General features: G+C 49.3%; 59 protein-coding genes and 2 tRNA genes. 20 read left to right on the forward strand and 41 right to left on the reverse strand.

Annotated features, from left to right (window positions below):
• The coding region (locus H8730_RS02860; RefSeq protein WP_249289356.1) for a hypothetical protein at positions 1-181 on the forward strand (181 nt) is incomplete at its 5' end.
• 90 nt (positions 182-271) lie between these two features.
• Here the strand turns inward: H8730_RS02860 and H8730_RS02865 are convergent.
• Entirely contained in the window at positions 272-736 is a 465-nt protein-coding gene (locus tag H8730_RS02865; protein ID WP_249289358.1) for an ABC transporter transmembrane domain-containing protein, read from the reverse strand.
• Positions 737-1,080: 344 nt separating this feature from the next.
• Here H8730_RS02865 and H8730_RS02870 point away from each other — a divergent pair, with 344 nt between their 5' ends.
• The 7 genes from H8730_RS02870 (at position 1,081) to H8730_RS02900 (ending at position 7,633) form a co-directional block, all read left to right on the forward strand.
• On the forward strand, positions 1,081-1,887 hold the full coding sequence (locus tag H8730_RS02870; RefSeq protein WP_177714384.1) for an SGNH/GDSL hydrolase family protein: 807 nt from the start codon (positions 1,081-1,083) through the stop codon (positions 1,885-1,887).
• Positions 1,884-2,333 carry a DUF4358 domain-containing protein gene (locus H8730_RS02875; RefSeq protein WP_177714383.1) on the forward strand — a complete coding sequence of 150 codons (450 nt, stop codon included), beginning with the start codon at positions 1,884-1,886 and terminating at the stop codon, positions 2,331-2,333. The genes H8730_RS02870 and H8730_RS02875 overlap by 4 nt, the downstream gene beginning before the upstream one ends.
• Before the next feature lie 43 nt (positions 2,334-2,376).
• Positions 2,377-3,771 (forward strand): MBOAT family protein, encoded by a 1,395-nt coding sequence (locus H8730_RS02880; protein WP_177714382.1) that lies wholly within the window; start codon positions 2,377-2,379, stop codon positions 3,769-3,771.
• 49 nt (positions 3,772-3,820) lie between these two features.
• Positions 3,821-4,960: a DHHW family protein gene (locus H8730_RS02885; RefSeq protein WP_177714381.1), complete on the forward strand. Its 1,140-nt coding sequence runs from the start codon at positions 3,821-3,823 to the stop codon at positions 4,958-4,960.
• A 93-nt stretch (positions 4,961-5,053) separates the two neighbouring features.
• Complete coding sequence (locus H8730_RS02890; RefSeq protein WP_177714380.1) at positions 5,054-6,355, forward strand: endo-1,4-beta-xylanase; 1,302 nt, start codon at positions 5,054-5,056, stop codon at positions 6,353-6,355.
• A gap of 134 nt (positions 6,356-6,489) precedes the next feature.
• A tRNA-Gly gene (locus H8730_RS02895) sits at positions 6,490-6,562 on the forward strand.
• Positions 6,563-6,676: 114 nt separating this feature from the next.
• Complete coding sequence (locus H8730_RS02900; RefSeq protein WP_177714379.1) at positions 6,677-7,633, forward strand: 2-hydroxyacid dehydrogenase; 957 nt, start codon at positions 6,677-6,679, stop codon at positions 7,631-7,633.
• Positions 7,634-7,752: 119 nt separating this feature from the next.
• Here the strand turns inward: H8730_RS02900 and H8730_RS02905 are convergent, their stop codons facing one another.
• Positions 7,753-8,472, reverse strand: coding sequence for an HAD-IIB family hydrolase (locus H8730_RS02905; protein ID WP_177714378.1), 720 nt, complete (start codon positions 8,470-8,472; stop codon positions 7,753-7,755).
• Positions 8,465-9,238, reverse strand: coding sequence for a glycerophosphodiester phosphodiesterase (locus H8730_RS02910; protein WP_177714377.1), 774 nt, complete (start codon positions 9,236-9,238; stop codon positions 8,465-8,467). Before H8730_RS02910 ends, H8730_RS02905 begins: the two co-directional genes overlap by 8 nt.
• Positions 9,239-9,359: 121 nt before the next feature.
• Here H8730_RS02910 and H8730_RS02915 point away from each other — a divergent pair, with 121 nt between their 5' ends.
• Together H8730_RS02915 and H8730_RS02920 are read left to right on the forward strand one after the other, a co-directional pair.
• On the forward strand, positions 9,360-10,130 hold the full coding sequence (locus H8730_RS02915; RefSeq protein ID WP_177714376.1) for a DeoR/GlpR family DNA-binding transcription regulator: 771 nt from the start codon (positions 9,360-9,362) through the stop codon (positions 10,128-10,130).
• Between the two features lie 168 nt (positions 10,131-10,298).
• Entirely contained in the window at positions 10,299-11,366 is a 1,068-nt protein-coding gene (locus tag H8730_RS02920; RefSeq protein ID WP_177714375.1) for an ArsR/SmtB family transcription factor, read from the forward strand.
• Positions 11,367-11,574: 208 nt separating this feature from the next.
• Here H8730_RS02920 and H8730_RS02925 read toward each other — a convergent pair whose 3' ends face one another.
• From H8730_RS02925 to H8730_RS02960, 8 genes are read right to left on the reverse strand one after another with little or no spacing between them, the layout of a single operon-like run.
• The gene (locus H8730_RS02925) at positions 11,575-12,489 is read right to left on the reverse strand and encodes an N-acetylmuramoyl-L-alanine amidase (protein WP_177714374.1); all 915 of its coding nucleotides are present in this window, start codon (positions 12,487-12,489) and stop codon (positions 11,575-11,577) included.
• A gap of 2 nt (positions 12,490-12,491) precedes the next feature.
• Positions 12,492-12,755 (reverse strand): phage holin family protein, encoded by a 264-nt coding sequence (locus H8730_RS02930; protein ID WP_177714373.1) that lies wholly within the window; start codon positions 12,753-12,755, stop codon positions 12,492-12,494.
• 13 nt (positions 12,756-12,768) lie between these two features.
• Positions 12,769-13,104 carry a hypothetical protein gene (locus H8730_RS02935; protein WP_177714372.1) on the reverse strand — a complete coding sequence of 112 codons (336 nt, stop codon included), beginning with the start codon at positions 13,102-13,104 and terminating at the stop codon, positions 12,769-12,771.
• Positions 13,104-13,244, reverse strand: a complete 141-nt coding sequence (locus H8730_RS02940) for a hypothetical protein (protein ID WP_177714371.1) — start codon at positions 13,242-13,244, stop codon at positions 13,104-13,106. The genes H8730_RS02935 and H8730_RS02940 overlap by 1 nt, the downstream gene beginning before the upstream one ends.
• Before the next feature lie 14 nt (positions 13,245-13,258).
• Positions 13,259-15,106: a DUF859 family phage minor structural protein gene (locus H8730_RS02945; RefSeq protein WP_177714370.1), complete on the reverse strand. Its 1,848-nt coding sequence runs from the start codon at positions 15,104-15,106 to the stop codon at positions 13,259-13,261.
• A gap of 1 nt (position 15,107) precedes the next feature.
• Complete coding sequence (locus tag H8730_RS02950; protein ID WP_177714369.1) at positions 15,108-17,288, reverse strand: phage tail protein; 2,181 nt, start codon at positions 17,286-17,288, stop codon at positions 15,108-15,110.
• Between the two features lie 11 nt (positions 17,289-17,299).
• Positions 17,300-17,974 (reverse strand): hypothetical protein, encoded by a 675-nt coding sequence (locus tag H8730_RS02955; RefSeq protein WP_177714368.1) that lies wholly within the window; start codon positions 17,972-17,974, stop codon positions 17,300-17,302.
• Between the two features lie 2 nt (positions 17,975-17,976).
• Positions 17,977-21,735, reverse strand: a complete 3,759-nt coding sequence (locus tag H8730_RS02960) for a phage tail tape measure protein (RefSeq protein WP_177714367.1) — start codon at positions 21,733-21,735, stop codon at positions 17,977-17,979.
• Positions 21,736-21,812: 77 nt separating this feature from the next.
• Between H8730_RS02960 and bamE the strand changes: the two genes are divergently transcribed.
• Positions 21,813-22,079 carry an outer membrane protein assembly factor BamE domain-containing protein gene (bamE, locus tag H8730_RS02965; protein WP_283243843.1) on the forward strand — a complete coding sequence of 89 codons (267 nt, stop codon included), beginning with the start codon at positions 21,813-21,815 and terminating at the stop codon, positions 22,077-22,079.
• A gap of 3 nt (positions 22,080-22,082) precedes the next feature.
• Here bamE and H8730_RS02970 read toward each other — a convergent pair whose 3' ends face one another.
• The 10 genes from H8730_RS02970 to H8730_RS03015 all read right to left on the reverse strand — a co-directional run bounded on the left by H8730_RS02970 (position 22,083) and on the right by H8730_RS03015 (position 29,537).
• The gene (locus tag H8730_RS02970; RefSeq protein WP_177714365.1) at positions 22,083-22,673 is read right to left on the reverse strand and encodes a bacteriophage Gp15 family protein; all 591 of its coding nucleotides are present in this window, start codon (positions 22,671-22,673) and stop codon (positions 22,083-22,085) included.
• Positions 22,670-23,014 (reverse strand): DUF6673 family protein, encoded by a 345-nt coding sequence (locus tag H8730_RS02975; RefSeq protein WP_177714364.1) that lies wholly within the window; start codon positions 23,012-23,014, stop codon positions 22,670-22,672. Before H8730_RS02975 ends, H8730_RS02970 begins: the two co-directional genes overlap by 4 nt.
• Positions 23,015-23,028: 14 nt before the next feature.
• Positions 23,029-23,541 carry a hypothetical protein gene (locus H8730_RS02980; protein ID WP_177714363.1) on the reverse strand — a complete coding sequence of 171 codons (513 nt, stop codon included), beginning with the start codon at positions 23,539-23,541 and terminating at the stop codon, positions 23,029-23,031.
• A gap of 4 nt (positions 23,542-23,545) precedes the next feature.
• Positions 23,546-23,965 carry a hypothetical protein gene (locus H8730_RS02985; protein WP_177714362.1) on the reverse strand — a complete coding sequence of 140 codons (420 nt, stop codon included), beginning with the start codon at positions 23,963-23,965 and terminating at the stop codon, positions 23,546-23,548.
• 16 nt (positions 23,966-23,981) lie between these two features.
• On the reverse strand, positions 23,982-24,545 hold the full coding sequence (locus tag H8730_RS02990) for a hypothetical protein (protein WP_177714361.1): 564 nt from the start codon (positions 24,543-24,545) through the stop codon (positions 23,982-23,984).
• 132 nt (positions 24,546-24,677) lie between these two features.
• On the reverse strand, positions 24,678-25,844 hold the full coding sequence (locus tag H8730_RS02995) for a phage portal protein (RefSeq protein WP_177714360.1): 1,167 nt from the start codon (positions 25,842-25,844) through the stop codon (positions 24,678-24,680).
• Between the two features lie 125 nt (positions 25,845-25,969).
• Entirely contained in the window at positions 25,970-26,368 is a 399-nt protein-coding gene (locus tag H8730_RS03000) for a hypothetical protein (protein ID WP_177714359.1), read from the reverse strand.
• Positions 26,369-26,653: 285 nt separating this feature from the next.
• Positions 26,654-28,720 (reverse strand): VapE domain-containing protein, encoded by a 2,067-nt coding sequence (locus H8730_RS03005; RefSeq protein ID WP_177714358.1) that lies wholly within the window; start codon positions 28,718-28,720, stop codon positions 26,654-26,656.
• A complete protein-coding gene (locus H8730_RS03010; RefSeq protein WP_177714357.1) occupies positions 28,714-29,238 on the reverse strand; it encodes a hypothetical protein in 525 nt (174 codons plus the stop codon). Before H8730_RS03010 ends, H8730_RS03005 begins: the two co-directional genes overlap by 7 nt.
• A 47-nt stretch (positions 29,239-29,285) precedes the next feature.
• A complete protein-coding gene (locus H8730_RS03015; RefSeq protein WP_177714356.1) occupies positions 29,286-29,537 on the reverse strand; it encodes a helix-turn-helix domain-containing protein in 252 nt (83 codons plus the stop codon).
• A 198-nt stretch (positions 29,538-29,735) separates the two neighbouring features.
• On the opposite strand from H8730_RS03015, the gene H8730_RS03020 reads away from it, so the two are divergent.
• On the forward strand, positions 29,736-30,251 hold the full coding sequence (locus H8730_RS03020) for a helix-turn-helix domain-containing protein (RefSeq protein WP_177714355.1): 516 nt from the start codon (positions 29,736-29,738) through the stop codon (positions 30,249-30,251).
• A 17-nt stretch (positions 30,252-30,268) separates the two neighbouring features.
• The gene (locus H8730_RS03025; RefSeq protein ID WP_177714354.1) at positions 30,269-30,751 is read left to right on the forward strand and encodes an ImmA/IrrE family metallo-endopeptidase; all 483 of its coding nucleotides are present in this window, start codon (positions 30,269-30,271) and stop codon (positions 30,749-30,751) included.
• A gap of 354 nt (positions 30,752-31,105) precedes the next feature.
• Here the strand turns inward: H8730_RS03025 and H8730_RS03030 are convergent, their stop codons facing one another.
• From H8730_RS03030 to H8730_RS03045, 4 genes are all read right to left on the reverse strand, one after another.
• Entirely contained in the window at positions 31,106-31,639 is a 534-nt protein-coding gene (locus H8730_RS03030; protein ID WP_177714353.1) for a winged helix-turn-helix domain-containing protein, read from the reverse strand.
• A gap of 1,035 nt (positions 31,640-32,674) precedes the next feature.
• The gene (locus tag H8730_RS03035; RefSeq protein ID WP_249289360.1) at positions 32,675-33,226 is read right to left on the reverse strand and encodes a Uma2 family endonuclease; all 552 of its coding nucleotides are present in this window, start codon (positions 33,224-33,226) and stop codon (positions 32,675-32,677) included.
• Between the two features lie 13 nt (positions 33,227-33,239).
• Positions 33,240-33,437: a RepB family protein gene (locus tag H8730_RS03040; protein WP_177716215.1), complete on the reverse strand. Its 198-nt coding sequence runs from the start codon at positions 33,435-33,437 to the stop codon at positions 33,240-33,242.
• Between the two features lie 480 nt (positions 33,438-33,917).
• Positions 33,918-33,989, reverse strand: a tRNA-Gly gene (locus H8730_RS03045).
• A 193-nt stretch (positions 33,990-34,182) separates the two neighbouring features.
• Here H8730_RS03045 and H8730_RS03050 point away from each other — a divergent pair.
• Both H8730_RS03050 and H8730_RS03055 read left to right on the forward strand, forming a co-directional pair.
• Complete coding sequence (locus H8730_RS03050; RefSeq protein WP_177716217.1) at positions 34,183-34,515, forward strand: phasin family protein; 333 nt, start codon at positions 34,183-34,185, stop codon at positions 34,513-34,515.
• Positions 34,496-36,094, forward strand: a complete 1,599-nt coding sequence (locus tag H8730_RS03055) for an ABC1 kinase family protein (RefSeq protein ID WP_177716219.1) — start codon at positions 34,496-34,498, stop codon at positions 36,092-36,094. Before H8730_RS03050 ends, H8730_RS03055 begins: the two co-directional genes overlap by 20 nt.
• A gap of 27 nt (positions 36,095-36,121) precedes the next feature.
• Here H8730_RS03055 and H8730_RS03060 read toward each other — a convergent pair whose 3' ends face one another.
• From H8730_RS03060 to H8730_RS03080, 5 genes are all read right to left on the reverse strand, one after another.
• Complete coding sequence (locus H8730_RS03060) at positions 36,122-36,655, reverse strand: DUF3783 domain-containing protein (RefSeq protein WP_177716221.1); 534 nt, start codon at positions 36,653-36,655, stop codon at positions 36,122-36,124.
• A 190-nt stretch (positions 36,656-36,845) separates the two neighbouring features.
• Positions 36,846-37,085 (reverse strand): hypothetical protein, encoded by a 240-nt coding sequence (locus tag H8730_RS03065; protein ID WP_177719073.1) that lies wholly within the window; start codon positions 37,083-37,085, stop codon positions 36,846-36,848.
• 67 nt (positions 37,086-37,152) lie between these two features.
• Complete coding sequence (locus H8730_RS03070; protein WP_177719074.1) at positions 37,153-37,683, reverse strand: CarD family transcriptional regulator; 531 nt, start codon at positions 37,681-37,683, stop codon at positions 37,153-37,155.
• A complete protein-coding gene (locus H8730_RS03075) occupies positions 37,671-37,976 on the reverse strand; it encodes a hypothetical protein (RefSeq protein WP_177719075.1) in 306 nt (101 codons plus the stop codon). Before H8730_RS03075 ends, H8730_RS03070 begins: the two co-directional genes overlap by 13 nt.
• Before the next feature lie 186 nt (positions 37,977-38,162).
• Complete coding sequence (locus H8730_RS03080; RefSeq protein ID WP_177719076.1) at positions 38,163-39,032, reverse strand: methionyl aminopeptidase; 870 nt, start codon at positions 39,030-39,032, stop codon at positions 38,163-38,165.
• Between the two features lie 179 nt (positions 39,033-39,211).
• Between H8730_RS03080 and H8730_RS03085 the strand changes: the two genes are divergently transcribed.
• From H8730_RS03085 to H8730_RS03100, 4 genes are all read left to right on the forward strand, one after another.
• Positions 39,212-40,105, forward strand: coding sequence for a DUF2935 domain-containing protein (locus H8730_RS03085; protein ID WP_177719077.1), 894 nt, complete (start codon positions 39,212-39,214; stop codon positions 40,103-40,105).
• A 253-nt stretch (positions 40,106-40,358) separates the two neighbouring features.
• Complete coding sequence (gene iorA / locus H8730_RS03090) at positions 40,359-42,149, forward strand: indolepyruvate ferredoxin oxidoreductase subunit alpha (RefSeq protein WP_249289362.1); 1,791 nt, start codon at positions 40,359-40,361, stop codon at positions 42,147-42,149.
• A complete protein-coding gene (locus H8730_RS03095; RefSeq protein WP_177719346.1) occupies positions 42,146-42,736 on the forward strand; it encodes an indolepyruvate oxidoreductase subunit beta in 591 nt (196 codons plus the stop codon). Before iorA ends, H8730_RS03095 begins: the two co-directional genes overlap by 4 nt.
• A gap of 6 nt (positions 42,737-42,742) precedes the next feature.
• Complete coding sequence (locus tag H8730_RS03100) at positions 42,743-43,984, forward strand: phenylacetate--CoA ligase family protein (protein WP_488153846.1); 1,242 nt, start codon at positions 42,743-42,745, stop codon at positions 43,982-43,984.
• A 62-nt stretch (positions 43,985-44,046) separates the two neighbouring features.
• On the opposite strand, the gene H8730_RS03105 is transcribed toward H8730_RS03100, so the two are convergent.
• The 7 genes from H8730_RS03105 to cls all read right to left on the reverse strand — a co-directional run bounded on the left by H8730_RS03105 (position 44,047) and on the right by cls (position 52,396).
• Positions 44,047-46,581, reverse strand: coding sequence for an ABC transporter permease (locus H8730_RS03105; RefSeq protein ID WP_177719348.1), 2,535 nt, complete (start codon positions 46,579-46,581; stop codon positions 44,047-44,049).
• Entirely contained in the window at positions 46,578-47,255 is a 678-nt protein-coding gene (locus H8730_RS03110) for an ATP-binding cassette domain-containing protein (protein ID WP_177719349.1), read from the reverse strand. Before H8730_RS03110 ends, H8730_RS03105 begins: the two co-directional genes overlap by 4 nt.
• A gap of 465 nt (positions 47,256-47,720) precedes the next feature.
• On the reverse strand, positions 47,721-48,317 hold the full coding sequence (locus tag H8730_RS03115) for a histidine phosphatase family protein (protein WP_177719350.1): 597 nt from the start codon (positions 48,315-48,317) through the stop codon (positions 47,721-47,723).
• On the reverse strand, positions 48,314-49,102 hold the full coding sequence (gene cobS, locus H8730_RS03120; RefSeq protein WP_177719351.1) for an adenosylcobinamide-GDP ribazoletransferase: 789 nt from the start codon (positions 49,100-49,102) through the stop codon (positions 48,314-48,316). The genes H8730_RS03115 and cobS overlap by 4 nt, the downstream gene beginning before the upstream one ends.
• Positions 49,099-49,689: a bifunctional adenosylcobinamide kinase/adenosylcobinamide-phosphate guanylyltransferase gene (gene cobU, locus H8730_RS03125; protein ID WP_177719352.1), complete on the reverse strand. Its 591-nt coding sequence runs from the start codon at positions 49,687-49,689 to the stop codon at positions 49,099-49,101. The genes cobS and cobU overlap by 4 nt, the downstream gene beginning before the upstream one ends.
• 5 nt (positions 49,690-49,694) lie before the next feature.
• Positions 49,695-50,768 carry a nicotinate-nucleotide--dimethylbenzimidazole phosphoribosyltransferase gene (cobT, locus tag H8730_RS03130; protein ID WP_177719353.1) on the reverse strand — a complete coding sequence of 358 codons (1,074 nt, stop codon included), beginning with the start codon at positions 50,766-50,768 and terminating at the stop codon, positions 49,695-49,697.
• Positions 50,769-50,911: 143 nt separating this feature from the next.
• Positions 50,912-52,396 carry a cardiolipin synthase gene (gene cls / locus H8730_RS03135; protein ID WP_177719354.1) on the reverse strand — a complete coding sequence of 495 codons (1,485 nt, stop codon included), beginning with the start codon at positions 52,394-52,396 and terminating at the stop codon, positions 50,912-50,914.
• A gap of 207 nt (positions 52,397-52,603) precedes the next feature.
• Between cls and H8730_RS03140 the strand changes: the two genes are divergently transcribed.
• Positions 52,604-53,104 carry a hypothetical protein gene (locus tag H8730_RS03140; protein ID WP_177719355.1) on the forward strand — a complete coding sequence of 167 codons (501 nt, stop codon included), beginning with the start codon at positions 52,604-52,606 and terminating at the stop codon, positions 53,102-53,104.
• Positions 53,105-53,226: 122 nt separating this feature from the next.
• Here H8730_RS03140 and H8730_RS03145 read toward each other — a convergent pair whose 3' ends face one another.
• From H8730_RS03145 to H8730_RS03160, 4 genes are all read right to left on the reverse strand, one after another.
• Positions 53,227-53,853, reverse strand: coding sequence for an ABC transporter ATP-binding protein (locus H8730_RS03145; RefSeq protein WP_177719356.1), 627 nt, complete (start codon positions 53,851-53,853; stop codon positions 53,227-53,229).
• Positions 53,854-53,871: 18 nt separating this feature from the next.
• Positions 53,872-54,582, reverse strand: a complete 711-nt coding sequence (locus tag H8730_RS03150; protein ID WP_177719357.1) for a DUF2705 family protein — start codon at positions 54,580-54,582, stop codon at positions 53,872-53,874.
• Positions 54,583-55,288: 706 nt separating this feature from the next.
• Positions 55,289-56,059, reverse strand: a complete 771-nt coding sequence (locus H8730_RS03155; protein WP_177719358.1) for a hypothetical protein — start codon at positions 56,057-56,059, stop codon at positions 55,289-55,291.
• 118 nt (positions 56,060-56,177) lie between these two features.
• Entirely contained in the window at positions 56,178-56,615 is a 438-nt protein-coding gene (locus tag H8730_RS03160) for a DUF2712 domain-containing protein (protein ID WP_177719359.1), read from the reverse strand.
• Positions 56,616-57,671: the final 1,056 nt, after the last annotated feature.

The raw sequence follows: 57,671 nt of genomic DNA on the forward strand, positions 1-57,671 counted from the left end.
TCTGCGTTCAGCCATTGATGGATATATGAAATTTTATGCGGAAGAAAGACCACAGGCCAGATTTCATTGTAAAACACCATCTGAGGTAAGGCGAGAGGCACTGGGTTCTGAAACAGCAATCCAGTATCCGATTGCCGAAAACAAGCGGATAGAAGCCTATAAGGCCAAATGGTGTGTATAACATAAATATCCGCCATATCTGAACACAGATATGGCGGATGCCTATAATCTTATTTTAGATATTTCGCTTGTCTACTTGACATGGGGCTGATCACATCACAATGGATAAAAACAAATCCTCCGGCCCATGGTGGGCCAGCTCTGTGATCTCAAAAAGATCGTTTGTCACTCTGGACATCAGCTGACCTGTATGGTTTTTATCGTAAAAGGTAAGGGACATTTTTTGTAGATGAGAGAATAAATCATTCCGCATATCGTATTCCATGCGGACCCCCAACAAGTGCCCCCAATAATTGATAAAATATTCCGCCGCAGCCCGAAGCGCGTACAGAACCGCCATGACAGTCACGATGAGAAAAAAGGTATGGTACTGCTTGTTTGGCAAGACATCTGACAGAACTGTTCGTGTCGCACTTGGAAATACCAGATCCACAAGGGCCACAAAGGTCGCGCAGATCATATCTGTGATGAACAATGCTTTGTGCGGCTTGTAATATTGAATAAATCGCTGCAAAAGGCCTTTCTTTAATCTCTTGGGCTTCTCATGATAGGACATTGGGTTTCATCCTTTCTCTTTCATTCTCTCCACCGAATTTATTATATACCGGCGATCCCTTTTTTTTCAAGAGCTTTTGCCCGTTATTCAGGATTGTACAGGTTTTGTGTTTATTTTTGCAAGTATTACAAACTGATTACAATCCTTGAAGCAACCATTAAACATTGTTAAACTCCTGGACAGCCATTGACTTTTAAAATCCGCAGGAGTAGTATTAAAGCTATGGTGAAGGCGAACCGCAAGCCTTCCCTTTATTCGTGCCAAAATTCGAAGTTAAGCGTAGCGCGAAATCCATATTTCGGGCATATGCCCTGCGATCCGTCGCTCCGGCATGGAGGATTCCCATGAAACTACATAAACTTTCCTATACTCTTCTCGCTCTTGTCAGCGCATTCGCCCTCTGTCTCCTCCTGATCACAATCTCGGTGGTTCGGCAGCGTCAAACGTTGGCTTCCTCGCAGTCGGAGACGTCCTACCCGAAAGCAAACTCTTCTGCCCCAGACTCTGAGGAAGAATCTGCTCTCGTATCCGCGCCTCCCCCGCCGGTGGAATCTTCCACTGCGGACCTTGAGGATCTCGCTGACCCCTTTCTGGACACGGCCTTTGTTGGCAATTCTTTCGTCTTTGACCTAAAGAATTATGGCCTGATTCCATCGGCGGATTTCTACGGCCGAGTGGGCCTAACTGTCCGGACTGTTTTCACAGAATCCGTCGTTGGGAGCACAATCCCTGTCATCGATGAATTGAATGCCAAACAGTACAAAACTGTCATTCTCGTGTTCGGAGAAAATGAACTTGGATGGGTCTATCCTGAGATCTTTAAAGAAGAGTACGCTAAGGTCATCGGTGCTGTCCGAGAGCGCCAGCCGGGCGCGGACATCTATGTGCAGTCTCTATTTCCTGTGTCGGCGGCCGCATCAGCAAAAAATGAATACAATACCAACAACACTCGCATCCAGGAATACAATCATCTGTTGGAAGCCCTGGCCGCCGAGACAGGCGCAGGGTATCTAGATCCTGGATCCGAAATGCGGGACCGTGACGGCTGCCTGCCGGACGAGGCGGCAGCCGACGGCATCCACCCTAACATACAATATTGCCAAATCTGGGTGGATTATCTGCGAACCCACCTGAAAGGAGACCCCTCATGAAAAAAGTTTGCATCCTGATCATGCTCCTGGCGTGCCTGGCCGGTTGCTCTCAAAAAGCGGTAGACCTGGACCCTCAGACGGCGGCCAAGACATTGTCCGACTCCTCCACCGGTGATTCTCCACTGTCCAAGCTCGACCTTGACGCCGCCCTGTCTCTGTATGGCCTGACATCGGAGGAGGTTGCGGACGCCAGCCTCTATATTGGAAATAGTGGCACAGTGGACGAAGTTTCCGTCTGGAAAGCGGTCAGCGATTCCGCCGCCAATACCATCGAGGATCGAATCCGTGACCGAATCGCAACACAGAAGGACGTATATGCGGATTACCGCCCCGATGAGATTCCGAAGCTGAACAATGCTGTGGTGGCACGGCGCGGACAATTTGTCATCCTTTTCATTGACGGCGACTGGAAAGCAGCGCAGAAGGCCGTCGACAGCCTTTTCTAATTCTCCCCGCATAATGGAACCGCATCGATGAAAGGATGATCTTGTGGTTTTTTCCAGCCTTGTCTTTCTCTTTTTATTTCTTCCCCTTGTCCTTCTCCTATACTACTGTTCTCCGAGACGGCTCCGCAATACTCTCATATTGCTTGCAAACCTACTTTTTTATGGCTGGGGGGAGCCGGTTTTTCTGAGTATCATGCTGTTCTCCATCCTGTCCAGCTACGGCTTTGGACTGCTAATCCAGCGATACCGCCAGCATGGACGGTTGGCAAAGGCCTTCGTCATTCTCTCCATCGCTACCAGCCTCGCACTCCTTGGATTTTTTAAGTACTCTGCCTTTCTGGCGGACATTATGAGGGCGATCCCTCTCTTTTCAAACTTACCGGCGCCTGTGGTCCCGCTGCCCATCGGTATTTCCTTTTACATTTTTCAGACGATGTCCTATACCATCGACGTCTACCGGGGCGATACGGACGCGCAGCGCAACGTGGTGGCGTACGGGGCCTATGTCTCTCTGTTTCCGCAGCTGATCGCCGGCCCCATCGTCCGGTACAAGGATGTGGCCGCTCAGCTGATAGAACGCCACGAAAACGCGGTTCAGTTCACGGAAGGAATCCGCCTTTTTGTGGTTGGGCTTGCAAAAAAAGTCTTGCTGGCCAATCCCATGGGGCTTCTGTGGGACGGCCTCCGGGCAAGCCCTCAACCTGGACTGGCCGGCGCCTGGCTGGGCGCTGCTGCCTTTACTCTACAGATCTATTTCGATTTCAGCGGATATTCCCATATGGCAAGAGGCCTCGGAAAATTTTTTGGCTTTGAGTTTATGGAAAATTTTAACTATCCATACATCTCCAGAAGCATTTCCGAGTTCTGGCGCCGCTGGCACATCTCTCTGAGCACATGGTTTCGCGATTACGTCTATATTCCATTGGGCGGCAATCGCCGCGGATTAGGCCGGACCATCCTCAACCTTTTGATCGTCTGGTTTCTGACAGGACTCTGGCACGGAGCCAATTATAACTATATTCTGTGGGGGCTCTATTATTTCGCACTGTTAGCTCTTGAAAAATTATTTCTCAAAAAATGGCTGGACCGCGCCCCCGCCGGCATCGCCCATGGGTACAGCCTCCTGTGCATCCTCTTGGGATGGATGCTGTTCTACTTCGAGGATCTGGGACAGCTGAGACTCTATCTAACCTCCATGTTTACCTATCAGGGATCTCTTCTCTCGCCCCATGCGGGATACCTGGCTCTGTCCTACCTCCCTTTACTGCTGGCGGGAATCGTCGCTTCGACGCCTTTAGGCAGGACACTGTATGCCAAGATTCCCACAGGCCGCTGTGCCGCCGCCGCAGAATTCACCCTTTGCAGTCTCACCCTGCTTCTCTGTGTCGCGGCGCTTGTGAGCCAGAGCTATAACCCATTTCTATATTTTCGATTTTAATTGCGCAGCGATTTGGTTAAGAGCAAGTAGCAAAAACGAGGTGTCAGCCGTGGATACATCCCAGAAAAATTGGCCATTGATCGCTTTCTTTTGCGGTTTTCTCGCCATCATCTTGATTCTCTTTCTATGTCTCCCCCCAAAATCCGTTTCCTCAGTGGAAAAGAGGACACTGGAGCCGTTTCCCCCTGTCTCCCTCTCTGCCATAGCCAATGGCAACTTCGAAGCGGGGATGGATCGATATCTGTCCGACCATATCCCGGGCCGCACCTGGTGGGTTGGCGCCTATTCCTATTTTTGCCTAGCCACTGGCCGGAATGGTTGGAATGGCATTTATGCTGGAAAAGACGGCTATCTGCTTCGAGAGCCAACACCCCCTGACTATGAGGCGTTAACCAGAAATCTCTCTTATATCCAGCGCTTTCTCAGCGCCTCGGAGATCCCTGCAGCGGTGATGATCGTGCCGTCTACCGGCGCAGTCCTGCCCGATAAACTTCCTCAGAACCATGATGTCTACTATGATGCGGAGCTCCTGTCTCTCGCAGAGACACAGCTGGAATCCTCCGCCACATGGATTGATCTCTCCGCTAGCTTTGGTCCGCTGGCTGAACTGGAACCGCTGTATTACCGAACGGATCACCACTGGACCAGTCTTGGCGCTTATCGCGCCTATGAAGCCCTCCTATCCCAATGGTCCATCTCCCCTACGCCCTCAAGGCAATTTCAGGTTACCGCGCATCCAGATTTCTACGGGACATCCTACTCCAAAAGCGCACTGTGGGGAGTGAAACCGGATACTATGGAAATCTGGGATTTATCTCTGCCTGTCCAGGTTTTGATTTATGAAGACCCCGCCGGCGAGGCTTCCGCCTCATCCTCCATGTTTTATCTGGACAATCTGGACGGCGATGATCCCTACAGTGTCTTTCTAAACGGAAATCACGCGCTGACCCGCATTGTCAATCCCTCTGCCAGCGGCGGAACACTGCTCATCCTGAAAGATTCCTTTGCAAATTGTCTGGCTCCCTTTCTGGCGGCTCATTTTCGTGAGATCGATCTGATTGATCTGCGGTACTATCGCCCGTCCGGCGGCCTCTCCCTCCTTGAGGATACTTCCGCTGATCAAATCCTTTTTGTCTATAGTTTGGACGACCTGGTGGAAGATCCGAATTTTATATGGTTAGCTCCGTAATATGATTTCACAGGATCAAAATATATTTGATGAAGTGGACGTGATCTTCTGGTACGATGGATACAATCTATATGAATCGAGGAGGGAATCCACATGCAATCCAGAATGGAAACGATCCTGTCCGCCTTCCGGCAGCAGGAGGACTATATGGAAGGCCGTATTCAGCGCGGAATCCAGGAACACCGGATGGATTACGCTTATCTGCGTTTCGTCGATAAAGAGGGACATCCACTCCCCCACGTGCAGGTGGAGGTCAAACAGATATCCCATGACTTCAAATTTGGCGCGAATCTCTTTATGTTGGGCGAGTACGAAGACCCCCATTCTAACGAGGCGTATCAGGATGCGTTCTGTAAGCTCTTCAATCACGCCACACTGCCCATCTATTGGAAAGATCTTGAGCCGGAACCGGGAAAGGTCCGGTTCTCTAAGAATAGTCCGAAAGTCTATCGCCGCCCACCTTTGGATCTGGCCCTGGAATTTTGTGAACAACATCAGATCATTCCCAAGGCCCACTGCCTTGTCTATGATACATGGATGCCAGACTGGGTGCCGCGTGAAGTCCCTGCTATCAAGCGGCTCTATGCAAAGCGGATGGAGGAGCTCGCCTCCCGGTATCAGCATCGAATCCCTGACTGGGAAGTCATCAATGAAACACTGTATGTCAACGGCATCTCCCCCTTTTATTGGGAGCCAGACTATCTAGACTGGAGCTTTCAGGAGGCGGCGCGCTGCTTCCCCCATAACCACCTTCTGATCAATGATGCCCACTGCAATATCTGGAATGTGTTCAATTATTCCCGGAGTCAGTATTATATGCTAATTGAGGGGTTGCTGGGCCGAGGTGTACGTATTGATGGGATCGGGATGCAGTTTCACATGTTCTATTCCCGTGACGAGGAGGCGGCGGCCACGAGGCTGTTCTACAATCCCCGGCACCTTTATAATGTTATGGACTGTTATGGACAATTCCACCGCCCCGTGCAGATCTCAGAAGTCACGATTCCCGCCTACTCGGAGGAAGCCGGTGATGAAGCTGTTCAAGCTGAGATCGTCCGCCATCTGTACCGCATCTGGTTTTCCCATTCTAACACCGAGTCCATTGTATGGTGGAATCTCGCCGACGGCAGCGCATATGGCGCAGAAAATTCGTATTATGGCGGTCTGCTTCGCGCAGATTTTACGCCAAAACCAGCCTACGAGGTTTTACAGCATCTAATCCATGGGGAATGGACGTCCTGCGCCACTCTTGACACAGGCGACATGGCGGAGGCATCCTTCCACGGCTTCTTTGGCCGGTATTCCCTCACTGTTACTTGTAGGGGGAAGCAATTTACCGAGAACATCCACCTCCAAAAGAAAGGGCCTCGAGAGTTTACCATCGTCTGCGATTGATGGGAGAAAGCCTCCACAGGGGAACCGGCGCCCTGTGGGGGCTTGTTCAATTTAGCTTACGCCTAATGCCAAAGAAAAAAAATAAAAAAGGGCTTGCAAAAACAGACAAGATATCATATAATAATAGATGCAATGCGCGAATGGCTCAATTGGCGGAGCACTGGCTTCCCAAGCCGGGGGTTGCGGGTTCGAGTCCCGTTTCGCGCTTCTGAGAGGAAGAGTCGAATGTCCACACGGCGTTCGGCTCTTTTCATGCTATAGGAGAGTTTGCCGTGAGGCGGACGTTATTCACGATACCCTACATTTAAGGAGGCCCTATTCATGCCGAAACCGAAACTTGTCATCGCACAGCCCTCGCTCCCCCCTGAGACCCGTGAACTGCTCCAGCAGGACTTCGAGCTGATCTATACCGATCCGAACAATTCAGATACTTTACATCGGGACTTGTCTCAGGCGGCAGCACTGTTTCCCGCTTCATTGCAGGTCGATGAAGCGCTGCTGTCCCATGCGCCCCTACTGCGCATCGCCAGCAATGTTGGGGTTGGGTACAATAATTTTCACCTTGACGCTATGCGCCGCCATGGTGTCATGGGCACCAACACCCCCTTTGTACTGGATGACGCCGTCGCCGACGTCATCGTTGGCCTGATGCTGGCATGTTCCCGTAGGATCAGCGAGCTAGACCGGTATGTAAAAGAAGGGCGCTGGACTGGTCAGGAGGGACGCGGGCTCTTTGGGCTGGAATTTAGTAAAAAGACTCTGGGCATCATCGGGATGGGGCGCATCGGGCAGGCCGTGGCACATCGATGCCGTCTCGGCTTCTCTATGCGCGTCCAATATCACAACCGCAAGCCCCTCTCCTCCACCCGGGAAGCGATATACACGGACATGGACACGTTACTGCGAACTTCGGATTATATCCTGGTCATGACGCCTCTTACCCAGGAGACCGAAGGTATGATCGGCCTTGAAGAATTCCGGAAGATGAAAAGGACCGCCATCTTTATCAACGCCTCCCGGGGCGCTGTTGTGCGGGAATCGGAGATGGTTGAGGCCCTTTCTCAGGGATACCTATATGGAGCCGGGCTTGATGTTTACCAGCAGGAGCCCCTTGATCCCGCCAACCCACTCCTTAAATTTCCAAATGTTGTGACAACGCCCCACATCGGCTCGTCAACCCATGAGACTCGAGACGCCATGTTTCTGCGCGCTGCCCAGAATATGCACGCTTTCGCTTCCGGGCAAACGCCGCCGGACGTGGTGCCAGAGCTGCGGTAGGTTTGGATCAATCAAAAAAATGCCCAGTTTAGACTGAGCATTTTTTTGCTTACTTTGGATTCGTTATGCGCATACGCGGTGTCTGCGTCTGATACTTTTGCTCTCATATCCATTTTACATTATAGCAGCTTAGAAACACAGGATGCCAGCTGCCTGTAGTCATCAATACACAGAAAGGTATAGGGGGATCGGTACACATCCTCGTCATTCCCTCCGGAACCGTAGTCGTCGCCGATATAGACAATCTCGGAAGTTGACAACTGGTGGCGTCGGCAGTAGGCGTCCAGCGCGTTTCGTTTATTGTACGGCTGTGGCACGATGTCAAAGGAGGAGGAGCCTCCCACGAAGACTGTATACGGGTAGAACGCGGCGCGGACGGTGGACAGCATGCGCCGCCGGAATCCACGCGAAGGGTCCATGGCCAGCTTGTCTTCCAGAGAGGCGGCTGTTCCAAGGAGGGGGAACGTCATCAGACCGGACGCGTGAAATTCCATACTGTCACCTTGATACCGTTCAAGTCCCCACTGCTTGCGCAGAGACATCGCCTGCGTCAAGGCCCACTTTCGATCTACCGGGACAGATTGATCGTCTGTAATCTGGAGCTCCCCGTCATGGCAGGATGCCGCTTGCATCCCATAGTGGCCAATGATATCGAGGGGATAGCGGTCTAGCTGCTCCCATATGCGGCGGCAGGAGCCCGCGCCGACGATGAGCAACTGGTAGCGCTGTCCGAGGCGCTCCAATATCCGGCGATTATCGACGTCAAGCTTACATTTGTGCTGAGTCAAAGTCCCATCCAGATCGAAGGCGACGACTTTCCAGGTGTTCACATCAGCCATGGCATTCTTCCTCCGAGAGTGCGGATACAATGGAGATTGCCGTGCGGGGATCATTGGTGGTTACCAGCCGCCCACCCCGCTGGATTGCCAGGGCGAAATCTTCCCTTTCTGTCAGGGATGCGCCGAGCCACGGTTCAATCCCCCTGGCCAACAGATCGTCGAAGTAGGATTGGCGCGGGCATGGAGACCCATCCACGAGGCAGGCACAGTAAAGGTATTCCGCTGGATCCCGGCTTTGATCGAGCAAAAATCGGTAGGGGTAGAAGCCGTGCAGACGATAACGGTGGGGATACTTCGCGTGAATGTACTCCAGGAGCTGTGCGTTGAAACTGTTAAGGATACAGCGCTCAGCCAAACCATGCCGTTCCACGCTGTCGATGACTTTGACCACACACTCGTAGCCAAAGGCAGCGCCGCACTCGCTTGGATAATCCTTTAACTCCAGATTGAATTGCAGGTTCGGATAGTGCACGAATTCGTCCAGGAATTCGTCCAGGGTGGGAATTCGCTCAGTGCCCCCCTCTTTTGTAGCCGCATTGCAGCGACGAATCTCCGATAGCGTTTTATCTCGGACCAAGCCATGTCCATCGGTGGTCCGATCCAACGATGGATCATGGATCAGAACCAGGTTTCCATCCTTCGTCATATGGATATCCGTCTCGATCATATCCACGCCTAAATCCACAGCCGATTGAAACGATGGCATCGTATTCTCCGCATAGTCGACGGGATTGCCTCTGTGTCCGGCAATCAGCATTTTTCTCATAAATGACTCTCCCTTCTTGACAACATGGTGTCGTATGATAGAATTGTATCATATCGATCAAGTTCATTCAATTCATGGCGCAAAAAATGAATGGCGATCAGAAACGATCAGGAGGGCCGCAATGATTACGATCCAGAGGCAGGAGGAGATCCTGCGGATTTTGCAGGAAAAGAAAACTGTTACCGTTGGGTATTTGGCTGAATTGCTGTATGTCAGCCTGCCGACGATTCGAAGGGATCTGGCTAAGCTAGAAAGTCAGGGACTTGTTCAGAGAAGTCACGGAGGCGTTCGGCTAAACCTGGAGCCCAACAATGAAATTCCGATCCAATTCCGCAATACCTATAACAAGCGAGAAAAATTTCGCCTGTGTAAGGCGGCTGCGCGGTTGGTGCGGGAAGGCGACGTTGTGTTTATGGATGGATCGACGACCGTCTTGCCGCTGATAGGCCTTCTTAAAGATATTCATAACTTGACGGTGATTACCAACGGTGTCCATGCCGCCGTTATGCTGGGAAAAGCGGGGATTCGCGCCTATTCAACGGGAGGCGAGCTGATTGAATGTTCCATGGCCTTTGCCGGGCCCATCGCTCAGAAAACGGTGAGAGGTTTCAATGCGGATGTATGTTTTTTCTCCTCCAGCGGGCTCAGCGAGGATGGATGGATCTCGGATTATTCAGAGGCGGAGACGGCGCTGCGCCGGGCGATGATTGAAAACGCCGGACGCTCTGTCTTTCTGTGTGATTCTAGCAAGATTGGACGGCGCTCGGCGTTTAACCTCATGCATCTGGAGGAGCTGACCTGCGCTGTTGTCGGTCAGGCTCTGCCGAAGGCGATTCATACTGGCGAATGCCAACTTATCATACCAGATAGCAACAGTCCAAAGGCCAATTGAGAGCTATTGGGCTATTTCCCATAACCATCCACAGTCGCTGCCTCCTGCCTTGACATTGACGGCGTAATGCCGTATGATTTTAGTCTTTAATTATATTTAATTTTTCTTGCGCTATTCACATTTTTATGGTAATATTAAGACATATTATTTTGATTGGAGTGATTGAAGATGAATTATCTTGAGTCTCCTGGTATTGTATATGATATGCTTTTCTATACAACCGTTTTTTTCAGCAGACATAATGTCGAATGTAATATTCAGCAATATACAGAAATCAAAGACATTCTTTATCATTACGATACCATTCGTCGGGCTAAGCATGTCTTAGATCCGCCATCCGTTCTCTATCCATTATTTTTCTATAATGGCAAAACCCCCTGTATTATGACTGACTATTTTCAAGATACTTATAACTTCTATGCTGATTCTCCTGAAGACTTTATTAATGGACTAAAGAATAAACCCAGGTTCAAACGTTTCGTTCTAACCAAACTGCTTTGTGGATGCTCTGTCGATGTGGACGATGTCCTTCAAAACAAAGGCGAAGCCATATCCGATGCGATTATCGCGTTAAGCAAACACATGGACATCTCGAGTCTCTCCTATTTCTTTTACCATTTTAGTGGTTTGGTTGATACTCTCATAGAGTTTTTAACCGCCCTATTACCTATAATTCGCGCATACCATAAAAAATGTGAGCAAATTGCAAAAAAATCCATAGATACGTTTACTTCGGAAGAGCTCCGCAGTGTTGCACTGAAAAGCTGTTCCAAGATTACAAACGAGTTTTTTAATTTTCAGGCCCAGAGGTATTCTGTTTGTTATCTCTCTCAGTATGTAATCATGTATCAATGCGACAATACAAACTATACTTTTCTGTTAGGTTGTGATTGTTGTGCCATCTTGCAGCAAACTGTAGATTATAGTTTTATGACGATAGAATCTATTATGAAATCCTTTGGTCATACTGTGAAGCTAGATATTATTAAAGAGCTTTTCAAGAGGGATTTAACCATTTCACAGTTGTCCCGAGCTCTACATGTATCACGCTCATCAATTGGAAGATATGTTGACGATCTCTTAGAAGAGCTAACCTTAACAAGAATCAGAAAGATCGGCCCTGAAATATATCTACATCTGAATATGGAATACATAAAACGGGCAAAAACAATATTTAACGATTTTATAGACCAATTAACTCTTGAGTCTGATCATGCGAAAGGAGGTGAGATATAGTGTTCTGGACGAAACCATATACTTATTCTTTATGCACAGTTGACCTGATAAATCAGATTTGTGCAAAAGGTCGCAGTTGCCCTATTTTAGTCATGCGATGATTTATATGTTTAGCAAGTATCACAGTAAGATTTATCAAGTATAAAGGCCCCGGAATGATCCGGGGCCAATCTGCTTATGGGGTCCTCCCACACTGGGGGCTCTTTTTTTATACGCGAAACAAGCTAACCTGTGTCTCCCGCCCAGCCATACCATCCACCGTCAATCCATGATCCGCCTGATACTTGCGCACCGCGGCCTCCGTCCCTGGACCGAAGCCGCCGTCTAGGCCATTTGGATCGTAGCCCTTGCAATACAGCGCCGCCTGAACCAGCTTTGTGATATTACCTTTTGTTCCGCGCTTTGTGTAGATGATCGCCGCTTTTGTCTTCGGGCCAATACTCCCGTCAATCTCTAGGCCTGCTCCACCCTGCCGGTTGATCTCCATCTGAAGGGCTTTTCGCAGCGCCGTCCAGGTCAAGGGTCCTGCGCTGTTGTCGATCTCTAGGGCAAAGCCGTACTCCTGGTTAAGCCAGCGCTGCACATTGGCAACATGACCGAATACAACCGGCTTTTGAGATGGCGCCGCCGTTGTCCCGTCCAACGCCGCCTTGACCGCAGACACAAACAGTTCCCACGCTGCCCAGTTGTTGGCCGACATGGAGGCGGGACACGTTTTCCGGCTGGCATCGTAGTGTCGCTTGAGCCGGTCAAGGCTCAGGTTGTATTTTTTGAGCAGTGTCGCCGCCAGTTCTACTGCATTTGAAACCGCTTTATCATAGTCTCCATCCTGATTGACGCAGATTTCGACGCCAATGGAGTTGCTATTCTTGATGCCGTACTTGCCCTTTCCATCTCCGCAGTGCCATGCCGCATTGCTGTCCTCAATGACTTGGATGATTTGGTGATCATCGACAAAGTAATGGGCGCTGGCGTTACGATTGGCGCCGCCAAAATAGTTGTAGTGGGCCTCTGCATCGGCGCCGGCATTTGTATTTCCGGTATCGTGGATGACAATATAGTCAACGCCTGTTCGGCCTTTTGTAAAATTGTACTTGATGATCTTTTGTTGGATATCCAGCATCTTTACTCCTCCTTTTGGCCTTGTACTAATTTATCCACCAACTGATGCATCCCAGTGCTCGCCAATCCCGATGTCATCCCCGCCAACAATACATCCGGCGTCAGGCTCATTTTCACCCATATGGCCAACAATATGCCTAATACCGAGACAATCAGCGGTATAAACCGGTTCGGTATCGGAGTGCAGTGCTTAATTAGCCATCCAATAACTAAACAGATCCCCAGCACTACAGGTATCATGTATTCTCGCAGAAATTCAATATTCAATGACCATTCCTCCCTATTTTTCCATCGGTTCGGTGGGTAAACTCATCATTTCCTCATAGGCCTGCTTCCCTGTTCCATTTCCGCCTAGCTTGGAATATGCCTCATAAATACTCTCGATGCTCTTTTTATCGCCCAGTGTACAGTACCCTTGATCCATATAGATGCGGTGGATTCGATATAGCGTATTGTGAAGCATGGCGATCACTCCCTCGCGTATTGCATTCCGCTCCACTGCCTCTTGGGCATGTGTTTTCTGCACGCGTTTCCATAACGTGCCACATACCACCGCTAATGCACCCGTGATCGCCCAGTATACCAACTTGGGCAAATATTCTGCAATCCAGTCCATTATTCTTCTTTCCTTTCCATCTCTACCTTCTGCGCCTGTTCCAGTTCAATGACTCGTGCCCGGAGATACACATTCTCCGTCATCAGACTGTTGATGAGTTCCCGATAGGCTTGCTCCACCGGGCTCAGTTGCTGCTCCATCGATCGCCCCTCCGTCACCACTTGACTATATATGTTGCTGCGCCATAAAAAAGCTTTTTGTTCGCGTCAGAAAACTGATTCCATCGCAGGCTATTCATGTCGTTTCCCATTATAACGATATAGTCTGCGTATGGCCCTAATGCACCTGGCGCCTTGCTTGTGTAACTACTGGCGAGCCCGCTGATCGAAATCATCCCAGTTGACTCTGTGTAGACTGGCTCAAATGATAGCCCACGGATATAGACTCTTGTGTCGCCATAAGATGTCACAGCGCCCGCTGCGTTGATTGAGATAGATACATGCAATAGATTTCCAACACGGCAATAGTACCCACGCTGCGCCGTATATGTGAGAGGTATCTCATCGACTGATTCGTTGCCTAAGATCGGCGTCCAGGTGCCATATTCGATCGCTGCTACTCGATCTCCCTGTACATACATTGGCCATGCAGATTCAACCCGTTTCGACGCTGTACTCATCATACCAAAGGCCACTGCATGAGGGCCAATATTCATCACTCGTTCCGCCGCACTCACAAGTACAATGAGGTCTACGGAGGACCCTAACGCATCTGTCACTACAAGCCGGACCTCATAGTTTGTTGCTATCGCAAAATTTCCGCTACCAATAATGACGGAGCTTCCGGATGTCAGATCACGCGCACCCGTCCAGCTACTCGCTCCCTTTGCTCGGTAATAAGTTGCGTGCGTCGTTGCACTGTTTTTACCATTGACTGAGGCAATTGAATAACTGCCACTGCATTTGATATAGGTGCCATTGCTGGGATCCGCCGTCCCGGAGCTATTACAGCGGAATGCTGTAAATGCTGTGATCGTCGGCGCTGTGTAGTCATAGACTGTAATGCTGACCGTCTTGGAATCGGATTTTCGGCCGCGGCTGTCGGTGACGTACGCCGTAAAGGTAATGGTCCCCGTCGTGTTGAGGTAGCCTGTCGTATAGCTTGACGCGGTACTACTGTATCCTCCTCCACTGATGCTATAGCCTTTGATTGTGCTGCCGTAGCTCCCCGCCGCGCCACTAATCGCCAGCGTGACTTTCGACTTGCCCTTGACGTAGGTTGCCCAGGCTGACGGTACGGATCCATCTACCCTTGTCGCCGTTAGACTGGTCAGCGATGGCTTGACGGATGCTGGCACTGTCAATGATATGGAGATCGCCTTGCGTCCCACCTCCGTACTCCCCGAATACGTGATACAGGTCAACGTACAGGTACCTGACGTTGCCGACGGAATTTGCGATGCCCAAGACAGCGATGGCGTCCAGGGGACACTTGTACTGCTTGTTTTGGTTATAACGGTGGTGGATGTGCTGCCAAAAGCCGCCGTAATCGTATGGGTAAAACTACTGCTCGCCGTGCTGATTGTGATGGTTCCCGCGCTCCCCAGCGCAATGGAGCCACAGCTGATCGACGACGCCCGCGGTATGGTTGCCAACGTGACGGAGCCAGAGACGGACCCCGATTTCAGCGACCACGCGGATGTCGTCGCATTCGTGGTAAAGGACGCAGACACCGGAAACGTGTAGCTGCCATCTGCATTGTGTGTGACAGTCTGCGTCCGGCTTGCAAAGGTCTGCCACACGTTGGTATTGCTCATGTCAAAGCTCGCGCCACTGGCCATCGTCGTCCCGTTGATTACACTGGTCTGTGTATTTTTTGTCGTGTAGCTGCTATTGGTAGATCGCACCTGGAGTACTAGCGTTGCGGTCGAGGTGTTGTTGGCTGTGGACTGACTATTCAGCGTCACCGCCAACCGACATTCGTACCGCATCGCACTACTTGTGTTGGTATAATATTTGCAGGTCCCGTATACGTACTCGGTCCCGCCGACTGCAATTGCCATCTTATGCATCCCTCCATACTAGGCTCATGCTGCCGTTTTGCTCTGGCACCCAGTCAAAAAAGCCACCAACCATGGTCATCGTCAGCTTGCCCTTGATAATTGCATCCGTAATGTTGAGCGTGTTATTACTGATATAGGCGATCTCTCGGCCGTCCTGTAAAAATGCAAGCTTCGTATTGTCCAGCTTTGCAACAAAAGGACTGCCTCGTTTGCCAAGTTCAATGAGAGCGCCTGCAAAACGGATATATTCCTCCAAATCTAGCTTGTTTTGGTCTACTTTGCCGTCTAGCAGATCGAGAGCCTCCTGGACCGTCGAAAAGGTGTAGGTGATGCTGTCGGCCGTCTGTTGGACTTTCGTATCCGTGTATTGCCGGACCTCTTCCAGTTCACTCTTTTTGCTGTACTCACTGGCAACCGTGCTGAGGATGTTGTCGTTGGCGATATCAAGAGCCGCGCTTGTCCTCTCGATCACGGTCGTCATAGCCTCGTTGATCGCTTCGCTTGTGTCCTCTGGCGCAGGTGTCCAGTCAGTCGCTTTGTTGCCAAGCTCCAGCTTCGGCTGAGATAGCACCCAGGTTGCATCGTTGGTCGATGCCGGCCGTGCATACACACAGACATATACCGCACATTTGGTCATATGGGTGTACCCCTCTGGCGGCGTCGCTGTGATTGTGGCGTGTATGCGCTTCCCGTCAACTGCTTGACTGAGCAGATTCGTATTGGGGGAGGTTGCCTCTGTCCCTCCAGCATCGTTCGCCCACATGATATAGACATATATCCCGAACCGATTTCGCATACCGACGCTTTCTACCAAACTCCAGTCGCGTTCGCCCGGGCTGTACATATAGACTGATACCGTCAACTCCTCGTTGATGAGGGTATCCAGATCATAGCCGTCTACCACTTGTAGCGAGTACATTTTTGTATCAGTCGCATCTTTTGTCCGCGTCTCCATGATATCGGAGTTTGCCAGGAGGTTTCGGCCGCCCACCTGGATTTGTTCGACCTCCGCTTTCGTCGCATAGGTCTCTGAGACTTCGAGACGGATGTTGCCCGTCGCCTGTGTGATCTGGCTGGCGATCTCCGTATCTGTCTCGCCTTTGGTGTAAGTGTTGGAGATTCGAATTGACATCGAGTCCGCGTCCTCCCGCAGTTCCTTAAGAACTCGCCGGTCTACCTCGATCTCTCCATCGAACTTGGTCTCAACGCGCTTAATCTCCGCTGTGATTTTCGTGGCCACATTTGCAAGTGTCACCACGTTTAGGTCCGGTTGCAGGGGGTATTCTTTATACTCCATGACTCGATGGTCGATCCTCGTCTGTCTCTGCCGGTCGATCAGGGTGACGATCTGGTAGAGCTCAAAGCTCAAATGACTGTACGCTGCCTCTATCTTTGCCAAGTCTTGAACGCTACACTCATAGGACCGGACCGGATATGCTGTTGTCTTAAGCCGCTCCAGCGCGTCGTTTTTGAGACTCTGTGCGTCCGTGTACCGGTCATCGGACCAGATTGCGGAGATGACCTGGTCACAGTAGGATCGATCCTCCACGTAGGCCTTGCCCCCATTGACTTCCGCGATGGTCAAGCCGTCCTTCCCTATGGGATATAGCCGCGTGATGATGTCACTGGAACTTCCCTTGAATGTAAGCTGCTTTAGATTCAATTCATCTGTGAGATACTGGCCACTCGGCTGGATTAGCTCTGGCTTGATGATCTTGAGGCGATGATTCTTGTTATGCCACTCATAAACAACGCCATAGGTCTCCATCGCCTGCATGACAATATCGTAATCCGTGCAGTTGGTTAACTCCATATTGGGCCGGACTGTAACCAGATCTACGTCCTCCAGCGTCCACCCGTGCAAGGCATCTGACAATACCTCTCGCAGTGAGCGCGCTGAACTGGTGTAGGTGAGATGGACTGTCTCTTTTAAAAAGTCTAGGTCTACGATGCAACCGATGGTGGAGGTTGTCGCCCGCTCATTGACCGATTTGATTTTGTAGAGGATATCCGCATACTCCACCTGGATTTCTTCTGCAATATTCACATATACAGGATGCTTGGGGCTGATATCAAAACTCAGTGTGTCCAGTCCTCCATAGACATGGGTAATAAAAAACGACGCAGCCGGCACATCCAACGGATACGCCGGTACGCCGCTCGAATTATATAGTGTGAGCATAGGTCACCTCCTCAGATATAGATTGGAAAGTAGGAAAGCTGGACTGTAACGTTCGATGGGTCCGAAATCGCGATGGTACACGGTCCGGGTTTTAACCGTGGGAAGGAGATCAAATTGGTATCAGCAAACTTATTGCCGCCGCCTTCTGTGACCAATTTATTCCGCCCGTCGATGATCACTGGTATATTAGCGGCCAGGTTATAGACCGTAATTCCCATGACAGTAACACTGTCCAGGTCAGCGGCCGGCGTGATGGTTAAAACACATTCCGCCTCTGTGTTTCCTTGGACGTTGACGCCTTGCGAAGCCTGCGTCAACGTGGTTGTGACCTCTGCGCCATGGCGGATCGCCGAAAAGGTAAAGGCTACATCCATCATGGTGGGCAAGGTCACGGTTGGCTCTGACGCACTCTGAAAAATGCAAGTATAGTAGTAGGCGTCTGGCAACTTGATTTCACATTTACCTGCGACTGCCGCCGTAAAGTTGGAGATTCTCTGCGTCGTCTCCTGCCGGTCTTTTCCTCGAAATTCCAGATTGACAGACAGACTTCGCATGGATCGCTCGGACTCCAAGAGCAGCGGCGTACTGGCGTTTTTGCCGAGGTAGTAGGTGTTCGCAATGTGATCGGACTGGACGGCGTACTCCACCAGCCTCGCGCCATAGTCAGTAAAATTTAGTATATCCATTCTCATCCTCCTGCAAAGGCCATTTCTTTTTCGATGGCCGGTGTCAATGCTACGGCCAACTCCGTTGCATCGCCTAAATGCACGTGTGCCTCAACTAATGTCGGGCCATGGTTGGCTTCCGGCTGCTGGATCCGCTGGGTGGATGTTGTCGCTGAGACATAGCCTGCATTGGCCATTGAGCCCATGCCAGTGCGATACTGTTCATGGGATACGGCAGCTTTCATCCTATCCACCAGGGTGGCCATGGAGCCGTCAAATGCCCCCAGAACGCCTTTAGAAATCGTCTCTGTCTGCTGATAGAGCTTCGGGGTCTCATCTTCTAAACCGTACTCCGCGCCTTCCATAACGTCTCTGAATATGGCGCGCGTTTTCCTGGATGGGGAATTAATGTCAAAAGCTTTTTTCAGCTTCGATAAAACGCCATTTGCGATACTACTCGCTTTGGAAAACAGCGTGGGCTCATTTTTTTCCATCCCCTCCAGCATTCCACTCATAGTATTCTGCATGTTTTGCTTGGCATCATCGGGTAAGTGCTCATAGGCCTCTAAAATTTTATCTACCATCTCTTGGTTCTCATCCGAAATTTCGCCGCCATACATCTCTGTAGTGGCTAGGTTTGCCAGCCAGATCCCTAGCTGATCCTGTGAATTCTTGTCGAGATTCGCCAGCCATTCCGAATTGATTCGTTCCAGGTTGATAGCATGTTCTTGGTCTGCCTCTTCTATCTGACGATTAAATCCTTTCGTAGCCCTCGTTGTCTCATATCCATGATATTCGTTATACATTCTACGTCTATTAGCAATATCGTTGAGGTCTTCAATGTAGCGTTCGCTCTCTTCCGTAACCTTTGCATTTGTCTCCCTTTCTCCCTGTTCAAAGATTGCTCGAATGCCTGCCAAATCTTCATACCCATCGGACATGATCTGGATGGTATCAATACATTTTTTATCGGCCGCCTCCACAGCCGCATCATAGTTTCCCTGGGCAGCCAAAAGCTCCTCATTGTAGGCCTCACTGTACAGAGTCTTTTCATCCGCATGACGCTTTCGAATTGTCTCCAACTCCGCTTCGTATCGGGCTGTGTACAGTTCGCCGCGCTCAGAAAAGGTTTGCGTTAGAGCGTCATATTCCACTTGATACGACTCACTGTCCAGGGTCCCCGCCTCTTCATGCCGCTTTCGCAGCTCCTCCAGCTCTGCCAGATAGGACTCCGTATACAGCGTTCCGCGGGTTTCCAGATGGGATTGCAGCTGCTCCCGCTCTGCCATGAACGCCTCGCTGTATAGCGTATTTTTAGCATCCATGGCGGTGCGAATGAGAGTCGTTTCCTCCTCATACTGTCTCTGAGCCTTGTCAACGACCTCTTGCCGAGTCTCCGCTGCGGAATTGATGAACTTTTGAGAGCCCTCTCTAAATTTTTCCAGCGACCCATCGAAGGTCTGGACAAACATCTCTGCCTGGTCCATGACCGTCTGCTGGTATTGCTGTTGGATCTCCAGCTCACCCTTTGCAAGATTCCGCATCTGCTCAAAGAGCTCCTCCAGCTTCTGGATCTCCTCCTCTGTCAGGTCCCTGCGCCGTTCGCTGGCCGTTCTGGCGATTTCGGTGATCTGCCCCTGTACCTCCTCCATCTGCGCCGCTAGTTCCTGCTGTTTCTCACTGGACACAATGAGGGAGGTGTTGAAATCATCCAGAATATTACCCGCTGTCTCGATTCCCTTATAATAATCAGAGGCAGCGGAACCAATCCCGCCTAGGCTGTCTCCCATCCTGGCATAGGTCTCCTCCAACTTTTCAGCGGATGTCTGCTCTTTTTCATGCATCATACACAGCGCACCGATCCCGACAGCTAAAGCGGCTACAGCCGCAATGACAAGAGCGATTGGATTTGCAGACATAATGGCATTCCAGGCCGCCTGGGCCGCGGTTGCCAGACCAATCTTGCCGGTCAACAGGCCTACAACGACTTCCTTTGCGCTTAGAGCCGCTGTGGATGCTGCCGTTGCAGCGGCCGCCGCACCATTCTGAGCTGCAAAGAGGCTGACTTGCAGTGCTGCCGTCTGCAAAGAGGCTATAAATGTCTTGAGGATACCCGAAACCGTCGTGACGATTTCCCATGCCTTGAATGCGGTCAACACTCCGGCGAGGACGGGGAGAAGAATACTGCAGGTATCAAACAAGAAGGCAATGGCATCGGTCAACACCGGAAGGGCTTTATTGGCAATGTCCAACGCCATGTCGGCAACATTTTTGAATAAGGTTCCAAAGGGTTCGAAAGCCTGTTTTGCAGACTCGACAAGGGTAGTAAACGACTGCTGAATCTCGCTGCATAGTACCTGGACTTTTCCCCCAATCTTGTATCCAAATAAATTTTTTGCAAGCTCTGAGATCAGTCTAAGCCCAATGGCCCCCATTTGAGGCACGAAAGCAACGAAGGAATTTACCAGTGCCATGCCGATGTCCAAGGCAGACTTTGTCACTTTCTGTATATTTTTTTCAATTCCGGTTAAAAGGGAGAAGATCAGGGCGGTTCCCACCGCAATCATATCAGGAGCACTCCGGGAAATCACGTTCACAATCTGTGATATGAAATTGCCAACTTCGGAAACTAAGCCTTCGAATCCGCCCTGAGAAAACGCCCTCGATAAGCCGTCTATCATTTTTGTGGTCTCATCCACAACATCCCGCAACGGCTCTTGCACCCCTTCATAAATTTGGATCCCAAGTCCTTCCGCTGCACTCTCAAGATCTGTAAGCGCTCCCTTGAGGTTGTCCTGCATGGTGATCGCTTGCTGTTGTGCGGCGTCCGAGGCATTGTCAATGGCCTCTGTCAACCGGTTGAAATCCTCCTCACCTCCATTGACAATCGCTAAAAATCCTGCCATGGCGTCACAGCCGACGAGACTCTCTGCATTGGCAACCTTTTCTTCTTCTGTCATTTCCGCGAAGGCTTCGCGCAGCGTCATGAGCGTCTCCCGAAGCGGCTTCATGCTGCCATCCGCATTGCTCATGGCGATTGTAACATTTCCCATTGCCTCCCCGCTGACCTGGACCTCACCATTCAACTTTGAGAACATGGACTGTAGCGCTGTGCTCGCCTTCTCCGATTCTATCCCCGCGTCTGCCATCAGTCCAACAGCAATCGCCGTATCCTCGATGGTATACCCCAATGTCCCGGCCAATGGCGCTACACGTTTGAAAGTTGCCCCCATCTCGGAAATATTTGTTTGGGATTGTAACGCGGCCTTCGTCAAAACATCAGCAAAATGAGCGCTGTCTTTCGCCTGCAATCCGAACCCTGTCAACGCATCGATTACGGTATTTGACACAGTCCCCAGGTTCTCTCCAGAAGCGGCTGCCAGGTACATGACCCCTTCGATACCGCTGAGCATGTCCGCAGCCCTCCAACCTGCCTTGGCCATATCGCTCATGGCCCCAGCCGACTCCGACGCGCTGAATTTTGTTTTGACTCCCATTTCCTTGGCCTTATCCGCGAGCGCCTGTAGTTCATCTGCGGTCGCCCCCGATATAGCCTGTACTTGGCTCATGCCAGCCTCAAAACTTGAGCCGGTCTTGACCGCGGAGTTTCCGATACCGGCAAGCTTTGTTGACAGCGCTGCTACCGCATCCGTTGCTGCTTTAAGCGCAGTTTTAACCCCTGATAAACCGCTTGACACTAATTCGCCCAGCTTAGCCATAACCTTCTTAAGCTCGTCAGTGTTAACTTGGGTATCAATCTTTATGGAGCCATCATTTGACAATTTTTATCGCCTCTCTTTACATTGAAACCTGATATGGTATAATTTAGAAAATGTTTGTATTGCTATTGTGCGTAGGTATGGTGTTCTTGTCCGCGTGTTCTAAAGGGATCGGTGAAGAAGAGCTTAAGCAATTGCATACCGGGATGACGAAAAGCCGAGTTGAGGAGATTATTGGCGGCCATGGTGAAATGATTGGTGAGACAAATGACGACAACTATCGCACTTACACGTACAAGTACCAAGGCGAAAAGGGCGGCTATGTTATCATCATTTATGAGACCGATTTTAATAGCTACGCCACTGCCCGTACAGTTAAAGCGTACGAAAATCATGATCTAAAATAAACCCTACAGCAACCCGCTTAGATCTCCACCATTCATCAGCGCCTCCTCAATGGCGCTGATTTTTTCTTGCTCCGACTTTGGCAACGGGATGGCGTACAGCTTCTTCATTTTTCGATAGTGTTCCTTTTGCTCTCGGCTCATGCCATTTGGAATCTCCATCGCCCGATACCCCATGATTTTGACGATTTCATTGTCCGGTTTTAGCCCCTGAAACAATGCTTTGAACTTCCACCAATGCAGATAGGCCACATCTTGCAGGTCAATCCCATATTGATCCAAAAATGCAGCGTAGATATACGCGTCGTCGTAGTCATACGAATAGATGGGATTCTGTCTTCGCCCAGATCCAGTTTCCCTCTCCAGTTCTTTACCGCAGCGGTAAAACCACAGCACTCTTTCAATGGCCCCCTGAATGTCGTTTGGTATGGCTGGATAGTATAGTTGGAGTCCCTGGTACAACTTTTGACTATCCGGCACTTCCGGGTCCATTAGCAGCATTTCGAATAAAATCGAGATCCGGTAGTCGGAGTTGATCTCGTATCGGCTACCGGATATTTCGATTGTTGTCGGGACTGGGTCGAGCAGGATGTTCATTGCCGCTTAACGCGGGCAGCGGAGTAGGTATTCATCACACGGACGTAGTCCTGGATCTCCTGCGCAACCTTCGTATCCAGTTCCATAAAGGCGTCCATACAGATCTGGAAATTGACCTGATCACCGAAGATCTTCCGGTCAGCGCCCTTCCCAAAGATCGTATTGAAGCACTCGAACACCGCCTGACAAGCCGATCGAATCATATTGCCGATCCCCTCTGCCTGGAGAACGTCCTGCAAATTTGCCAGCCGGTCTCTTGTATCTTGGATCGCAGTTTCGTACTTATCGGCTGTGTCCGCATCAAAAATGCTAAAATCCAGTTCGATTCCATTGATAACCATCCGCTATTCCTCCTTTAATTTCCAGCTTCAACGTCTGCGGCCGCAGTAAACATTTTTGTCGCCGTGTTGAATTCTCCATCCACAAACGTTCCAACATTATTCAGATTTCCTGTCACCTGGATGGCTTCTCCGCCGGCGCCTGCCACCGAGGCAACCTCAACTGCCACTCTAAATTTTCGAGCTTTGAATGTGTTCTCCTTGCTTGCAACGGGTTCAAACAGTTCCACGCGCAGATAATCCATCTCAGCCTCGGCGCCAGTTTTCTGATTACGTCCAATTTCATATAGCGCCATGATGGCCGCCTCAGACTTCATGAGGTCGGTGTCAAATGGAAATTGCGGCTGATACGATTTGATCGTGCTGGATGCCGCCGCATCACTGACGTATGTTTTTGTGTTGATTTGGGCAGCGGGACTTTCATCTAGCGTGTTAAATCCTGCGCCGCAGAGGCTCCATGCTTCTGTCTCACCAGTACCCGTGTTTAAATAGTCTGCAATCTGATATCGCATAATCGTTTCATTTGCCATAAATTTACGCCTCCTGATAATATTCTAATCGACATTGTATTTGGTATCGAGAACTGTCTGCTGTATTGCTAAGCAGAAATTCTGTACTCTGTGCTTCAATCTTTCTAAGTTCCTTGCCGGCTTCCATGTCGGGGAGTGTCCCTGTCTTAGTCTGCACCTCTAGCCACGCGGCCAGGTCCTCAAAAAAGCCACTGTTGGCCAATCCCTCGCTCAACTCTAGACTGTGGTACGCCTGTGTGCGAAACACAAACTGGTACTGCCGGATACTGCTGCCGTCCAAATACTGCTTGATGATCTGCGTCGCGGGGATTCCATCGATGCTGTACTCTCGCTCATCCGCTGGTAAATAGTTGGACTTGATTTTTCCCTCTTGCAACAGCGGGCAGTTTAAAAAAAACTGATTTAACCTTTCAATGATTGTCATATTCCACCTGCCATCCTCATGGCGCCACGGATACGCCATACTTTTCGCCGGAACTTCCGTGGCGCATTCCTGTCGTAGATTTCCTCATTGCCGTTTCCTCGGTAAATTCTGGATTCTCCTGCAAAAACTGTTGCAATGCCTCATGAAACTCGAACTCGTCTGTAACCCGTTTCTCGACTTCAAATATGACATACTCCATCATTTTTCCCCGCACGCCTTTATCGCGCACCATTTCACGGCGTTCATAGACAAGCGCTTTTTGCTCTGCCGCTTCCGCTTTTTGTCGTAGAGCCTCTAGATCGCTTACGTCCACGTTTTGGGCATTCTTCAACTTTTCCGTCTCGCGCTGCCATTTGCGCCTTTCGCGAGCGAGCCGCTTCTTTACAACCTCATCGACATCCCTCTGGGTATATTTCTTTTCCTCCGGCTTTTCCTGGCCGTTATCTCCGTCTTTAGACTTTACGTCATGGTCGTCACCGCGACCGGCAGCCTGGCCGCCGTCTCCTCCCCCTGCTGCACCTCCATCCGCTTCATAAAAAGGAGTAATGTGTAGATATAGGGGATCCTGAAATCTGTACATGCGTACTCTCCTCCCGTTTTAGGGCCGTCGCCCGTAGGTTTAGCCATGCAGTTTACCGCCGCCAGCATGTTTCTGGGCAATAAAAAATCACCTTGCCATACCGAACTAGGCGATTTTTCAGTCTCAACAGTTTTACATCTGTGATGCCGCTGAAATACCTGCTTTAGCCGTTGACTCATCTTCGCCAAAATACCATTTGCGCAATTCCCACTTCTGCATAATGCCAGCCGCCACCAGCTGGAGTTTTTGTGATAGTTCTGATTGCTGGTCTTTGATCCTGCTTTCATCAAAGGTAATCTTAATACCCGCTTCAAAGGGATCCGCACCGATTAGATGCAGAATTGCTTGCACCATAGTTCTGAGCGCCCTCTTCAGCACGACCTCATTCTTTCTCAGATTCCGATATAGATCGGATTGTTCTGATATCGCTCCTGTCGCGGTTTTTATGCAGCCCCCCTCAAAGTCATACCAAGTATTCCCCAGCCCACACTTGACGGACAGTCGATTCAGCCTTGCCTTTAACTCCGTATCCTTGTCCTCGAAGCTATCATCGGCCAGGTCCAGACCCTTAAGAATCTCGATTGCATTTGCATAGACAGATATACCCATGGGGTTGTCCAAATCGATACAGTTGATGGAGCTAGGCGTGACAATTTGAAACATGGGCAATGTGGATCCCGTCTTCCACTCCGGTTCGATTCCTTTGGGGAGCTCCATCTCCTTAAATCCTTCTCTGGAAAACAGTTTATTTTTGACAGTATATTGACCGTTCTCCACCACGTGAAGGTTTACATACACGCAGCGCTCTCCGTCCATGATTTTGTCCGATACAAAGGCACATTCTGTGATCTCCCCATTATCCCAAGACAGCGGATAGATCCTATTTGCGCGGACATAATCTAAGGCAACGTCTCCATCCGCTAAGTATTCCACAATCGCGCCAGTTCCCAGGGCATTTGTTAGCTCTACGAGTTGATTTGCCCGCACTGGAAAATTGTTTCGATCCAATATGGCTTGCACCTGTCTGTCTAACGCTGGGTCGCTGACTGTGATTTCCACCTTTTCATTTAGTTCCAGATTCGCCCAATCCTCTGCAACTTTTTTGGCCATGTTTACGCCATCGCGCTGACGGCTACCTTTTTCCTCGCCATTGTCCTGTTTGCCGCTATGAAATTCTTTTCCCTTACCCTGATACCATTTCAGCCATAGCTCAATCTGCTGATAAAATGCAGGGGATACCAACGTGTATCCCTGCTTTTGTAAGTACTTACGGATATCTCCATTTTGTCGATTTTCCAACGCTCCGCCTCCTATACTGCGAAATACAGGATGTACCACAGAAAATGGGGGATATTCTTTTGATCACCCACTTTTTGATACTATCATTTTATCACGTGACCTCTGTGCTGTCAGTACCCAAAAAGTTACCTCTTTGGAGGGTTTCGGCAAGATATTTTTTTGATGTAGCCGTACTGATACCCCAACATCTCTGCGATCTCTCCCAAAGCGAGCCCCCGCACGTCCCGCAGATACACCACCTTGGCGGCCAGATCCCCTGTCTGCAATATCTCATCGTCTAAAAGATCATGGATCTGTTCAACGATCGCTCGTATCTTGTCCGCTTCCCCCTTGATCCCGCTGGCAAGTATAGAACTGACTAACACTTCATCAAATTTCTCAGCTAGACTGATTCTGTGATGCTGAACATCTCGGACTTGATCAAGGACACCTTGACTGGCTTTCTCCTCAGCAGCCTCCAATCCTTTAACGGTGGTGGCTAATTCCCAGCCCAGTGATATTAACAGCTCATTCTGTTTTGTCAATTGGTATTCCTCCTTCCGCCATCCAAATCTTATCATTTGGAATTGACTTCTATTCTGAACAGTTGATACATGGCAGAACCTTTATATACCCGTTGGAGCCTGTATAAATAACGGTTTCCATAAACTTAACCTTCGGAAGGTTCCCAGGGTTGCCTTTTTTATAAACGTCCATACGCCTGCACACCTTTTTCTAGTTGTTTCTAAATATTGGGGAACCCTAGGAATCTTAGAAAAAATGCAGTATATAGCTGAGCTTGAGAAGGTTCCTAGCAGTTCCTCCGTATATTAAAAAAGAGTTTCATTGTAGCATTCCCAGAATGTATTTGGGCATCGCTCATAGCTAATCTGAGCTCCATACGTTCGGAATTTCTTTTTGCCGGGCATCCGCCGCCACCCTCTGATTGAATGCTGCATAATGTCATGAAGTTCATTGGATGTTCTCCGATCTGGCTTTGTAAACTCATTGTTTAGCGCCTCTTTGTATACCATGGCAATGCAGACATAGCGTTCCGTTGTATTGTCTAACCATTCCTGAATGATCCCCACACGCACATCTTCCTCGACAAAGCTGTTTTGTACCTCCTTGACTTCTTCTTGGAGATCACAGGGCAACACCAAGGCGGGATTCTCTGTGCGATAGATGTGAAAAGCCTCTGCCCAGGCCTGCCGAAATTCCTCTGCCACCTTATCGGGTTGTTCAAACATAGACCGTTTGGCGGCTCGCTTGTTTACCAAGAGTGGTAAATACCGGCGATTGCCTGTCCGATCTGTCAAGAAGTGGCTGCTATTTGTTGTCCCAGCGAAGACGCAGACACGCGGCCGTTGCTCTGTTCTGCGGCCATACGGAGGGCGGTAAGTGTCCACTGTGGAAGTGATAAATGCTTTGATCGACTCGACCTGCTGCGCCTTTTTGACTGCCAACAATTCTGCCAATTCTACAATCCACATTCCCCGCAATTTTTCCGCCGCCTTATCGCCATCGATTGTGTTGAAATTGTCATTATACCACTCATCCCTGCCTGCAAGGAGCTTGAAAAATGTCGATTTTCCAGCGCCCTGCTCGCCCACCAAAACCAGCATATAATCAAACTTGCAGCCAGGATGATAGGCACGATTGATCGCCCCCAACATAAAGAGTTTCATGCTTTCGACAGAGTACCGGCTTTTTGCCACACCTAAAAAATCTGGCAATAAGTTCTCTATATGAGGCTTCTGGTCCCATATGAGGCTTTCCAAGTAATCCGCCACGGGATTAAAAGGATGTTCATTTACGACAACCGTAAATGCCTCCATAATCTTCTCCATATTTTTAAGACCATACTTTCCCTCCACATAACACTTGAGATTGCTGTCATCCGCGTTGTTCCATTCTCGAAACTGAGTATTCGGACTCCAGGGGACCGCACCAAATATAAATGGGCTGTACGACAATGTATTGTACCGGAGATGGTTCTTTAATGCAGGATCGTTTCGCAAAACCTCACATATATTTTCAATTGTCTGCTGAACCTTTCCGTTTTCGTCATAGCGGAGATTGACCGTTTGTTCCATACAAGGCTTTGGGGATTCCCATCTTTTAGAATTTACTATTTTTGTACCTTTCTCGTATTTCAAGGCGCTTTGAATGGTTTTTTCAAGTTCCTTTTCCGAGAGTGGCGGATCACAGCGCTTCTCGTTTTCAATCTGTATAGCGGCTATGATTGCTTCATCGCTAAACCCTTTTGACTGGAGACTGCACGCAAACCGAAACATACTCTGATTCCGCTCGCCGGTCAGCACTTTTTCTGGCACAGCAAACCCGTTTGTGGGATACCGCCCATACTCAATCAGCTGATAGACCAGCTCATTGGCCGGCGCAATGGCGTACTCATCTGGGCTTTGTTCCCATTCGTAGGACATGCCATTGGGATGGATAGACGGTGGCGCAATGATATACCCCCCCTCTCCCCGCACATCGATTCCCTCCAGTACTTTGGCACGGTTTCCGACTCGTTGGGCGCCGCGATATAAAAGATGGTACCCTCCTCCCCCTGTGATAGACTGGATCGTTTCCGGTAGATGGCCATGCTTCTTCTCCCAATCACGCAAAGTTTGATAGCCGTCAATCCCCCTGTTGTCATCCACATCAAGATCAATGACCAAGAGTCCATTGCTTTTGGCCCCTGTGGCGATTCCAATATTGGCGTTGGGCCATTTCTGCCACCAGCCTTTTACCACGGCGGCATCCGTCGTTGCATCTTTGCAGCCATTTTTCGTCAGAGGCGTCTTTCCTTTGTATACGACGGGAAATACGGCAAGACCCATATTGATATACTCAACGGCAGCTTGATATGGCGTCTGTCTGCTCACCATTTCGCATTTGCCTCTCTTCCAAGTGGCTTGTCGGCTGGCATTGTGTATTTCTTGTCGCGAATTGACATCACGTCAATTAATCTATGGCAGGAGGTAATCCATCCTTTTCCATTGTCGTTCGCCCATTCTTTATTGATAAAGAGACCTCCGATGAATTTCCCAACTAGCTTTTTTTCATCCCAGTCAAAGTGGTAGCCGGGGTTGGACGCTTCAAATGCCTCCATGACGGCCTTGAACTTACGCTTCGTCCATGCGTCTTGTTCCGATCCATCATCGCGGGGCTCGAATAGATAGTAAGTCCCCCTCCATTTTCTGCTTTCCTGGATTTGATTCTCATAATCCTGTCTGTAAAAATCTTTATATTCGCCCTCTGCAATATCAAAACTAAATACCAAAGCTTCTCCATAGCTATTTGTGATCTCTTCCACATTCAAAATTTTCACGATGTACCCACCTCTGGGAAGTCTTTCTTTTTCTTTGTAGGTCTTTGTCTCGTTGTAATCGCTAAATCTTTTCATTGCGCATCCTCCTTTGACACTATTTTTTATTTTCACATGGTTCTTTATTAAACCCTTTGGCCGCTGCCTTGCCTGCTCTTCTCATTATCGCCCACTGCAAACAGATCGTTGGGAGTTACACCGAGTGCATTTGCAATTGGGACTATATATTCAGATCGAATTAGCTTTCTTCCATTAAGTAAATTACTAAAATCATTTTCGCTGAACCCTGACCTCTCCGTTATGGTTTTTTGCTTGACTCCCGTTTTGGTGATGATCGCTCGGATGTTTTCCGCAATGCAATTTTTATCCCCCGACATTTTGCCACCTCCCTCCGTCAAGGACTAACCGTGCAACAGCCTGGTCATGCAGGCTTTTCACTTTGTATAAGTTTCTTGTACTTTTCAATGTTATCACAATTTTCTTGTACTGTCAATATAATTTCTCAAGAATTTTGTACTTTTCTATTGACTTCTCAAGAATATACTGATAAAATCTTGTTACAAGGTGGTGTGAACATGAGCATAGGCAGTCGAATCAAAGAAGCGCGAAATACTATTGGGTTGACACAAGAGGAATTGGCAATGAAAATCGGCGTCACAAAAGGTGCCATAGCAAATTATGAAAATGAAGTGAGTACACCAAAAATTGAATTGATGTATAGATTATTTTCTGCGCTACACTGTGATGCAAATTATCTGTATCAAGATGAAATGAGTCCAATAAGGGGATTCCACTTCTCTCTTTCTGAACAAACCCATATAAAAAAATACCGCGCTCTGGACGAGCACGGTCAAAAAAATGTTGATCTTATACTGAATAGCGAATACGATCGTTGCACTAAGAACGAGCCGATTGTTCTCCGCGATGTTAAGCCAGAGCCAACAGTTCCTCGCGGATTTCGTGCTATCCCCACTCCCGATGTGGAAACAAAAGCCGCCCATATAAACACTGGACAGTCGCAGCCAACGCAAGAGCAGGTCGACGCAGCAGAAGCTCTAGCAGAAAAATTAAGACAAAAAAACGAACACTAGATAAAGGACGTGATCGAATGTACAAGCATGAAGAAATCGCCACGGAGATCACGGATGGAGGGGTACTTTATTCCGATACCGTTCATCTGGATGGAATGCAGGGATATTATAGTAACAAAAATAGGCGTCAGGCAATTTTAATTGATGCAAGACTGACCTACAGCGAAAAAGCAGTCGTCGCAGCGGAAGAGCTGGGCCATCATAAGACCAGCTCTGGAGATATTATACAGGACCGTAACAGTATCGAATCGTGCCGTCAGGAGGAACAAGCCCTCCGTTGGGCTGTGGAGAGATTGATTCATCCAGAGGATTTCATTGGTGCCTTTAAATCCGGCGTGCGAAATCGCTACGAATGCGCGGAGTTTTTCGGAGTGTCGATGGATTTCCTTGATCAGGCAGTGCGGATCTATCGGGCACGATATGGGTATAGCCTAAAAGTCAACAATGAATATGAGCTAATATTTATACCGTATTTTATGGTGCACCGGATACTGCCGTGATCTTTCCCTCCTATGGAGTTGAACATTCAGGCCACGAAGTGTCTAACCGCGAATCATTCAGAGTTCTGATGAGCCACTAGCGCACAGCAAGCCGCGGTGGGATAAACCATGGCCTCCCATTGGGCGCCCCATAAAAACAAGCCCTCTGGAATACCAGGGGGCATCGTTTTTATGGAACGGTCAAAGTCTGCTCAACATACTCTCAGACCGTAGCGGGATGATTTATCTTGAAAAGCCTGTGCCACAAGATGAACGTGCCGCCACGAGAATATCAGAGGATAACAAGCCGACATCTAAGGTATGGACAGTTGGTTTTTTCCATATAGGTATCTTCACTCCTCGGCATAGAGATTCTCATACATTAGTCCGAAGTTCAAGTAAAATATTATCGACATAGTTTATAAAAGCAGATTTGGATTGAATAAAATACTCCGGGTTCAAGCGCAAATAAATATCTGCGCCTACCCTTTTGACTCTGACAACGGCCACTTCCTCAACCAGATCCTCCACATATCGACCGATGGAGGAGCGAGATAAATGCAACTTTCTTGATAGCTGTGAAATCGTCATCTCCCTCTTACTCAGCTCGCGTATTATTTCAATCTTGGTATCATTGCCATAAGACTTGATCACGGAATATATGGTTATGTATTGGTAATTAATGGCTCGGAATAAAACATCTGAATAGTCACAGCCTAAAACGAAGGAAAAGGGTTTTTTCCCTTTCGTCGATCTCCTCATAATAAGATACTGATTCAGATAGCATACAGAATAGGTTTGACTCTCAAGATTAACTTCATTATCGATCATGCAAGCCCGTTTCACTTGACTTGAAGTATCTGCGGAGGTGAAGGTATGGATGATGTCAGCTTTATAACGCCTTCGCAATGCTTTCGCCTTCTGCCAAAAGGACCTTTTGCATATTGACATCCTCAAATGTACGGAGATAGTGAGTAACGACGTACTGTCTAAAAAAACGCTTGTCCTCAAGCTTTTGGAAAAAATCGGAGATTGAATCCCCAAAGAATTCTGTTTTTTCCAAAACCAATTTTGTGAGAACACAATAATAGTGTTCACTGTAGTGAAAAAAAGGATAGAGAGAATCGGGAGGATTTGGAAGATTTTTTTGATCCGGAAAGAGTCGTAGTTATACAAATATGCATCTGGCTTCTTGTGTGTAAGCGAACTCAGCATTGTTTCTACAGCCCTGCGATTAAAATATACCACATTATAAAATAAGGTATCATAGAGGATGCCAAGGGATTCATTGATATTCACATTATTCACTCCAATCCACACAATATGGCTTAAAATTATCACAAAGATGTGAGTAATGCAAGAGCTTTACAATTTTTATAATGGAAATCATTGCTGGATGTGATGAAAAAAGAACCCCATTTGGGGGCTCTATTCAAGGTCTAGCTACTGACATACTAGTAATTATGCTAATATAGCATCATAAAAAGTTAATGAATATAAAACGTTTGTCAACTAAACACAGGGCGGCACATAACCTGCGACCAGATGAGCCAATTTCTCGATTTCAAATCGGGAAGAGGGGTATCGATGGTAAATGATGAAATGACTCTGGCTCACCTCGTCCTATCCGATGGGCTAAAGCCACTGGCCTCAAATTTGAGGGCACCTCCGCACGTTTAAGCGTATCATGGGCAATAGCGACGTCGCGGACCTTAAGAGGTTGTGAAGATTTCTGCATATCCTCTTTAGGGTGCTTTTCTCCATACATCTTTCCAGAATCAATTTGCCGTTCTTTCGCTTTCCTCTCCACTACTGATTTCAACCGCAGTGCCAGTTCTGCCCGCCGTTCTCGGTTCAGGATCGGGGTTGTAGCGGCACTTCTGACATTTGAATACGGAAGCGGGTAATTTATACCCCCCAAAAAAAGAACCCCATTTTGGGGCTCTATTCAAGGTCTAGCTGGGTGAAGTCAATGCTGAGGTCCGCTAAGGTGTAAACTTTGATTGTGTCGCGGAAGGTGTAGGCTGCCGGTAGCAGATCATTATCCAGTTGATAGACCGTTACCGCTTCCCTGTCCGGGTTCACAATCCAGTATTCTTTGACGCCGTATTCCGCGTAAAGGTTTAGCTTTGTCAAGTAGTCCCGTCTTGATGTGCTAGGGCTCACGATCTCTATAATCCATGTGGGAGCGCCTATACAACCCTTCTTTGTGATCTTATCACGATCACAGATGACCATAAGGTCAGGTTGGACGATGTTAGGCGTGTCCTCGTCTTCGTGCTGGAGGTAAACATCGAAGGGAGCAGTAAATACTTCGCAGGTCTTTCCCCTAAGATAAGTACCTATCTCGATGTGCAAGAAACTTAATATCCGCTGATGTGCGGCGCTGGGTCCGGCCATGTTATAAATCTCACCATCGATCAGTTCTGCCCGGACGTCTTCGCCCAGGGCTTCCCAGTCGGCTAAGGTTGCTTTTTTGGATTCGTGTAATGGCAATGGGGTTCACCTCTTATTCCTTATTATCGCGTTCCATAGTCTCATCTATAGCGCGGTTGATGAAGCCATTCATGCTTTCGCCAGCAGCGTCTGCATGAGATTTAATCTTGTCCTTTTTACCTTTTTCCATCCTCAGCTTTACTTCATCATAATTTTCTTTCATATATTTGCTTACGGCTTTTTGCTGTGCTTTCGATGCTGGTATATTCAACACCCCATTCCATTTTATTAATGATGTATCTTTTCCACCATGGAATATTATATCACATTTGTATATCGGGGTCAATATACAAAATACGCATATATCGGGTACGATATAGTATACTAATCTCATCAAAGCAAGGGAGGCACCCAAAGATGAGCATAACCGATATGGCTAGTAAGGCAAGAGAGCTAAAGGAATTGAAGAGAATGGCAGAGGAATTGGAAGCGGAGAGTAAGGCTCTAGAAGATGAAATTAAAGCCGAGATGGAGGCCCGCGACACAGCGGAGATCACAGCGGATATCTTCAAAATCCGGTGGACAAGGGTGGTCAGTAACCGGCTGGACACCCAGTCTGTCAATAACCGCTTCACAAGACTCCTTTCAGTTTTTATGTGGGCATCCATCCCCCAGAAGAATCCGGGAACTGTCCCTGAAAAAGGATTGATAAATAAAAAGGTCCCCATCCCGGGAACCCGCTACATCAGCAAGCGCGAAACGGGATTCGAACCCGCGGCCCTCGCCTTGGCAAGGCGATGCTCTACCTCTGAGCCATTCGCGCATGAAAGTATATATAGTATACATCACTTCTCTGAATATTGCAATGATTTCTTTATAAACTTTATCTTCATAATTGGCATGAATCTATGGCTGTCATGAACTTTCTTAAATTTTTCCGTGTTTTCTTGCTATTTATCGCCATCGTGGTATACTATAGATGACACTATCAAACCCCAACAAAGGAGGTTTCTATCATGGCAAATTTAGAAGATGAATTAAAACGGATTCTGTTAGCAGGTCTTGGCGCTGTCGCCGTGACAGCGGAGAAGGCGAAGGAAATGATCGAGGATCTGGTGAAAAAAGGCGAGCTCACCGTAGAACAGGGAAAAGTTCTGAATGAGGAACTGAAGCATACGGTGAAAGAAAAAGTGCGCAGCGCTGTCGGTGAAGCGGAACCCAGCACAGATTCCATTCTCAAAAGCCTTGACACCATGAGTCCGGAAGATATTGCCGCCATCAAGGCAAAATTGGACGCTTTGTCACAGGCGAAGGCGGACGAGACATCGGATGAAGCCGAATCGAACTAGCCTGGACTCTGAAAGCCGCAAGCGGCTTCGAGAAATTTTGGCGATTCTCATTCGACATGATGTGATACGGGGGCTAACGCCCGAAAAGCTGCGCAAGACCATTGAGGACCTTGGCCCCACCTTCGTCAAGATCGGACAAGTCATGTCCATGCGCCAGGACATGCTGCCACCTGAGTACTGTGATGAGCTGACAAAGCTGCGCACAGAAGTGGCAGCCATGTCCTTTTCCACGGTGAAGTCCGTGATCGAAGCAGAGTACGGAAAACCCGTGGCCAGCATATTTGCTGAGATTGATCCGACGCCTCTGGGCTCCGCTTCCATCGCGCAAGTTCACGCAGCGGTGCTTAAAAATTCCAGCCGCGTCGTTGTCAAGGTCCAGCGCCCAGATATCCATGATACCATGGCCCGCGATATTGCGCTGCTGCACCACGCATCAGGCCTTTTGCGTCTAGCAGGCGGAATCGGCGAAGTTCTAGATTTTGACGCGATTCTGGATGAAGTTTGGTTCGTGGCCCAGGAAGAAATGGATTTTCTTATGGAAGCCCACCACGCCGATGAATTTTCATCTCTCAATCAAGCTATCGCGTACATTGGCTCTCCGATGATTCACCACCAATACACCACCTCCCGGGTGCTAGTGATGGAATATATCGAGGGAATCCCCTTGGATCATCTCGCGGAATTGGCGGATAACGGATATGATCTCGGGGAAATCGGGAGCAAACTGGCTGAAAATTATGTCAAGCAAATCATCGACGACGGATTTTTCCACGCGGACCCACACCCGGGCAATATCCGCGTCCGCGACGGCCAAATTATCTGGATCGACATGGGAATGATGGGCCGTCTCAGCACACGGGACCAAGAGCTCCTGCGCAAAGCTGTATATGCCCTGGCCACCTCCGACGTGGATGGACTGAAGGATGTGGTGCTGTCTCTGGGAATTCACAGCGAAAAAATTGATCATGCCAAACTCTATACGGATCTGGACGATCTGCTGCTTAAATATGGCACCATGGCTGTGGGCGATATGGATATGGCCCGGATTCTCGATGACCTCCTTGCCATAGCCAATGAGCACCAGATTTCTATGCCAAAGGGCATTTCCATGCTGAGCCGCGGAATCATGACCATTGAAGGTACCATCAGCATGGTCAGTCCTTCCAGTAATCTTGTGGAGATTGTAAAAAATCATCTCTCATCCCATGTCCTTCATGATGTGGATTGGAGGCACGAGCTGAAAGAGAGCGGGCGCGCCCTGCTAAAATCGAGCCGGAAAGCGCTGGATCTCCCATCGCAGCTTTCCGATATTCTCAAGATGACCATCAAAGGGCAGACGAAGGTGAACTTGGACTTGACCGGCTCTGAACAGCCTCTGCACCAGATCGACCACATGGTCAACAAAATTATCCTATGTATTATCATAGCGGCGCTGTTCGTTGGGTCGAGCCTCCTCTGTCTGACCGAAATGCGCCCAACGATATTGGAGATCCCCGCCATCGCCTTTTTTGGCTTTCTGGCAGCGGCTTTGCTTAGTGTCTGGCTGTTTTACACAATCGTGCGCAAGAAAAAACGATAGCGTTCCAAAGGGAACTGCTATCGTTTTTTACGCGCCGCGCGTGGCGGAATCCAACATCGCGAGGCATTGCCTAAGCTCCTGGGGATCCGGCTCGGCCCGCTGTATAGCCTCCTGTGATTTTTGCAGTGCCACGCGCAGGGCAATGGGGGAACCCGGTGTCAGCGCCCCGGCCGTTTCGTCGATCAGCTTCGCTAACTTACCGTAGACTTTCATAACCTCATGCTCTCTCGTTATTTCCCGCAGCAGCGCATCCAGCCTCCAATGCTGGTTATGCTCTGTCACAACCGCCTTCAACTGGACCGGCGCCATGCCCGCTTCCTTCATTCCAGTCAGAAGCGCATCCATTCTCCCTCGCGATAGTTGACTCATGAGCAGAAATTCGTCTGAAAACTCTGGGCCGCTATAGCTCTCTGTGTTTCTCGAAAATCCAGCCAGTCCAGCCAGATATCCAACCGTCTGGGACAACATCGCAGTGGAGATATCCTCATACGGCATACCCAACCGCTCCAATAGTTCCCGGATCTGTTTTCCTCTCGGCTGGTGGGCTGGGATCTGATACATAAGCACTTTCTCCTGTCCCTTCACTGCACCCACTCCCTTCCATTCTAAGCATTACCGGTTTCCGCTAAGGATATACCCATATGCTTTTACCTGTTTCATCAGTGTATCACGATAGAACAGACTTGTCAAATACACATAAAGCAGGGCGGCCGCAAAACACAATCGATTTGCGGCCGCCCCGTCGTTTGCTTTACTCTAAGTAATCGCCAATGGCATAATTGGGCACTTGCTTTTTGATTTTGATGATGATAGAGCCATCCTCTTGAACTGCTTCCTCAATGATTTTGTACTGTGTCCGCTTACGCTCCATCTGCCTTTTATATTTCTCGTATTCTTCCCGTATCTCCTTTGCCGCCAGCGCGCGGTCCGATTCATCTTTCATTTGAAACTGGATCGTCTGTTGAAGGCATGCGCTGAGAATTCGTTTCATCCTGTTTCACCCCCTTTCCATCGGCCTGCCAACGCCCCCTCTTCTGTAAATCACATACTCTCCTACACTATACAACCGTTTCCTTCCTCTCCCCATTCTCTGCCGGCAGCTGCCGCGAAATGTAGGATACAACCTGATCCGGCTTAATGTGTAAGACCATGGCAATCTCGTCGTACAGCATCTTTTCCGCTTCCCTTAAAAGTCGTTCATCGGCGGAATGGAGCTTTCGGCCTTTCGCCAGCTGCTTTTGCTGGTGCAGATACAGGGCTTTGATCATCCCCACCAGCTCCGTTCGATCCCCCCGCGATACAATTTCCTTATACCGTTCTTTCCGCTGCATCTCATTCTCAATCCACAGGGTATCCTCATTTGGCATGGACTCGATGAGCGCCTCAATCTCATCTTTTGATAAGACGCGCCGCATCTTCGCCGTCAACCTGTCATTCAAAACGGGTACAAAGATTGTCGCTTTTTCATCGTAGACAGGCTTTAAGATATAGTATTCAATGCTGCTGCCATTGAAATCTCGTTCCTCGATCTCTGCAATCCGACAGACACCATGCGCGCCATATACGATCATATCGTTTACTTGAAACACGCTCCATCCTCCTTTCCTCTCTGAACCTTCCATGGCATTCTGCCCCCATAATAGACGGCGGCAATTCTCGCCTGCTTCTCCTCGCTCAACAAGTTCATATGCTGATGCCATCGAGCATTGGATTCCCTGTGTTCCAGCCTGCTTTGACAAAAAGAACATCTTTCTCCAATGCACTCTGAGACCCTCAGAATGCCGCACCGGCAGTGCTCCGTCAGATAGATGCAGTCTGGATATCGCAGAGGCTTTAAATTCTGGCTGGCAGACGTCGATATGAAATTGTCAGTCCGACTCAAGTGATATCACCCCAATCCTCGTCTATTACGAAAAAACGTGCGGTTTGCTGCAACTGGACTTACGTTCCGCTAAGCAAACTACACGTTGAGTTTAGGATTAGTATACCAAATTTTCTAAAAAAATGTCATAGGCATTTTTGACAAAGCTTCCGCCTGGCTTTTTGTGGGATTCTATAGATCATGCGCCTATCGTGTTAAGACTTCCGGCCCATCCTCCGTCATCAGGACCATAGACTCCCATTGAGCGGACAGTTTTCCATCTGCTGTGCGGACAGTCCAGCCGTCCCGCTCGTCGATGAGAATCTCACTGCGCCCCTGGTTGATCATCGGCTCAATCGTAAACATAAGGCCAGGCACCAACACCATCCCGGTTCCCTCCGCCGATACATAACTGACATAGGGATCTTCATGAAATTCCAGTCCAATTCCGTGGCCGCCAATATCTCGGACGACGGAATACCCCTTTTTCTCTATAAACACATGGATGGCATGGCCCATATCGCCCAAGAGCCCCCACGGTTTCAGGGCGTCCAGGCCCACCTGAATGCTCTCCTGCGCCGTCTGCACCAACGCTTTCGCCTCTTGAGAAACCTCTCCGATCATAAACATGCGGGACGCATCGGAGTAATAGCCGTCCAGATTCGTTGAGACATCGACATTGAGGATATCGCCGTCCCTCAGCACCTCCTTCTCGCTTGGGATTCCGTGGCAGACAACATTGTTGATGGAGGTGCAAACGCTTTTGGGGAACCCCTGAAAGTGTAATGGCGCAGGGACTGCGCCGTGGGCGATAGTAAACTCATAGACCAGCCTGTCAATCTCTTCCGTCGTCATGCCCTCCTGGACATGGGCTGCCACATGGTCCAACAGCGCTGTATTGACCGCGGCACTGGCACGTATCTTGGCGATCTGTTCCTCCGTTTTAAGCAGTTTCCGCCGGGGGACGAGGTACCCCTCGGCTTTCAGTTCCGCCAGACGCTCATCCATCTCCATATGACAATGCTTATACTTTTTGCCACTACCGCACCAGCAGCAGTCATTTCTTCCTGGTTTCATATGTACCTCCTACTGCGCTCTAACTTCTATTCTTGTATTGTACTCGCATCCACAGCAAAAGTCAAATCCAACCTCCACGCCACCACGCCTTCTTTCTCTGCAAATGAGACAAACACATTGCATTGACTCGCATATATTGTAATGGTAGGACAAAATTTTATGAAAGGACATCCATCAAGATGAATGAGTATAGTTTTGAATCTTTGGAATTGCATCTTTTTTTCTCGCGGATCATGAAAGAACACGCCCTTTTCCTCGAAGCTGGCTTTCAAATGAAAGATACCTCACACATAGCCAAGGCCCGATGGTATCGAGTCCAATTTGAAGCCCTGCTGCGGGAAGTCGTTGGAATCAGCGATGGGCTTATTCGCGGGGAAATCTTACAATCCGGCGAGATTGTGACCGGCTACACCCCATTTGCAGAGCAGAAGACACAGCAGTTAACTGGCATCATGATTGACAGCCGGATCACTGCCATGGAACAGCATTTCAAAGCAGACTGTAACCGATGCGCTCCCCAAGGCCTTGAGGGGAGAGTGCAAAGAATCAACCAGAAAGCGGCCTGTCTGTTGGATGGGCTCATCGCTTTCAAGGAAAGCATTTTGCACGACGTAAAGCATTGCTGCTTGTTTACGGCGAATTATCCTCTTCTGATTGAGCACATTATCCGGGAAGCAAAGTTGTACCGCTCCTTTGTCCGTGAACTTGAAAAAGAAGGCTGCCTGTGCCCTCAGAACATGCGGGATGTGGAATTATTCTGGAATCAAATCATGTTGGAACACGCCCTATTTATACGCGGCCTTCTCGACCCCACAGAAGCACAGCTTATCAAAACGGCAGATGAGTTTGCAAACGACTATGCCTGTTTGTTGGAGGAAGCCAGCCGGAAGAATTGCATTACCATTCGGGAACTGACGCAGAGAACTGTGGAGGAAACCATGCGATACCGCGATTTTAAAGCAGCTGGCACGAAAGGCATTGTGGAGTGCAACATTGCATCCCTCATTCTGCCGCTTCTGGCCGACCACGTCCTGCGGGAAGCCAACCATTATCTGAGGCTCCTACAGGAATAACGCAAGCGCTGCGCTTCCGGCTATAGAGCCTGTGGCAACTTTCATCGACCTGAATATTAGGGTCTCCGCTGCCATGTGCTACCTGGCGGCGGAGACCGGTTTGCTTTTCTGAGAAATCGCACCCATCCGGTACATGAACGCTAAAAACTATTGACAGCCGGGCGTACCCGTGCTAAGATTAAGAATCATAGATTCAGCAGGTTGACGCTTGTTCTTGAATAGAATAAGCGTTTTTTTGTGAAGGAGGATCTCAATGGCAAGAAAATTAGTCATGGGCAATGAGGCCATTGCCCTAGGCGCCATCCACGCCGGCGTCAATCTCGTATCCGGCTACCCCGGAACTCCCTCCACGGAGGTGTTGGAGACTGTGGCGAAGCAGAATCCCGGCGACATCTATGTAGAATGGTCTGTCAATGAGAAAGCGGCTTTAGAGGTGGCGGCGGGCGCCGCCTATACAGGCGCCCGCTCCATGGTCACCATGAAACAGGTGGGCCTCAACGTGGCAAGCGACCCCCTGATGAGCCTTGCCTACATCGGCGTCAAAGGCGGTATGGTGATTCTCGTTGCCGACGATCCCGGCCCCATCTCCTCCCAGACGGAACAGGACACCCGCCACTTTGCCAAGTATGCCAATCTTCCTGTCTTTGACCCGACAACGCCGGAGGAGGCCTACGAAATGATCGAGGAAGCCTTCGATTTTTCAGAAACCTACCAGATTCCCGTCATCTTTCGTCCTACGACGCGGATCTGCCATGGCTGTGCCACTGTGGATATTCGGGAAGGCCGCAGAGTCCAACGTCGGGAAGGCTTTGTCAAAGACCCGAAATGGACAATTTTTCCGAAGCTCTCCTATGAGAACCATCTCAAGATCGAAGCTCTGGCTCGCGAGCTGAGCAATGTTTTCTCCACCTATGGGCGCAACGCTGTGGAGGGAAGCGGCGATCAGGTCATCGTCGCGTCAGGCGTCGCATATACATATGCAAAAGAGGCCTTGACCTCACTTCAAGCCTCATGCCGGCTGGTCAAATTGGTGACGGCCAACCCTTTCCCGAAGGATTTTGCCCGATCTTTCTTACAGAGCGCGTCCCAAGTATTGGTGTTGGAAGAGTTGGACCCTGTCATTGAAGAGGAACTGACGCGGCTATGCGGGGAGGATGGCCTTCCCCTGACAATCTGCGGAAAACATACAGGGCACACGCCCTATGCCGGTGAATACAGTACGGAGGCGCTGCTGGAAATCATCAGTTCCTATCTGTCTGTACCGTATGAACGCCCCTCCCTCCCGCCACCCCCTGCGCTTCCCGTCCGCCCGCCCGTACTCTGCGCCGGCTGTCCTCACCGCGCTTCCTTCTACGCAGTCAAGCAAGCCATGAAAGGGCAGGATGCTGTCTTCACCGGCGATATCGGCTGCTATACCCTGGGGAACGCAAAGCCGCTGGATATGGTGGATACCTGTCTCTGCATGGGCGCCGGCATCACCATCGCCCAAGGTCTTTCCCGTATGGAGCCCAATAAAAAACAGATCGCCTTTATCGGGGATTCCACCTTTTTCCACACGGGTATTGTCGGGATTCTCAATGCCGCGTATAATGAGACAGATATCACCGTCGTCATCCTGGACAACAGCACGACGGCCATGACCGGCCATCAGCCCCACCCCGGCACCGGCCGGACCATGATGGGAGACATCAGCGAAAAGATTGACATTGAGGCACTTGTCAAAGCCTGCGGCGTCAAATGTGTCAAAACCGCCAATCCTCTTCACCTGAAGGAAGCCGTTGCCGCCGTATCGGAGGCCGCCTCTTTCTCCGGCGTCTCGGTTGTGATCTTCCGCTCCCCCTGTATCGCTCTGTTTAAGCCAGCGGTCAAGATGGAGATTCAGGATTCCTGTATAAACTGCAAAAAATGCATTCGTGAGATCGGCTGCCCCGCTATCACGACGGATGAGGGAAGGGTCCATATCGAGCCCAGTCTCTGTTATGGCTGCGGTCTCTGTTCTCAGATATGCCCTGTTCACGCGATTTCGGGAGGTGATTCAAAATGACATTTAATTGTCTAATGACCGGCGTCGGAGGCCAGGGAACGGTTTTGGCCTCCAAGGTCTTAGCACAGACTGCGCTAAACGCTGGCTATTTTGTCCGCACCTCCGAAACCATTGGCATGGCTCAGCGGGGCGGCTGTGTCACCAGCCATATCCGGTTTGGAGATGATTGCGCATCCCCAGCTGTCCCCCAGGGATGCGCCGACGTGATTGTGGGATTCGAGCCTTCGGAGGCTGTCCGCGGAAGCGTCTACGTAAAACCCCATGGGATTATCCTCGTCAACACAAAAGCCATTAAACCCATCACCTCCTCCCTGACGGGGCAGGAATTCCACACAGACGAAATGCTCGCCTATCTGCGAACCCGTTCCTCCAGGGTGATTGCCGTGAACGGCGAGGCTCTGTACACTCTGGCGGGAAATCCCCGGACGCTGAATATTATTTTGCTGGGCGCTGGCCTTGCCGAGGGGGCTTTCCCCTTCACTCGCGCTGCCATGGTCGCCGCCATGCGGCAAGTCCTGCCAGAAAAACTGTGGGCCATCAACGAAAAAGCGCTGGATCTCGGGTTATCGTATTTACAGTATCAGTAGGAGGCCATTATGTGCAACGATTCCACTTTTGAGAAGCTCCTCGCTCTGCTGCGGCGAGTTTCAGAACACAGTGAATTTTACAAGCAAAAATATCACAGAGAGGGATTTGATATTCGGGAGATCCAGACACCGGAGGACATCGCCAAAATTCCTCTCACCACTAAAAATGAACTTCGGGACGCCTACCCCCTCGGGTTACAGGCGGTTCCAGAGGAGGAGATCGTCCGCATCCACTCTTCTTCCGGGACAACGGGCCTGCCCATTATCATGCCTTACACAAAAAAGGACGTGGAGGACTGGGCGATCCAATTCGAGCGCTGTTACCGCATGGCGGGCGTCACGGATCTTGACCGGATTCAGATCACGCCTGGATACGGCTTGTGGACTGCCGGTATTGGGTTCCAGGCGGGGGCAGAGCGGCTGGGTGCCATGGTCGTCCCCATGGGGCCGGGCAATACGCCAAAGCAGATTCAGATGATGCAAGACTTAAAGACCACAGTCTTAGCCTCCACCTCGTCCTATGCCCTCCTATTGGCGGAGGAAATCATGTCCAAGGGGCTTCGCGACACGATTCACCTTAAAAAAGGGATCATCGGTTCTGAGCGCTGGGGGGATAAAATGCGCGCCCGCATCCAGCAGGAGCTGGGCATTGAGCTCTATGACATCTACGGTCTGACGGAAGCCTACGGCCCCGGAATTTCCATCAGCTGCCAATACGATCAGGGTATGCATTATTGGGACGACTATCTGTATTTTGAGATCATTGACAGCGCCACCGGCCAGGTTTTGCCCGAAGGGGAGCTGGGCGAGCTGGTCATCACCACCCTCGTCAAAGAAGGGTCTCCCCTGATCCGATACCGAACCCATGATATCACTCGCTTGATCCCTGGCCCCTGTCCCTGCGGCTCCCCCTATCCCCGCCATGACCGCATTGTGGGCCGGACCGATGACATGGTCAAGGTCAAGGGGGTCAATATCTTTCCCGGACAGATCGATTCGCTGCTCAGCTCTCTCCCCGGCGCGAGCAGCGAATATCAAGTCCATATCGACCATTTCAACGGCAAGGACCGGCTGCGGCTGCGCTTTGAAAAGGAGCCGGAGGTGGATGCGAAGACCCTTGAAGACACCGTCGTCCGCTCCTTCAAAAATCGGATCGGAATCACAATCGCCGCGGAAGCTGTCGAGATCGGTGTCCTTCCCCGCAGCGAGAAGAAATCAAAGCGAATCTTTGATGAGCGGTACGCATAACAAGTACAACGGCATAGCTTAGGTTAAGGCTGTGCCGTGTTTTATAATGAAGAAACACCCGCTTAATAGTCCACCTCCTGCAACGCATGGACAACCGCTTTTTTCAGAATCCATTTCTGAACAGGGACGCAGATTCCCACATTGATGAGGAGCATGACAAGGGCAAGCAGCGCGAAAAGGCCCACCATGGTGGCAAACAGCGCCGAAGTCCCCGGATAGATTGTCGGCCAGCGCAAACAGTCCGCCGCTGCCAGCGCAAAAGCGCAGACACCGCCCGTCAGGATGCCAAATCCCCCATTGCTTACGTTCTCATGGATCAGCAAGCGCCGCAACTGCTTGCCGTCCAAGCCAATGGCCCGAAACAATGTATATCCCTGCAAATTATTTTTCATCTTGATGACATTGATCAATGCCAAGGCAATGGTGCTGAGAGCCATAAACAGAACCAGAATCAGATAGACCGGCACCTTCACTTCATTGATCGTCCCCTCATACTTGGCATAGATACGGTTTCTACTGTTCAATTCAACCTGATAGGACTTTGCCGTGGCCTGCCGCATGACCTTTTCCGCTATTTCCGGGTTGGTCTCCGGCGACGTATACGCAACCACTTCATCGTACATCAGTCTCGGGTCCGCTTCCTTCATGACCCCATAGGAAAATAGCAGGCCGGATGGAAAATTATCAATCTTCCTGTCCGACTTTAGCGCGGCGGTAACGGTGGCCGTATACCAGTGAATCTCCACATTTCCTTTCAACGGCTCCTGATAATTCAAGGCCGCCGTGGACACCACCGGAAGGGAAAGCCTCACCTCGTCGCCGATGGAGTATCCGCCCCCCACTGCGATAAGCTCCCGGCCCGCCTCAAAGGCGTCAATATCCAGATTTCCCTCGAGATACGGAATAAAAGCTTCCACCTGCTGCCGGTCAATGCCCCCAATGGGGTAGGGAAAGAAATCTTCCTGATCGGTATATCCAGCGTCCGCCATGGATTGAAGCACAGAGGGCTCCCCCTCGTTTCGAGGACTCCATGGGAGGTAGCCATGCAGAGATTCTGGGATGTCGGATTCCGCCTCATATACAATATGCATATTGTTCGTGATGATATTGCCACAGAACTCAATCTGGACAGCTGGCTTTTCCCGAAGCCACTGGATGGTCTCCCCCGTGACACCCATTTTCACTGGCACGGTGCTACCGAGTGTTGTAACCGTCCCTTGGGGGATAAGGATCTCATACTCCAACGTGTCAAATTTTTCTTTCATAAAATAGTATAGGGACATGCCATTGAATTCTGCCAGGTAAAAACCGAAGACCAAGACAAAGGCGCATCCAAAGTGTAGGAGAACCACCAGGATATTTTGTTTCCGGTGCTTCACGATATTGGCTTTATCCCACAGGCTGGACAGGGATTGCGGGTATTTCCTAGAATTCCTGCGGAGCCTTCTTTTTTTCTCTGTCCTCTCATCCAAGGGCATGGAGCGCACTTGCCTGCCTGCCTTGAGAGCGTATCCGGCCACAACGCTTATGATGCTGACGGCAGCCGTGATGAGAAAGGGGGTGGCCCCAAACACTGGATAGAACACCTGGCCAAATCCCCTGCTCACCCCGAGAATTCCGTACAGAAGCGCAATCCCCAGCCCACAGCCCAGGATGTAGGATATTCCGCTGAGAATGCCACCCTGTAGAATAAAGATTGCCACCGTCCGCCTTTTGTCCATGCCCACGCACCGCAGCAATTGGATATAGCGTTTGCGGCTGGAAAAGGTGATTTCCACAAGATTGAGAATTCCGACCAGCATGACAATCCAGACAAATAGGGTCAGGGCCAGGGAGATGATCCTTGCGTTGCGGATCTGGGTCTCCTCAATACTGTCAGGATAGAGTGCAAAAATATTTTCATCATATTGCCCGCCATATGTTTTCAGCGGTCCCTCAGTATCAGAAGTGCAGATGCAGGCATACAGGCAGTCCGGCTGTTCTCGACTCAGCAGAACGCCGGGAAAGGCCGTTTTCACCTCTGCTTTTTGGATGCTATAAAAATTCTGAATGTCATATGAACACGTTGTCATATATTCGGACAGAATTCCCGTCAGCACATATTCGCGGTTCTCCACCCCCGCCTCTGTCTGGATGGTTAGGGGGATGCGGTCCCCCACAGCGGCGTCCGGCGCTATGATATACAGGGTGTCGATCTCAGCCGCCACCTCATCCTCCCCCTCCGGCATCCTGCCCTCCAACAATCGAATGTTGCGCAGCTTCCGCATGGTCTCATCCATGTATCCCAGATAGGGCGTCATCTCCTCGACGATCCCCTGGCAGACGATGGGAGCCGTGGCCTGGGATAGTCCACTTCCATTTTGCGCCAGGGTATCCCGCTCCTTTCGGACTTGTTCGTAATCCGCATTAAAAATTGTACAGGTATAGGCACCATTCCGCTCGTCCCGCTGGACCCCATAGGTATAGACAGAGCTCTGATAGAAAAGCTGGATCGCTAGAATCCCGCTGGTTAGAATGGCAATGCAAAGAGTGGCGATAAGGGTTTCCTTCTTATGTTGAATGAGGTAGCGAACCGCTAACAGCCAGCTAGCTTTCAAGATAGCCCCCCTCCTATCCTGCCATCCTGGATGGTGATGACGGCTTCCATCTTGTCTGCAAGCTTTCGGTCATGTGTGACCAGAATCAGCGTCATATGAAAGTCTTGGGTCACCTCCAGCAGCAATGCGATCACCTCCGCACTCGTCTTAGAATCCAGATTTCCCGTGGGCTCGTCGCAGAGAAGAATTGGCGGTTTGTTCATGACGGCCCGGGCGATGGCGGTTCTCTGCTGCTGACCGCCGGACATCTGCCCTGGCAGATGCCCCAGCCGGCTGTGCAATCCCAACACCTCGACCACATGCTCAAAATACTCTCCATCTACATCCCGCCCGTCGATGAGGAGGGGCAACATGATGTTTTCCTTCGCCGTCAACTCCGGGACAAGATTATAACTTTGAAAGACAAAACCTATGTTTTGTCTCCGAAAAGCGGATAGGGCTTGATCTTTCATTGTGTAGATGGACTGTCCCCGAAAGAAAACCTCCCCCTCCGTTGGTATGTCCAAAGCCCCCAATAAATGCAAGAGCGTAGACTTACCGGAACCGCTTTCCCCCACGATGGCAATCTTTCCGCCCTCCGGTATGGTCAGCGAGCAGTGATCCAGCGCTACGACTGCGTTTTCATCACGCCCGTAACGCTTTGTCAAATTCTTGGTTGTCAAGATTGAATCCACACTAACCCCCCTTTAATTACAAATTGTGAAGATTAGGCGGCAGATCAAACCGCCTAATCTTCACAATAGTTCTCAAAATACCCCTTACACGATGTTAGACAAATCCGTCTATGCAATTGATATTGTACACGAACACAGTAATATAAATTGTTTCCCGACATTTTCTGCTATGCATCAATCTGACAAACACAAAGCAAGTTCCCATTCAAAGAATGCGTAAATCTAATCATTATTCCTTTATTTTTACAATTTGTTTTGTCATAATTATACAATTTCTTTTTTGATCTGTCAATATATATTTAAATTTTGTCTTGTCGAAAAAAGTTGCGTTGCGCGAACTTTGCAAGAACCTTCGGTTCTTCGGATCTAGGTCCGCCTCACGGCAGACTTTCCTATAGATAAAAAAGCCTTGTCGCTGCCACAGTGCAGCGCAAGGCCCTTTCCCAATATATTCATCACGAGTTGCTACCCATTTAGCCCCTGTAGCACCCAATACACTGGCTCCCCAGCCCCTTCCAGGGTGGTTACCGCTCCTTGTCGCAATGCCAACCGCCAGAAAGCATCCTCGGGCAAATCCAGCAGAACCAGCAGCAGCGCCTTCAAAATTCCCTCGTGGGCTGTCAACAAAATCCGCTGTTCTGCCGGTATCTGACCTAACCGGCCCGCCAATCGGCTTGCCCGCGCCAGCATCTGTCGAAAGCTCTCCCCGCCGCCGGGGATCCCCGCCTTCCAGTCCGAACAGTAGGCGGCCCATCCCACAGGGTCCTCCTCCGCAATCTGCGTCCAGCTCTTTCCAGCCCAGGAGCCAAAGTCGGACTCCAGAAGCAGCGGCTCAAGGAGCAAGGGCACAGACGCATCACGGTCTCCCCGCAGAATCTCCGCCGTCTGGACCGCCCTGGAAAGCGGGCTCGACCAAATTTGATCGACATCCTCCTGCCATCGGCGAGCCAGCGCCTCGATCTGCCGCCGGCCTGTCTCATTCATCGGCTCATCCAGCTGCCCGCTGTAGTACCCGAGCCGATTCCACTCCGTCTGCCCATGGCGCGCCAAATACAGTTTCATCCAAGCCCTCCCAGGATTCGCACCGCGATCACGGCCACAGTGAGAACAATACATTCTGTAACTTCTAGGGAAGCGCCTAAAGTGTCACCCGTCATACCGCCCAGCTTTCTGTAAATAAAGGCTCGAAAGCAAAGGCCCACAGCGATTCCAAAGGGAATCATGATCCATGCCGTATACCCACATAAGCCTGTCAACGCCAGGCCTATGATAAGGGTAACCGGAAGGTTCATGGCATCCTTATGAGCAAAATACAGCCCCCCCATCCCCGTCTTGCGCGCGTACTCGGAAATATAGATCAGGAGCGCCATGACGATGCGACCCACAATGGGCGCGGCGACCACAGGGCCCAGCACACGACACCATAGATCCATCCCATTGCCATATAGGCTCAGGCCACCGGCCAACTCTGTGTACATCACCCATTTACAGCCGAGCACCATCAGCATACCCAGAACGCCAAAAGAGCCAATCCGGCTGTCTTTCATAATCTCCAGCATTCGCTCCCGATCCCGCACAGAAAATACTCCGTCCCAAGTATCGGACAGTCCGTCGAGATGCAGGCCACCTGTCATAAAGGTATCCATAAGAACCGTCAAAAACCCTGCCGTAATAGGGGAAAAGACAAGATTGGCCAAATAGAATACGAGACAATTGAACAATCCGATTATAGCGCCGGCAACAGGGAAATATTTCACGCCTCTGGCAAAGATAGCATCATCGCCTTCTATCACCCACGGCAAAGGCAGGCGGGTCAAGAATTGTAGCGTGAGAACCAGCGATTTCAACGCAGGTCTCCTCCTTTCACATACAGAGGGAGTCCACTGACCATAAATACCACATTGGACATCCCTTCCGCCAGCGTCTGATTGGTGCGTCCGGCCATATCCCGGAAGATTCGCCCTAGAAGCCGCTCCGGCACCACACCCATACCTAACTCATTGGTCACCGCAATCACATGGCAATCCGCCGCTCGGATTCCCTGAATCAGTCTTCGGGCCTCCTCCTTTGCCATCTGATCCAGCTCTTCTGTCTGGGCCTTTTGTAGCGTATCTGGGTCCTGCTCTCCAATGTGATCGAACAAAAGGTTCGTCAGCATCACCGTCACGCAGTCCAGCAAAATGACATCATATACTTTGGACTTCTGCCGGATCACATCCGCCAAATTCTGGTACCCCTCATAGGTGTCCCACGTCGCCGGACGACTTTCCTGATGCTTCTTAACCCTCTGCTCCATTTCCCAGTCAAAGACTTTGGCCGTGGCGATATACAGCACCCTGCCCTCCGGACTCATTCTATATGCTAAATTCTGCGCGAAGCCACTCTTACCACTTCGCGCACCGCCCGTAACCAAAATCTTTTTCACATCCACCATACGACTTACGACTCCCGAATGTCGACGAGAAAATCATCTTGCATAGCCGTCTCTGCGAAGGTCTCCATATTCTTCTGCATGGCGCAGGCGAATTCCATAACACTGAACATGATGGGGCATCCGCTTCCTTCTCCCAGCCGCATATCCAGGTACAGCGTCGGCTCCAGCCCAATCCGCTCCATAATGGCCTGATACGCCGGCTCCATGGAACAGTGGGATGCAAACATATACTCCCGTGCATTGGGGGCAAAACGGCTGGCCAGCAACGCCGCCGCCGCGCTGATCACACCGTCGATGACCACTGGCAGTCCATAATAGGCGGCTCCCAAATATGTGCCCACCATACCGGCAATATCCAATCCGCCGACTTTTGCCAGAATATCCAGAGGGTCCGCCCCGTCCACCTGATTGACCTCAACCGCTCTTCGAATCACATCCTGCTTATGTAAAAACGCTTCTTCCGTCAGGCCAGCACCCTTTCCTGTGATGGAAGCGATGGGCAGCTCCGGAAAACAGGCATGTACAATGGCGCTGGAGGTGGTGGTGTTGCCAATGCCCATCTCTCCGGTTCCAAACAGATTGACTCCCTCATCTTTTAGCGCTTCTACCTGTCTCACTCCTACCATAATAGCTGCCATGGCCTCTTCCCTGGACATAGCCGGCTCCTTTGCGATATTGCCAGTCCCTCTTCGGATCTTCTCCTGGATAAGCCCCTCCCCTTGAAGCTCCGCATCCACTCCGATATCCACAATCCGGACCTGAGCACCATTTTGTTTCGCCAAAACCATCACACCGGTTACGCCCTTCACCATGTTCAGCGTCTGCATAGCTGTGATCTCTTTAGGGGCGCTGGCCACGCCTTCCTCCAGCACGCCGTTGTCCGCCGCCATAACGATAACCGCTTTCCCCTTAATCTCTGGGCAGACTTCCCCGTAGATTCCAGCCAGACGGCAAGCGATAGACTCCAGTTTTCCCAGGCTTCCCAAAGGCTTCACCAGCTGATCACAGCGTTCCATGGCTGCCTGTCTCTTTTTTTCATCAATGGGCTGTATGCCCGCAATCAATTTTTCAAAGGTCATAATCCACATTTCTCCTTTACTATAGTCCGAATCTGCGCCAAGCTCGGCCGACATTAATACTCGCTTCCGCAATCATTATACCGTACCCCCACGGGTTTGACAAGGAAATATTATGACATCCTTTGTACTTGCTTATGATCCTTTTATAAAATTGGCGAGATCATTCGGCATACGGCTTCCCGAATCCGATTCCATAAAGGCCGCTGTTGATACGCTTCCAACGTGATCTCGGAGCATTGGGCTAAATCTGCCTCGAAGGCAGCGTCCAGCTCTGCTGTCAGCTCCCTGTGGTAGAGGAAGGCGCTCTGCTCAAAATTTAAGCTAAAGCTCCGCACGTCCAGATTGGCGGTCCCCACTGAGGACACTTCCCCGTCGGCAGTGATGACTTTGCTGTGCAAAAATCCATTGTGATACGCGTAGCAGCGAACACCTGCCTGGAGAAGTTCTTCCACGTAAGACATGGAGGCCCAGAAAATGCAAGGGTGATCTGGTTTATCGGGCAACATAAGGCGAACGTCCACTCCCGAAAGGGCCGCCATCTTCAAGGTTTCTCGGATGGTGTCATCGGGAATCAGGTAAGGCGTCTGGATGTATAGCTTTCTTCGCGCACTTGAAATTAAACGCAGGAATCCATTGCGAATGGTGGGCCATTTTGCATCCGGGCCGCCGGACACCATCTGGACCGGAACATGCCGAATTGCTTTAGCCCCTGTTATGCAGGGCCGGAGTTCTTCCTCTCTGTACTCACGCAGGAGTGAGATCGGATGATCTTGAATGGGGTCCTCCGCCCCATAATTCCAATCCTGAACAAAGCGAAGCTCCATCCCTCCGACAGCGCTTCCCTGGAAGCGCAGATGTGTATCCCGCCAGTATCCTAGAGGACCTTTTCCCACATATTCATCCCCTACATTGAATCCTCCGATATACCCAACGACTCCGTCAACGATCAAAAGTTTTCGATGATTCCGATAATTGATCTGAAAATGCAGGTAGGGTACAAAAGGGGGGAAAAAGGTTTCCACCTTTCCCCCGGCTCTCTCCAGTTGGCGAAAAAAACGGCGGGGGACCAGCATACTCCCCATCCCATCCACTAACAAACGAACTTCCAGGCCTTCCCTCGCTTTTTGGCATAACGCCTCCATAAATTGCCTACCCAACTCATCCTGACGAAAAATATAGGATTGTATGAAAATATAGGACTTGGCCTTCTGGATATCGTCCAACTGGCTTACAAATAGAGCAGCGCCATCGACAAAAAGATCAATGGCATTGTCATCGGTGACGATGCTGTCATCCTGGGCCAACTGTAGCCGCACAGACGCCATGTGATCCTCCAGTTCAGGCAGCACAATTCCCTGATCGAATAACTCCTCCTGCCGGTGCGCCATTAAAACGTCCAGGTCCCGCGATTCCTTATCAGCAAACCGGGTTTTCCGCAGATCTCTCCCAAAATAGATGTACAAAAAGAAGCCTGGCACCGGAACTGTCAACATGACCAACAGCCATGCCCAGACCGCCGCCGCGCTAAGCCGTTTTGACCGCATTTCCTGGAGAATCCAGTATACATTGAGAATTCGGAAGAGCCAGGAGAGCAAAATCCAAACTTCCCCCCATGACGGTAATCCCACACCATCGCCTCCCTTGTCGTTTCCCGATAGTGTGTGCTGTGAATAAGGTTTTTATCCATTGTCACCGATGGCCTCCCCGCGTGCGTTACTGTCAGCATTTTCCCTTGATTTTTCTGGTCCACAAGTAAATCTTATTTTTTTGTTGACTATTGCTTTCAAATATACTAAACTAATAGATAGCGTACATCATCAAAGGAGGATTTCCTAGTGGACACTTTAGGAATAATTTTTACCGTTGTCATTATTGTCATACTCGTCCTAGTGGGCTTGTACTTCTTAGGCCGGAAGCTGCAAAAGAAGCAGGCGGCATCTCAGCAGATGATCGAGCAGAACCGCCAGCAGGTTTCCGCGCTTATTATCGATAAGAAAAAAATGAAACTCACAGACTCTACCCTTCCCAAAGCCGCTGTCAATGAGGTTCCTTTTTACCTTAAAATGCGCAAGATGCCCATGGTAAAGGTCAAAATCGGGCCACAGATCGCCACCCTGCTATGCGATGGCAAAGTTTTTAAGACTCTGCCCCTGAAAAAAATGGTCAAGATCGAGATTGCCGGTGCATACATTCTCGGATACTCCACCGCCAAGAAGGGAGAGCGAAAGCCGGAAACTCCGGTTAAGCTCACCTTCCGGCAAAAGCTATCCAATAAAATCACCAGCCTGCAATCCGGCATGAAAGGCGATAAAAAGAAAAAGGCTCCGAAGAAATAAAGACACAATGGGGCGGAGACGAGGGAGATAAAATCCCTCCTCTCCGCCCCTCGTTTTGCCCGAAAAAAAATCGCCTGAATGCTAAAAAAGGATTCGCAGGCGATTTTTTGTATACTGAAATGTCAATATAACCTCCCCTCTGCCATTTTTAACTGTACGTCGGCAATCTGGATATCATCCATGTGATGGCTAGTCAAAACGATCATGGCGCCTCTCTTTTTTTCTTCCAGCAGGATATTCCGTATAGACTCGCTTCCTCTCTCATCTAAGGCATTGGTCGGTTCATCCAAAAATAAGAGTTCGGGCCTCTCGAACAATGCCTGCGCCAAATTGAGCCTTTGCTTCATCCCAAGTGAATATGTTTTGACTTTCGAATCCATTACCTTCTCCAACCCCACTCGCAATAACGCGTCTTCTATATCTTTCTCCGACGCAACCTTGCGAATTCTGGCTAAAGCCCGCAGGTTGTCCCGGCCCGTCAGATACGGTAATAAGCTTATATGTTCAATAATCAGCCCCATATTGCCAGGGAACGATATATCTTTATGCAGAAGACGGCCATTTATCATGACCTCACCTTCACTCGGATGAATCAAACCAGCAAGCATCCGCAGCAGCATTGTCTTTCCAGAGCCATTTGGCCCAACCACCCCATAAATCGTTCCTGGCTCAAACTGATAGGTGATATCATCTAGAACAAGTCTGCTCCGGATTTTTTTTGTTACGTGCCGCAACTCCACAGACTCCATATGACTATACCTCCCCTTTCAAAGATAGTCTCTTCTCTGTATTTGATGATAGGATAGTAAAGCGATAGCCGCAGCATGTCCGGCCAACGACAGCAATATGCCTGTCCACTGTACCCCGCTTTCTTGTATGCGAGCATACAGTGCAAAATTTAAAAAACAAAGGTATTTCCATAGACTCCCGCCAGCTAAAACATGTGTACCGATAATGATTGAGATAATACCATATATGTTGATAATGAGAACCGCAACCGTTTCTGGCATAAACAATTCCAGCATCATCTGCATCCACACTAAGATTGATACGGTGACAATCCACAGGGTTGCGCCGATAAACTCAACCGACGAAAAGCGAACTGCTACTCCCAAATTAAAAATTCTATTCATTACAATGCTCATGGCGACTTCCATTCCATAAATAATACACACGGATACTACAATCTGAGCAAACTGCTTCACTATAAAATAGCTATACTCCTTTCCACGGGACAGGAGTAGTATCCCATATCCATCAAGAAAACGCCTCATCGCTCCCATGTGAAAGAATGTGATACACCCGAAATAGAAGTAGCCATATGCTAAAACTAGAATAGAATCCGTATACCGTACACCATACACATTTAACAGCGGCAACGGCAGTGCCACATTGCGATACAATGGCCGAATGAACATGAACAAGAGCCCCACTTGAATCAACGTTCCGATAAATAGTATACCTACCCGTATTTTCATAATAACTAGCCTCGTAAGAAATCACGTCGAAGGAACCTGCAATACGAGAGTAACCCGCTCAACATATACATTCCGGCCATTCGAATCATCCTGTTTGTAATATAAACCGTAACCTGTTGCTGTTCTAAGATTTGCAATAGTATATCTATATCCGTGAAGAAGAATCCGATATTCAATTGCATCCCGAATATGTACGTCAGTAGAAAGAATATAACAACAGTGAGTAGAATACTTCCCCAAGTTCTCTCAAGCCAATCTTGAATGACAAAAAAACAATTGACTATGGTGCCATACAGCAGAGTAAACTGGACTGTCTGCAGCATAAGGCCCAGTTGAAAAAGGCTCCAATCGACATTATTTCTGTCATAGAAAAGAAAAGTTCCCATTAGAACAATGCCACAAAGGGTGATGCTAAATACCACACAATATATCAGCGTTAGCAAAATTCGACATGCGAAAAATCGTGTCCTTGAACAAAACCTTGTAACAATATGAATTTTTACATCGGGCATAAGAAAATACAGAGCAGTCAAACATACAAAACTGTACATGCTGGTAACATAGCGAAGATGAAAAAAACCCTGAAATACCACCGTGATATTTTGATCTCGGATGCCAAAAGGCATCAAGGGCAACGACTGCGTACACCAGAACACGCCCAATGCAAAAATCAAAGCCAATAGAACCAAGCTTCCGCGAATCCATCTCATCGTTTTCTTCTCGCCACGACAAACAAGCAGGGGACAATAACAACAAGACACAGCAAAAGCGACCTGCCATATACATACCCCAATCTCTCTAACTGCCACTCTGTGAACGGCTGTACTACATCAATAACCGACTTAGGCAATATAATCTGACCAAACCAAAAGACAAACATGAAGGAGTAAACCACCCTTTTATCTGCAAATACAAGAGAGATACATACTGACACGGTCCCCAAAAAACCGGCTAAAAAGCAGGTACTCAATAAAAACATGATATTGACCAATCCCGGCTGGTACCATGCCATCTGTGCCATAGGCCTTTGATCATACCTAAGCATCTCATAATGCAACCGCCCGATACCTTCCATCTTCGGCACATTCCACCCGAGTACTAACGCAAAGCCATAGTTCATCAACAATGGAATAAAATACAGCAAAAAAGAGGTGACAAAGGTTGTTGCAACCAGCTTCCTGACATATCGCCCCATTCCATATCGCGTGCTGATAAGTGAAGAAAAACCAAGCTTTACATCTTCAATATAGCGGTCGCCGACGGCTAACAGAATCCAGATTGGCATTAACCAAATCAGTAGAATCTGTAGCACATGGCTTGCCCCACCAGTTAAGAATGTTAAATATTGATAGTTGGAGCGATAGGTAACAAAAGTATACACTAAATCTGCCAGCATACAGATAAGTAAAAAAAGAAAGATACACTGTGACCGCCTTCGCCTGCAAATTCGAAATACATCGTACCCCAGCCTATTCATCAATCCTCCCCCTTCAAAAAAGCGGGACTGCCGCAGTTGCGAACCACACAGAACAAGAGTATTATGAGCTCCCATTTAACATCGCTTTGCAACAGTCCCTATCACGTTGAAATTTCTACTAATTTGTGGTCTGAGCGCGCCAGCGCCCTTCAATATAATAGACGCCTGAATTATAGTTGTTGTTTTGGCACGTTAGATATGTTTTCAAGTTATAGTATGAGACCGTTCCATCATCCAGCTGATAGTTGAAGCTACTCCGGTCTCCAACCATTACGTTATGGCCACTTGTAAGATTGAATAGTTCCCCATCCTCCAGCCAGAATGTCATATACGTCCCTTCACCTTCAGTGCTATAATCTAAGTCAACGGACCACTGATTATATTTGTTTCCAGATGACCTATATTGAGATTGGCTAACACGAGCATTTCTCTGCCATGCAGGGACCGATAATTCGTACCGATCGTACGGCACAGTAGCGGCATTTACTATCGATGGAATCATAATCATCATTAAAGACATTAGAGCCAAACCAACCATACACTTTTTCGCTTTCATATGAACCTCCTTTTCATATTAAGTAACATAATAGCAAATCTAAACTAGAAAGTCTGCTGGCCCCCCCTTCATTCTAACTGTTATATAATGAGCTCATAATACCAATGTATATATCGCAAATTTGTTATCAATTATAGCGAATTATATTAAGACATACACTCAGACAGCCCAGCAATTCAACTTCATCATTTCATTTGCTATATAGGCAGAAAAAGGATTAATTTGTTGATAATTATTACTCAGTTATAAATAGTTTTAATATATTTATTTTTTATTAAATAATTTCTGTTTTTTATCCATTTTTCGATCTATTTTTATTATATATTTTTTATTTGTTTTTGTCAACCCTAAAATTATATTAAAGTATTTTATTTCACTATTTTTAAACATCTCAATTATGCTTTTTTCATCGCTTTATGGAGTTGTTTTTAGCTTAATCTCACGCAAATGCAATGCTGTTCTAAATCATACATTCCCACGACACCAGCAATCGGTTGGCAGCAAGTGCTTTATGTATTTGGCTCCGCCGAATAACTGGGAATAGTCCTCGACGGCGCAACCTTTTATCAAAATTTGGCAGATACGTGTATCGTCCTCTGTTGTTTTCATTCCACATGACTTCTATGACCTTATAAATCCAGGCTATTGGGGGGTTAGAAGGAAGTCTGAAATTCCCATTACCACGATACCCTCTTCATCGCGCCATAGCGTAATCCAATCTTTTACTAAGATGATCTTTTTGAATGAATCACCGATGTTTACCAGGGATTTTTGCTATTATCGGGGATGGCAAATGCATACTGAATAATATTCTATCTAGGGATTTCTGGGGGGCATCCCATCCTTTTTATTCGCTTCATCGTACATACAGCCGCTGCAGGATGGGCAGTGCACAGTCCTTTTCCAGATGGGAGTAGTCCGGCTCAAAGGTGCGACGGGATTTATATGGCGGAAACCACTTCATCGGTGGATGCAGAAATTAAGAGAATACTTCTGTCAAAGCCCTTTGCATCTGGTTCAAAGAGCATTTATAACGCACCGTTTTTAGAAGTTCAC

Origin of the sequence: Bianquea renquensis (assembly GCF_014384895.1) — a bacterium.
GTDB classification, from domain to species: Bacteria; Bacillota; Clostridia; order Lachnospirales; family Bianqueaceae; genus Bianquea; species Bianquea renquensis.

Bases quoted from the DNA above. Each gene is read 5' to 3' on its own strand.
- H8730_RS02865 (WP_249289358.1), bottom strand. From the start codon at position 736: ATGTCCTATCATGAGAAGCCCAAGAGATTAAAGAAAGGCCTTTTGCAG.
- H8730_RS02870 (WP_177714384.1), top strand. From the start codon at position 1,081: ATGAAACTACATAAACTTTCCTATACTCTTCTCGCTCTTGTCAGCGCA.
- H8730_RS02875 (WP_177714383.1), top strand. From the start codon at position 1,884: ATGAAAAAAGTTTGCATCCTGATCATGCTCCTGGCGTGCCTGGCCGGT.
- H8730_RS02890 (WP_177714380.1), top strand. From the start codon at position 5,054: ATGCAATCCAGAATGGAAACGATCCTGTCCGCCTTCCGGCAGCAGGAG.
- H8730_RS02900 (WP_177714379.1), top strand. From the start codon at position 6,677: ATGCCGAAACCGAAACTTGTCATCGCACAGCCCTCGCTCCCCCCTGAG.
- H8730_RS02905 (WP_177714378.1), bottom strand. From the start codon at position 8,472: ATGGCTGATGTGAACACCTGGAAAGTCGTCGCCTTCGATCTGGATGGG.
- H8730_RS02910 (WP_177714377.1), bottom strand. From the start codon at position 9,238: ATGAGAAAAATGCTGATTGCCGGACACAGAGGCAATCCCGTCGACTAT.
- H8730_RS02915 (WP_177714376.1), top strand. From the start codon at position 9,360: ATGATTACGATCCAGAGGCAGGAGGAGATCCTGCGGATTTTGCAGGAA.
- H8730_RS02920 (WP_177714375.1), top strand. From the start codon at position 10,299: ATGAATTATCTTGAGTCTCCTGGTATTGTATATGATATGCTTTTCTAT.
- H8730_RS02925 (WP_177714374.1), bottom strand. From the start codon at position 12,489: ATGCTGGATATCCAACAAAAGATCATCAAGTACAATTTTACAAAAGGC.
- H8730_RS02935 (WP_177714372.1), bottom strand. From the start codon at position 13,104: ATGGACTGGATTGCAGAATATTTGCCCAAGTTGGTATACTGGGCGATC.
- H8730_RS02940 (WP_177714371.1), bottom strand. From the start codon at position 13,244: ATGGAGCAGCAACTGAGCCCGGTGGAGCAAGCCTATCGGGAACTCATC.
- H8730_RS02945 (WP_177714370.1), bottom strand. From the start codon at position 15,106: ATGGCAATTGCAGTCGGCGGGACCGAGTACGTATACGGGACCTGCAAA.
- H8730_RS02950 (WP_177714369.1), bottom strand. From the start codon at position 17,288: ATGCTCACACTATATAATTCGAGCGGCGTACCGGCGTATCCGTTGGAT.
- H8730_RS02955 (WP_177714368.1), bottom strand. From the start codon at position 17,974: ATGGATATACTAAATTTTACTGACTATGGCGCGAGGCTGGTGGAGTAC.
- bamE (WP_283243843.1), top strand. From the start codon at position 21,813: ATGGTGTTCTTGTCCGCGTGTTCTAAAGGGATCGGTGAAGAAGAGCTT.
- H8730_RS02970 (WP_177714365.1), bottom strand. From the start codon at position 22,673: ATGAACATCCTGCTCGACCCAGTCCCGACAACAATCGAAATATCCGGT.
- H8730_RS02975 (WP_177714364.1), bottom strand. From the start codon at position 23,014: ATGGTTATCAATGGAATCGAACTGGATTTTAGCATTTTTGATGCGGAC.
- H8730_RS02980 (WP_177714363.1), bottom strand. From the start codon at position 23,541: ATGGCAAATGAAACGATTATGCGATATCAGATTGCAGACTATTTAAAC.
- H8730_RS02985 (WP_177714362.1), bottom strand. From the start codon at position 23,965: ATGACAATCATTGAAAGGTTAAATCAGTTTTTTTTAAACTGCCCGCTG.
- H8730_RS02990 (WP_177714361.1), bottom strand. From the start codon at position 24,545: ATGTACAGATTTCAGGATCCCCTATATCTACACATTACTCCTTTTTAT.
- H8730_RS03005 (WP_177714358.1), bottom strand. From the start codon at position 28,720: ATGGTGAGCAGACAGACGCCATATCAAGCTGCCGTTGAGTATATCAAT.
- H8730_RS03010 (WP_177714357.1), bottom strand. From the start codon at position 29,238: ATGAAAAGATTTAGCGATTACAACGAGACAAAGACCTACAAAGAAAAA.
- H8730_RS03015 (WP_177714356.1), bottom strand. From the start codon at position 29,537: ATGTCGGGGGATAAAAATTGCATTGCGGAAAACATCCGAGCGATCATC.
- H8730_RS03020 (WP_177714355.1), top strand. From the start codon at position 29,736: ATGAGCATAGGCAGTCGAATCAAAGAAGCGCGAAATACTATTGGGTTG.
- H8730_RS03025 (WP_177714354.1), top strand. From the start codon at position 30,269: ATGTACAAGCATGAAGAAATCGCCACGGAGATCACGGATGGAGGGGTA.
- H8730_RS03050 (WP_177716217.1), top strand. From the start codon at position 34,183: ATGGCAAATTTAGAAGATGAATTAAAACGGATTCTGTTAGCAGGTCTT.
- H8730_RS03055 (WP_177716219.1), top strand. From the start codon at position 34,496: ATGAAGCCGAATCGAACTAGCCTGGACTCTGAAAGCCGCAAGCGGCTT.
- H8730_RS03060 (WP_177716221.1), bottom strand. From the start codon at position 36,655: ATGTATCAGATCCCAGCCCACCAGCCGAGAGGAAAACAGATCCGGGAA.
- H8730_RS03065 (WP_177719073.1), bottom strand. From the start codon at position 37,085: ATGAAACGAATTCTCAGCGCATGCCTTCAACAGACGATCCAGTTTCAA.
- H8730_RS03080 (WP_177719076.1), bottom strand. From the start codon at position 39,032: ATGAAACCAGGAAGAAATGACTGCTGCTGGTGCGGTAGTGGCAAAAAG.
- H8730_RS03085 (WP_177719077.1), top strand. From the start codon at position 39,212: ATGAATGAGTATAGTTTTGAATCTTTGGAATTGCATCTTTTTTTCTCG.
- iorA (WP_249289362.1), top strand. From the start codon at position 40,359: ATGGCAAGAAAATTAGTCATGGGCAATGAGGCCATTGCCCTAGGCGCC.
- H8730_RS03095 (WP_177719346.1), top strand. From the start codon at position 42,146: ATGACATTTAATTGTCTAATGACCGGCGTCGGAGGCCAGGGAACGGTT.
- H8730_RS03115 (WP_177719350.1), bottom strand. From the start codon at position 48,317: ATGAAACTGTATTTGGCGCGCCATGGGCAGACGGAGTGGAATCGGCTC.
- cobU (WP_177719352.1), bottom strand. From the start codon at position 49,689: ATGGTGGATGTGAAAAAGATTTTGGTTACGGGCGGTGCGCGAAGTGGT.
- cobT (WP_177719353.1), bottom strand. From the start codon at position 50,768: ATGACCTTTGAAAAATTGATTGCGGGCATACAGCCCATTGATGAAAAA.
- H8730_RS03145 (WP_177719356.1), bottom strand. From the start codon at position 53,853: ATGGAGTCTGTGGAGTTGCGGCACGTAACAAAAAAAATCCGGAGCAGA.
- H8730_RS03150 (WP_177719357.1), bottom strand. From the start codon at position 54,582: ATGAAAATACGGGTAGGTATACTATTTATCGGAACGTTGATTCAAGTG.
- H8730_RS03155 (WP_177719358.1), bottom strand. From the start codon at position 56,059: ATGAATAGGCTGGGGTACGATGTATTTCGAATTTGCAGGCGAAGGCGG.
- H8730_RS03160 (WP_177719359.1), bottom strand. From the start codon at position 56,615: ATGAAAGCGAAAAAGTGTATGGTTGGTTTGGCTCTAATGTCTTTAATG.